The following is a 55,631-nucleotide window of genomic DNA, read 5'->3' as shown; positions in this document are numbered from 1 at the left end:
CATCTGCGGTCGAACGGGGGAAAACCACCGCATCGGGAAGGAGCTGATAGATACTGTTGTCCGTCGCCATAGTAAGCCTGTCGGCATAACTTGTGGCGGTATCACCTGTAAAACCCTGTTGCTCCAGTGCCTGCAAAAAATTGAGCACCAGCTGAACGACGCCCGGTGCCTGAGAAATCTGTGGGATCATTACTGTCGACCCTGATAGTTGTAGATAATCGTTTGCGTTGTCTCGTCATTTTGTATCACATTTTTTTCTTATGCGCCCGGGAGAATTACTGGCATAATCCGCCTGTCAAAAATAGCTGAAATCACTCATCATTTAAGGGATCGGCTAACTATTTACGCCAGCGCAGCTGGTGAATATTAAAGGTAAATTTATGGTCACTCTTCGTCAGCCCAGGGATGTCGCGCAGATTTTGCTGTCGGTACTGTTTTTAGCCGTCATGATTGTGGCATGCCTGTGGATTGTTCAGCCTTTTATTCTGGGATTCGCCTGGGCCGGTACGGTGGTCGTCGCCACCTGGCCGCTTCTGTTGCGTTTACAAAAAATCCTCTTTGGCCGCCGCGCGCTGGCGGTTCTGGTCATGACCCTGCTGCTTTTCCTGCTGTTTATTATTCCCATCGCGCTGCTTGTCAATAGCCTGGTCGACAGCAGCGGGCCTGTTATTCGCTCCATTACCAGCGGGGAGATGACGGTGCCTGATCTGGCCTGGTTGCACAGTATTCCGCTGGTGGGGGAGCGGCTCTACGGTGCCTGGCATAGCCTGCTGGAGATGGGCGGTAGCGCGATTATGGCAAAGGTGCGTCCCTATATTGGCGCCACGACTACCTGGTTTGTCGGCCAGGCGGCGCATATTGGCCGTTTTATGATGCACTGCGCCCTGATGCTGGTCTTTAGCGCCCTGCTCTACTGGCGCGGGGAGCATGTTGCCCTGGGGATACGTCATTTCGCTACCCGCCTTGCCGGAGAACGTGGGGATGCCGCTGTACTGCTGGCGGCGCAGGCGGTTCGCGCCGTGGCGCTGGGCGTGGTCGTCACCGCGCTGGTGCAGGCGATACTGGGCGGCATCGGGCTGGCTATCTCCGGCGTGCCCTATGCAACGATTTTTACCGTGGTGATGGTGCTTACCTGTCTGGTTCAGCTTGGGCCGCTGCTGGTACTCGTTCCCTGCATCATCTGGCTCTACTGGAGCGGGGATACCACCTGGGGAACGGTGCTGCTGGTATGGAGTTGCGTAGTGGGAACCATGGATAACGTCATTCGCCCGGTGCTTATTCGTATGGGTGCCGACCTGCCGCTCATCCTGATCCTTTCAGGCGTTATCGGCGGACTGATCGCCTTTGGCATGATTGGCCTCTTTATCGGCCCGGTACTGCTCGCGGTGACGTGGCGACTCTTTGCGGCCTGGGTTCATGAGATTCCGCCGCCCGCCACTGACCCGGACGTGCTTCTTCACGAACTGGAAGAGCTGGAAGAGAAAAACCAGCAGTAACGCTTGCTCCCGGGCGGCCCTGCGCTGCCCGGTCAACCCTTACCACACTTTAGCCATGCTAATCTTTTTACCTTCCAGACACGGCTTCTCGCCACTCTTTCGTGAGTAATCGCCTCATTTGCCTCGCAAAAACATCACTCTTTTTAAACTATTGAGACGAATCTGATCGACGCAAAAAGCCGACGCACATAGTATTAAGACACGGTTATAAATCAAGGCCTTGATTTATAAACATGGAAATCCCCTGAGTGAAATAACGAATTGCTGTGTGTAGTCTTTGCCCATCTCCCACGATGGGCTTTTTTTTCAGTAACTTACAATGCTCTGTAGGGCTATAGTGTGCAAACTGTGTGAAGTGCAAAAAATGCTGTTCTTTCCCTTCCCTTATAAATCAACCATTTAAACTGTGTGCATATTGTTTCTGTTTGTGTGACAGATACAAGAAAACCGCCCTTTAAGGCGGCTTCTCTCTTACTGGATTGTCCAGTTTAATTGGGTTGAATCATATTCGTTTCCGTGGGTGTCTTTCACCATTCACAGAGTAGTTAACCGTTCCTGCTTTGTTGTAGGACTGACCTGCTCCCCGTTGATTAATACACCGCGATGTTAGTAATGTCTTCATAAGCCACATGAGGACATCCCCATGAAGAAGCGTTTTTCCGACGAACAGATCATCAACATTCTTCGCGAAGCGGAAGCCGGAGTTTCTGCCCGTGAGCTCTGCCGCAAGCACGCCATTTCCGACGCCACCTTTTACTGTAGTGGTCAACTAAAACTGGCCACGGCTTTAGATTTTTTCCAGTATCGGTTTTCCGATTCGTTTGGCGGTAACCCACCGTTATAGTCATGCGGCCTGAGCGAGCTGTAATACCCGACGATATAGTCTGTGATCGCATGAGCAGCTTCGCTAAAGTTTATATAGCCTGTCACTGGCACCCACTCGTTTTTCAGACTTCTGAAGAAGCGTTCCATCGGGCTGTTATCCCAGCAGTTTCCGCGTCGGCTCATACTTTGCCTGATCCGGTAACGCCACAATAACTGCCGGAACTGCCTGCTTGTGTAGTGGCTACCCTGATCACTGTGGAACATCACTCCTGCTGGTTTACCTCGGGTTTCCCACGCCATTTCCAGCGCTTTGATGGTTAGCTTGCTGTCCGGTGAGAATGACATTGCCCAGCCTACCGGTTTCCTGGCGAACAGATCGAGAACAACGGCGAGGTAAGCCCATCGCCTGCCTGTCCAGATATACGTCACATCGCCGCACCACACCTGATTAGGCTCTGTCACTGCGAACTGTCGCTCAAGGCGATTCGGGATAGAGATGTGTTCATGACCACTACGTTTATATCGGTGGGTCGGCTGCTGACAACTCACCAGACCCAGTTCTTTCATGATCCTTCCGGCAAGCCAGCGTCCCATTCTGAAGCCTCTCAGGGTTGCCATAATGGCGATACTTCTCGCGCCAGCAGAGCCATGGCTAATGTTATGCAGCTCCAGAACCTGACTACGTAATACAGCCCGCTTGCCGTCTGGCTTTTCAGGGCTATTTTTCCAGTATTTGTAACTGCTGCGATGAACCCCGAACACGTGGCAAAGTGTGACCACAGGATACTGCGCCCTGAGTTTCTCGATTAACGAGAACTGTTCAGGGAGTCTGACATCAAGAGCGCGGTAGCCTTTTTTAATATTTCATTTTCCATTTCAATACGTTGTAGCTTTTTCTTCAGCTCACGTATTTCAATCTGTTCCGGGGTTATAGGGGAGGCTTTAGGTATTTTACCCTGTCGTTCATCCCGCAACTGCTTTACCCATCGAGTCATGGTAGAAAGACCCACATCCATAGCACTGGCCGCAGCTGTAACGGTGTAGTTCTGATCAAGGACCAGTTGAGCGGATTCGCGTTTAAACTCTGCGCTGAAATTTCTTTTTTTCATTGAGGCACCTGTAATGTTCTGAGATGAGCATATCACCTCTGTTCAGGTGGCCAAATTCAGTAAACCACTACATACACCTGGCGCAAGAAGTTTGGTGGCATGGAAGTTCCTGAGGTGAAGCGGCTTAAATCTCTTGAAGAGGAGAACGCCCGCCTCAAGAAGCTGCTTGCCGAAGCCATGCTGGATAAGGAGGCACTTCAGGTGGCTCTGGGGCGAAAGTACTGACGACAGACCAGAAGCGGGAAGCTGTTGAGTTTATGTGTGATGCGACCGGTCTGTCGCAACGTCGTGCCTGCAGGCTTACAGGTTTGTCTCTGTCGACCTGCCGCTATGAGGCTCAGCGCCCGGCGGCTGATGCGCATTTATCAGGGCGCATCACTGAGCTGGCACTGGAGCGCAGGCGTTTTGGCTACCGTCGCATCTGGCAGTTACTGCGCCGTGAAGGCCTTCATATTAATCACAAGCGCGTGTACCGCCTTTATCATCTGAACGGGCTGAGCGTAAAACGCAGACGACGTCGTAAAGGGCTGGCAACAGAACGTCTGCCGCTGCTCCGCCCGGCGGCGCCCAACCTGACCTGGTCGATGGATTTCGTCATGGACGCGCTGGCCACCGGTCGCAGGATCAAGTGCCTGACCTGTGTGGACGACTTCACGAAGGAGTGTCTGACAATTACCATCGCATTCGGGATTTCAGGCATTCAGGTCACGCGTATTCTGGACAGCATTGCACTGTTTCGGGGCTATCCGGCGACGATAAGAACTGACCAGGGACCGGAGTTCACCTGCCGCGCACTGGATCAATGGGCCTTTGAGCATGGCGTGGAGCTGCGGCTTATCCAGCCCGGCAAGCCGACACAGAACGGATTTATTGAGAGTTTTAACGGACGCTTTCGCGATGAATGTCTGAATGAACACTGGTTCAGCGATATCGTTTACGCCAGGAAAATCATTAATGACTGGCGGCAGGATTATAACGAGTGTCGTCCACATTCAGCACTGAATTATCAGACGCCATCAGAGTTTGCAGCACGGTGGCGAAATGGAGAATGTGAAGGTAAACAAACCGACATTACTAACTGAAGGTTGTATCTAATACTGGGGGCAGGTCAGTATGAGTAAATAAATAAAAAGAGACACTGAAAGAAAATAATAAAATAAAAACAAATAAAAAAAGGCCTATCAAAAGATAGACCTTAAAAGAAACGCTGATAGAAAAGAAAAGATTCTTTACCAAATGCTTTCAATTCAAACATATCAGCACTAGATAGCAAGGTAACAATTTCCGTAACTTGCAATAGCTGGTTTCTGGCATATTCGATAGGCTCTAACACTTCTTTCTTGAATGCTTTCATATCTTCATCTTTAACATATTGCTCAGAGAAGAAAGTTGCATTCATGATATCGTTTTCAGCCTCACGAATAGCAGTGTTAATCATCCTGCTTAAATGCTCTCGGTCTAAACGCATAAAACACCCTCAAAAGAGAAGCCTTAAAAAATGCTGATAGAAAAGAAAGATTAAGGTTTAAAGCTAATATGTATATCCCCTAACTCGTTACCTATTTCTACGCTAGGCGGTGTAGAAAACTTATCAATAACGTAGATAGCCCCCATCACATCATTGCAGAGATTATCATTGCCTGTTAGCTGGTCTACGCCCTTCACTGTTCCATCAGCGGAAAGATGCAAATGGAAGTCACAGGTTTTCCCAGCGTATTTACTTTTATCTACATGGTTCTTAATCTCTGGAGCAACCACAGACAGAATATAAGTAATTAAGCCCCTGTAATCGTTCTGCTCTTGTGCATGAGGTTTAGGCTTAGATGACTTATTAATATCATCCAGCAAATCATCCACATCAGCAGCGGCTGCTTTTGCCGCCTCTGTTCGTTTACGTGCTGCTGCTTTCTCCGCTGCTTTCTCTGCCTTAGCTGCTAGCTCTTGATTTCGCTTGAGTGTAGCCGCCGATGGGTGAGCCATTCTATAGGATTCAGCACTTTGAGCGGTTAAATCACTATCCAGAGAACATTGATAGTGTTCTTCATCAGTGGCGCTCTTAACAGTAACAGCTATATCTGTATCATCCACACCTGCAATCTGAATTGTAGAGGTTTTAGTGTAATCGTATTGACCTTGCTTAAGCCCTTCCAGTGTTTTATAAACAAATAAATCACCCATTCCTAGCTGTATTCCATTTACAGCACCCATATAAATTGCGCCTACTTCATTCTTCTTATCATACCCCTGAACATAATAGAGAACATCAGGAGTGATGAAACCATTAGGCGCTTTCTGTGAACATGAATAATAGGTAAGTGGAAGCTTATTAAGGTATTGAATGGTGCTTATCATTTCCAGACCAGCCGCCATTTGTTGAGGTGTATAAGCAGCTTGAGCACATCCAGCCACTAACAACCCTGCTAACAATAAACGTTTCATTTCGCAGCCTCTTTAGCTGGAATACCTAAAACCCCTTCATCCCATACGCTTTTATAATCCTCCTCTTTAGCGTCTGCCATAGTGTTATGCCAATCTGCTGTTTCATCTTTAATCTTATGGTGCATTGCTGCACGTTCAGAACTATCAGAGAAGTGGTCTTTAATTTCCATTTCATCGAAAATATAACTTGTGAAATGCTCAATATCAGTTAGAGCCATTAAAACATCTTTAAAAGTCTCTCGCTGGAAGTATTTAATGTTTTCACACTCCCCCAATATGTGACCAATCCAGATTAATGACTTAAAGCTAGTGTCGTAAATAGAAGTTAGTTCACGGTCAATATCATCAAAGCGTTTAGGGAAATCAAAATAATCTAAAGAATTTTCCTCCTGAATATTTCTAACTTCATTCTTTAACCCTGAAAGAGCATCAGCAATAGAGCACAGTTCTTTAGAATAGTTAGGAATCTCATTAGCTTTAGCTTGTTTCAGTTCTAAAATCTCTGCATGAAGATTACTAACTGCACCTCTGATAGAAACAGCTAGCAGAAGCACGATAACCAACACCACACAAACACCAATTAACAACCACATTTTTAAACCCTCTTAGCCATGCCCCGTATCGGGGAACTAAATATTAACTCTGCCAATCCTTAATAATTAAGACCTTAACGCATGCTTGCTAAGTGATTAATGAGCGCCTCTCTAAATTTCTCCGTATCTTCAATAGCTTCTATCTGAGTTTTTATTTGCTGCTTAGCAAGCATAAGCTCATGGCTCATATCACAAATAAGTTTTTGATTCCTGAGCAGAATAACTTTGTTATCAGTGATAAGCCCTGCCAATCTTGCGTTAGCTTCCCCTTGTATGTAATGCTCCCAAGAAAGCACTAAGAAGCTAACAATAATCGCCACCAGAATAGCTACTAACATTCTCTCACCCTTTCCAGCCACTTATTAAACTATGTTGAACCATCACACTATGAACAGTGGTTTTAAGCTTTCCCAGCATTGCTGTATAAGTCATACGCTGACCACAGAAATTCTCCACATAGAGCCATCAGGTTCTATCGCTATAAATCCCGCTGATAACGATACTTTTCCGCGCTTTGCTGCGTCTGTTCTGCGTCCAGCGTACATTGCGCTTCGTTTGTCTCTTTTGCCGTTGTTAACTCAATGCCTATCGTATGGGGATCGCGAGTGGCTGAAATGTTCAGCGTCGCTATCTTCCTCGGATCTGAGACACCATCTTTGAGTTCATCTACGGTACGAAAAACAAACACATCGCCAAAATCGAGAATGGCGTTATTAGCTGGCCCCAGAAAGATGGCCTTATAGCCTTTCCCTAAATTGCCCTGAACGTAATATTCATTTTCCCGGTTCTCAAACCCGTTCGGGGAGCGTTCAGTACATTTGTAAAAGGTCATCGCCTGCCGCTGCATTCGCTGAATAATCTGCATCGTTCCCATGCCAGCGATAAACGGATCGGGCGCTTTTGCCTGAACATTGGTAATGCCTGCGCCCGCAAGCGCGGCGAAAAGAACGGCTTGTCTTAACCGTTTTATGTGTAATAACAACATCAGCCTTATGCTTGATGGCGATCGTTTTTCCGGCATTACAGTGAAACCTTACTGCACACACCATCAGCGGTGGTGTTCCGATCGATGTGAAGATCAAAATGCGCCGTCCACTCGTCCCGGGGCTGATTGATGAGCCAGCCCCAGAACTGTTGTAGCGGGCTCCATCGCGTATGCGTCACGGTGATCGAATCTTGCTGCGCGCTATTATCTTTTTGGCTGCGGGTGTAATTTAAATGTTCCCCAACGAGCGAGCGATTTACTGACATATCAAGCCTGAAGGTCTTTCCCGTATCATCCGTGAGCAAGGCACCGTGATGGTGAATGCTGAAGGTGTCTGGATAAAAGGCGCTGAGCGGCGCTTCAGCCCGGGGGGCGCAATAATAGGTTCCGTTAAAATCAGCAATCGGACTGGTATCGTCGCACCCGACTAATGCTGCGGCGCAAAAAAGAGTTATGAACAGACGTTCCATCAGTTTACCTCTTTGCAGGTAAAATCCTTGCCTGCTTTATGCTGGACTTTCATATCCCGCCAGAGAAATGAAAGCGGATGCAGGGTTGATTACATTAACTGGTTAGCGGTTTACTTAATCAGTACGGAAAAATAGTTAAATACTGACTGTTTTACTTTTCGCCGACTGAAAAGATATTTCTAATATTCCTCATACCCCAGCGCGGCGCGAACAAAGATGTAAATAATAAACAGCACCAGATAGAGCACGATCCCGAGGAGTGCACCGAGGCCAATATCATAAGTGCCCGTATCACCGACCAGCAGGCGTAATACCAGGCCAATTAAACCACCGGTGAACGCCCCTGCCCAAATTACCAGCATGAAGTGCCCTATCCATGCGGTAAAATGTGTCGATTTCATGGTGACATGTTGCATGACTTGATATACCTCTTAAATAAAACACAGCGCTTTCAGGGGGGCACGGCCTGATTTTTATTCGCCAGCAGGTTTAGCGTTCATTTATTCTTCACCCGCACGTGACAATGTTCGCTGGCAGACCGGGGCCGCTGCCCGTCCATACGGAAAGCGAACCAAAAACCCGTGCCTCGCACCTGGTCATTTCAGCGTTTTGGCCTTTAGCGACTCCTCGACCTGGGCATGTAAATTCATGCAGCTCAGATAGCCCTCTTTTCGCGCTGTTACCACATCGTTAAGGTGCCTTATCTCCATCGCCAGCATTTTGTCCTCCACCGTAGCCAGCCGATAGAGCAGCCAGCCGATGATGCCAAGCAGTAGTACCAGGATAACTGATAAATCGATAACCACTCGCCCTCCTCAGAACGCATGACGTAATAGCTGTTTATTTGCCTGAAGGATCCGCAGTATGCCTGCCCCTTAGTGGAAATATCTGTTTAACAAATGAGTTTCTGTACGAGAGACAAGTCCATCGTCGCCGTGACGCTCTCACGCACAGCAATATAAGAATTTTCTGAACCAGGCTGCGGAGGGGCAAGATTATTCTGTTGGGCGGGATTTTTTTGAGTTATTCGTGCTAATCAAGCGCTTTTTTTACTTTTATTATCCGGATAATTATGCAGAAGGTAGGATTTAAGCAGGCTCTCTGTGACAGAGAGCCCGGCAGGGTAATGATTATTTATTCAGTTCGGCCAGGCTCAGCCAGGTCTGAACGACCGTATCCGGGTTGAGGGAGAGACTGTCGATACCCTCCTCCATCAGCCAGGCAGCGAAATCTTCGTGATCGGACGGACCCTGACCACAGATCCCCACATACTTGCCCTCTTTTTTCGCGGCGCGGATAGCCATCGACAGCAGAGCTTTGACCGCGTCGTTTCGCTCGTCAAACAGCTCGGAGACCACCCCGGAGTCACGATCCAGCCCCAGCGCAAGCTGCGTCATATCGTTGGAACCAATCGAGAATCCATCGAAATGCTCCAGGAACTGCTCGGCCAGCAGGGCATTAGAGGGGATTTCACACATCATAATCACCTTCAGCCCGTTTTCACCGCGCTTAAGACCCTGACGCGCCAGTTCATCCACCACCGCTTTCGCCTGATCCACAGTACGAACGAACGGGATCATGATCTCCACGTTGGTCAGCCCCATGTCGTTGCGCACCCGTTTTACCGCCTCGCACTCCAGCGCGAAACAGTCGCGGAAGCTTTCAGAGACATAACGCCCCGCCCCGCGGAAGCCGAGCATCGGGTTCTCTTCTTCCGGCTCGTAGCGCTCGCCACCGACCAGGTTGGCATATTCGTTCGATTTGAAATCTGACAGGCGCACAATAACGCGTTTCGGATAGAAGGCCGCGCCGAGCGTGGCGATACCTTCGGTCAGACGGCCAACGTAAAATTCGCGCGGTGAATCATATCCCTTCATCATTTCGCGGATCTGGTTTTGTAGCCCTGCCTCCTGCTGGTCAAACTCCAGCAGCGCGCGCGGGTGGACGCCGATCATGCGGTTAATGATAAATTCCAGACGCGCCAGCCCCACCCCTTCGTTCGGCAGACAGGCAAAATCAAACGCGCGGTCCGGGTTGCCGACGTTCATCATGATCTTCAGCGGCAGATCGGGCATGGTATCGACGCTGGAGCTTTTCACGCTGAAATCGAGAATATCGGCATAGACGTAGCCGGTATCCCCTTCCGCACAGGAAACGGTAACTTTTTCATCATCCTTAATGCGCTCGGTGGCGTCGCCGCAGCCCACCACTGCCGGGATCCCCAGCTCACGGGCGATGATCGCCGCGTGGCAGGTACGTCCGCCGCGGTTGGTCACAATCGCGGAGGCCTTTTTCATGATCGGCTCCCAGTCCGGGTCGGTCATGTCGGTCACCAGCACATCCCCTGGCTGAATGCGGTTCATCTCGCTGATGTCGTGGATCACCTTGACGGTGCCCGCGCCGATACGGTGGCCGATGGCGCGACCTTCCGCGACAATCTGCCCCTGGGAATGCAGCGTGTAGCGCTCCATCACCTGTCCGCGTGAACGCACCGTTTCCGGTCGCGCCTGCACGATGAAAAGCTTGCCGGTATGGCCATCCTTCGCCCACTCGATATCCATCGGGCGGCCATAGTGTTTCTCAATTTGCACCGCCTGCTTCGCCAGCTCCTGGACTTCAGCATCCTCCAGCGAGAAACGGTCGCGCTGCTCCTGCGGCACATCTTCGATTTTGACCTGCTTGCCATGCTCCTGAGTCGGGGCGTAGATCATGCGGATCTTCTTCGACCCCATGGTGCGGCGCACGATAGCCGGGCGCTCCGCCGCCAGGGTCGGCTTGTGGACATAAAACTCGTCCGGGTTGACAGCGCCCTGCACCACCATCTCGCCCAGGCCCCAGGCGGAGGTGATAAAGACCACCTGATCAAAACCCGATTCGGTATCAATGGAGAACATCACGCCGGAGGAGCCGACATCAGAGCGCACCATGCGCTGCACGCCCGCCGAGAGCGCGACGCCGCGATGGTCGTAGCCCTGGTGGACACGATAGGAGATAGCGCGATCGTTAAAGAGCGAGGCGAAAACATGCTTCACCGCCACCAGCACCGCATCATAGCCCTGTACGTTGAGGAAGGTCTCCTGCTGGCCCGCAAAGGAGGCGTCCGGCATATCTTCCGCCGTGGCGGAGGAGCGCACTGCGAAGGAGGCTTCCGCGTCGTCCGCGGAGAGCTGGTTATAGGCGTCATGAATGGCTTTTTCCAGCTCCGGCTGGAAAGGTGTATCGATAATCCACTGGCGGATCTGCGCCCCGGCTTTGGCAAGCTCGGTGACATCGTCAATATCCGTTTTATCCAGCAGGTCGTAAATGCGCTGATTTACGCCGCTTTGGTCGAGAAAAAGGTTAAATGCATCGGCGGTTGTCGCAAATCCGTTCGGTACGGAGACACCCATGCCCGACAGATTTGTAATCATTTCACCCAGGGAGGCATTTTTGCCTCCAACTCTGTCTACATCATTCATGCCGAGTTGGTTATACCAAAGCACCAGCGGTGACGAGCCATTGTTGGACATCGAAACAATCCTTTTGTGATATTTGATCGGAGTAAGTAACACCTGACTACCGGTTTATAGTGGCATATTTATTGCGGGCAAAAAAACGGTGAATCGTGTAAGCAACTTATTTTTTGTTGTTTTAAGATTGATCCGCCTCACGATGTAACCTCATGATTCTGTTAAATTCCCCTAAAAACCATCGGTCTATCCTCTGCTTTGAAAAAATGAACGCCGTTTTTCATTAATTATAAAAACTGCGTTTCATTTCTATTCCAGGAATCTTCTTTACTGTTGTACTTTGCTTTTTTAATTTATGCTTTCAGTCTATTAGCGACATAATTCTGGACGGATATAATGGATAACGCTGTCGATCGTCATGTTTTTTATATTTCCGATGGTACGGCGATCACCGCCGAGGTACTGGGCCACGCGGTGATGTCGCAATTCCCGGTGGCGATCAACAGCATCACGCTGCCCTTTGTGGAGAACGAGAGCCGCGCCAGGGCGGTAAAAGATCAGATCGACGCCATCTACCAGCAGACCGGCATCAGGCCGCTGGTCTTTTACTCCATCGTACTTCCCGAAATTCGTCGCATCATCATGCAAAGCGAGGGATTTTGTCAGGATATCGTCCAGGCGCTGGTCGCCCCGCTTCAGGAGGAGCTGAAGCTGGATCCGACCCCTGTCGCCCACCGTACCCACGGCCTGACTCCGGGTAACCTCACCAAATACGATGCGCGTATTGCCGCCATCGATTACACCCTTGCCCATGATGACGGCATCTCGTTGCGCAATCTGGATCAGGCGCAGGTGATCCTGCTGGGCGTCTCCCGCTGCGGCAAAACCCCCACCAGCCTCTATCTGGCGATGCAGTTCGGCATCCGCGCGGCCAACTACCCGTTTATCGCCGACGATATGGATAATCTGGTGCTGCCCGCCGCGCTCAAGCCGCTCCAACATAAGCTGTTCGGACTGACGATCAATCCGGAGCGGCTGGCCGCTATCCGCGAGGAGCGCAGGGAAAACAGCCGCTACGCCTCTATGCGCCAGTGCCGGATGGAGGTGGCGGAAGTGGAAGCGTTATACCGCAAGAACCAGATCCCCTGCCTGAACAGTACCAACTACTCCGTAGAAGAGATCGCCACCAAAATCCTCGACATTATGGGTCTTAGCCGCCGCATGTACTAATAAGCTAGTACAATGGTTTATTTTACGTTATGATAGCGCCATTCGCGGAGCGCCGCTCCGCAAACTTGAAATCAGCAGGGATTGGTTTAAGGTGATGCGCATCACTTCCCGGTAGTCTGCCGATGAAGCACAAATTTCTGAGATAAGCCATGAACAAAACCGACGAACTGCGCACGGCGCGCATTGAAAGTCTGGTGACGCCCGCAGAACTGGCGCAGCGCCATCCCGTCTCCACCGCGGTAGCGGAACATGTCACTGCGTCACGCCGACGCATAGAAAAAATCCTTAACGGCGAAGATCGCCGTCTGCTGGTCATTATCGGCCCCTGCTCCATTCACGATCTGGACGCGGCGATGGAGTACGCCAGCCGTCTGAAGGATCAACGCGACAAATATCAGGATCGCCTCGAGATAGTGATGCGAACCTACTTCGAAAAGCCGCGCACCGTGGTGGGGTGGAAAGGGTTAATTTCCGATCCCGATCTTAATGGCAGCTACCGCGTTAATCACGGTATTGAGCTGGCGCGTAAGCTGCTGCTGGCGGTGAACGAACTGGGGGTGCCGACGGCAACCGAGTTTCTGGATATGGTGACCGGGCAATTTATTGCCGACCTGATCAGCTGGGGCGCCATTGGCGCACGTACCACGGAAAGCCAGATCCACCGGGAGATGGCCTCCGCCCTCTCCTGCCCGGTGGGCTTTAAAAATGGTACCGACGGCAATACGCGCATCGCGGTGGATGCTATCCGCGCCGCCCGCGCCAGCCATATGTTCCTCTCGCCCGATAAAAACGGGCAGATGACCATTTACCAGACCAGCGGCAACCCTTACGGCCATATCATTATGCGCGGCGGTAAGAAGCCGAACTATCACGCCGAGGATATCGCTGCTGCCTGCGAAACGCTGAGCGAATTTGATCTGCCGGAGCAGCTGGTCATCGACTTCAGCCACGGCAACTGCCAGAAGCAGCACCGTCGCCAGCTCGACGTGTGCGATGAGGTCTGCCAGCAGATCCGCAGCGGCTCGTCTGCCGTCGCGGGGATCATGGCGGAAAGCTTCCTGAAAGAGGGAACGCAGAAGGTGGTGGCCGGGCAGTCAATGGTCTATGGACAATCGATCACCGACCCTTGCCTGAGCTGGGAAGACAGCGAACTGCTGCTGGAGAAATTGGCTGCGGCTGCTGATACGCGCTTTTAAAATCCTGCCGGGTAGCGCTTCGCTTACCCGGCCTGCGTTTTGTATTGCCCCCGAACTTTTACAGCTTGTACACTGCCCCCAAACTTAATCCCGTCAAAGTTTTTCACAAAACGCTTGCTGTGAATTTTTAATTTATTGATAATGATAATCATTGTTACATTGATTGCTGTTTTGAACATCATGTCACGTATGGATAACACTGCGACAACGCCTGCAAAAAAACACACAGCCCCTTCCCGTCTCCCCGGCGATCGCCGAATCGACAGCAAAAGCCTGCTGGGTGAGGAAGGGAGAGTGATCATCGAGCATGACGGGCAGCACTACCTGCTGCGTCAGACCCAAGCCGGGAAATTGATCCTCACAAAATAAGCTTACAGCCAGCCACCCAGATTGTCCTCGGGCAGCCAGCGCTTTCGATTGTTTATGGAAAGTTGGTATGCCATACCGCCCTTCCGCGTCTTTTCGTCCGTCACTTATGACGCTGACGCAGCTCTGACGTGACGGCGCACCGCAGATCTTTCCCGCTCCTTAGCTGGAGCAGCTCACCTCCAGCCGCTTGCCCCAGTCCGGCGGGCGGCTGACGTAGTCATCCTCCCGATCGGTAAAGGGCGTGCGAAGCGCCTGATGAAGCCTGTGCAGCTCCCCGTAATCGCCCTGCTCCGCCTGGGTAATCGCGCGCTGGGCAAGCCAGTTACGCAATATCATCGCCGGGTTGGTCGCATCCATCTGCGCGCGTCGGGCGGCATCATCAACCCCCTCACGCTGCAGACGCTCCCGATAGCGGGCAAACCAGTCGTCGAAGGCCTGCCGGTCGATAAACTCATCGCGCAGCGGCGACGCACCGCTCTCCTGCTCCGTCTGGTTCAGCATGCGGAAGGTGCGGGTATAGTCACTCCCTTCTCGCGCCATCAGCGCCAGTAATTCCTGGAGGATCGCATTATCGCCCTGCTCCTGCGTCGTGAACCCCAGCTTATGGCGCATCGCTCTGCCATAGGCGCGCAGCAGCACCTCCTGATAGCTATCCAGGGCGTGGTTAAGCGCTTCCGGCGTGATAAAGGGCGACAGAGATTGCGCCAGCCGCTGGAGGTTCCAGAGCCCGACGGCGGGTTGGTTGTCGAAGCTATAGCGCCCCTGATAATCGGAGTGGTTGCAGATAAAGCCCGGCTGGTAGTCATCCAGAAAACCATACGGACCGTAATCCAGCGTCAGGCCGAGGATCGACATGTTGTCGGTATTCATGACGCCATGCGCAAAGCCTGTGCACTGCCAGCTGGCTATCAGCGTCGCCGTGCGGGCCACCACGTCCTGAAACCAGAGCAGATATTTGTCGGCCTCGTCGCGCCACTGCGGCCAGTGCTGATGAATGACAAAATCCGCCAGCTGGCGCACTTTTTCCGGCTCGCGGCGATAGTAGAAGTGTTCGAAATGGCCGAAACGGACGTGGCTTTCCGCAATACGCATCAGCATTGCCCCCGTTTCCATGGTTTCACGCGCTACCGGCGTATCGCTGGTGACAATCGCCAGCGACCGGGTAGTGGGAATACCCAGCGCGTGCATCGCTTCGCCGGCAAGACTTTCACGAAGCGTAGAGCGCAGCACCGCGCGGCCATCGCCCATCCGCGAATAGGGCGTCATCCCCGCCCCTTTCAGATGCCAGTCTACGGTTTTCCCCCCGGCAAGCTGCTGTTCCCCCAGCAGGATCCCGCGCCCGTCGCCAAGCTGACCGGCCCAGACGCCAAACTGGTGGCCACTGTAGACCTGAGCGAGCGGTTTCATGCCGGGCAGCAGCGTCTCTCCACCCCAGACGCCCGGCCCCTGCTCGGGCTGAAACAGCGACGGGGGGACGCCTAACGTCTGCGCCAGATCATCGTTTTGCCAGATCAGCCGCGCATTCTGCAGCGGCGTCGGCTTCAGTTCGGTGTAAAAACCGGGAAGTTCATCATGCCAGTTGGCAGTAAAAGACAGGGTCATAGCGCCTCCTGCCTTTAGTGTAGAAGGTTTACCCGGCGTTAAACACGGGCGAAGAGCAGGGTTACTGTACCAGCGAGGTGACCTGGCTTTCGCTGACGGCAGGCCACAGGTTGCCCTGCATGGCGCTAAAGCCGAACGGCAGTACGCGCTGCAGGGCGTTCTGATCGTCAATACCGGCCACCATTACCGACTGGCAGTAAGGGGTAATCTGGGAAAGTATGGCGCGCATAAAGGGCTCGAAAGAGAGGCTGGTCATCGTTTGCTGGATAAAACCTTTGTCCAGCACTATCCGCCTGAAGAGCCCGTCAAAGATGGCACGGGTAGAGGCGGCCCCCGCCCCGAAATCCGCGAGCACGAGCGGAAAGTGGATCGCCATCCGCGCCAGCTGCGGATCGTCCTTACCGTTATTTATGCCGGGATAATTCTCATTAATGGTCAGTTCGAGAAAAGGAAAACGACTGAGAATCCAGGCCGCATGGCCGTCGCTTAAAAGGTAGCTGACAATATTGGGGGTAATATTTATCCAGGCAAGCAGATGGTGCTGGATAAAGAAAAGCTTACAGGTCTCCAGCAATGCCAGTTTTTCATGGAACAGCGCGAGCTCCTCTCCGGCGCTCAGGCGGGGAATAACCAGCCCGGTCGGTATACGGACATCGGAATCCACCTCAATAAAGTTAGCCAGAATCTCTAAGCCCTGTAACTGACCTTCACTATTGCGTGCAGGAAGGAATAACAGCTCTGACTGAAAAGGCGTATTCAGGGTGACAATCATTGCGTCCGCCCCGCTCTGTATTTTTGTAATGGCATTCCGCTATAAATACCAAGAAATTTTCGCTTAGTTAATTCTACTAAAAATAATTTCATTCGTTCCTTTTAATTAAGGCATTCCCTGATTAAAAATAAGTTTATCCTGGATATCAGAGGATAGCCAGTCTCTGAAAAAGGCGCCCCCGGGTGAAAACCGGGGATAAATCAAGGGGATGAATGATGATGATTATTAGAATCGAAGGCGAGACTATTCACCCCGCCTGCAAAGAGGGTGCGCCAGATTAAATGCGGCGCGCCTGCCAGAATTTTTTACGCCAGTAGACGTTATCGAGGGAAGAGCGCATCACGCCGCGACTGGTGGAGGCGTGGATAAACTGGTTATCCGTGTCGTAGATCCCCACGTGCAGCCCGCTCTCGCCTGAGCCGGTTTTAAAAAAGACCAGATCGCCCGGCAGCAACTCGTCTTTGTCGATCTCCGTACCGATCTCCGCCTGCTCGCGCGTTTCGCGCGGAAGCTGTAGTTTGAACCGGTCACGAAAGGTCATCAGCACAAACCCGGAGCAATCCACGCCGCCACGGCTCATGCCGCCGTAACGGTAAGGCGTGCCGCGCCAGTGCGCCAGTTGATCGTTAAGGCTGGCGATAACAGTGATGGAGTCGGAGAGCCGCGGATTAGGCGGCGGCGCACGATGGCTGCTGCATCCGGCAAGAACAAGTACGCCTACAAGAAGGATCCAGAAACGCATTTTCAGAGCAATCCTCTGCTTTTTGTATTCTTTCCGTAATTTAGCGTGTCTGCCGACGCGGTTGCAAGAAGCGCTTACTGCGGAGCGGCAGAAATCAGCATTCTGTGCCCCTCGAGCTCCAGCCGGTGAAAATGGATGCCGTAGGCGCGATCGAGATGGTGCGGCGTAAGTACGCTGTCTCGCGAACCGCTCGCCAGAAGCTCCCCCTTCGCCAGCAGCCATACCCGGTGGGCGTGGCGAAGCGTATGGTTAAGATCGTGGCTGCTCATCACTACCGCGATCCCCTGGCGGGCAAGCTGGCTGAGCAGGCGATCCAGCGCCGCCTGCTGGGCGACGTCGAGACCGCTCATCGGCTCATCCAGCAGCAGCAAGCACCCTTCCGGCGCGGCAGCCGGATGGATCTGCAGGATGGCCGCCGCAAGCCGCACCCGCTGCCATTCTCCGCCCGAAAGCGCCCGGGCGCTGCGGGTCAGCTTATCCCCGATACCCAGCGCATCCGCCACCGCTTCCAGCAGCGAAGCGCAGGCGCCTTTCGGCTGATGCAGCTGCAGATAGTGCCAGACCGGCATGGCGAAAGGGGGCATCTGCTGCTGGACCAGATAGCTGCGCCGGTGCGCCAGTTCCCCCGGCGACCACTCCCGCAGTGAACGCGCTTGCAGCCGGATCTCGCCTGCACCAAAGGTCATTCCCGCCATTCTACCCAGCAGCGTGCTTTTGCCCGCCCCGTTGGGGCCGACCAGGTGGATGATTTCGCCGCTGTTTATCTCGCCGGACAACGGCTTTAGCCGCTCCCCCTGCGCCACCTCCACAAGCTGCATAACCTGCATTATTTCGCCAGCGCCAGCTTAATTGCTTCCATCACAATCGGATCTTCCGGCGTCATATCAGGAGAGAAGCGCTGAACAACCTCTCCGTCACGGCCGATAAGGAATTTTTCGAAGTTCCACAGAATATCGTCAGGATAGAGCGGCGCGCGGCCTTTGCTGGCCATACGCTCGTAGAAGCCGCTCTGCTCCGGGGCTACGGCGGTGGGTGCGGCGGCGATCAGCTTCTCATAGAGCGGATGGCGCTGTTCGCCATTCACGTCGATCTTGCTGAACATCGGGAAAGTCACCCCGTAAGTGGTGCTGCAGAAGGTTTTGATCTCCTCTTCGCTGCCCGGCTCCTGTCCAAGGAACTGATTGCACGGGAAGCCCAGCACGCAAAAGCCATCCTTCTCCCACGCCTTATGAATATTCTCCAGCTGTTCGTACTGCGGCGTCAGCCCGCATTTCGAGGCGACGTTAACGATGAGCAGCACCTTGCCACGATAGCTCTCCAGCGTCGTTTTTTCGCCATCGATGGTCGTCACTTCAGTATTCAGAATATCGTTCAGCATAGCTTCCCCTTAGTTGGTCTTACGGTTTAGCGGATCTTCATGTCCGACTTTTAATAGTAGCCAGACCGCGCGGCAAATGGCTAAATCTTTTGTACCGCCATACTTTACCAGCAGATCGGTCGGGGAGCGGCATCATTTACCTCCAGACCGGCGCCCCTTATCACCTGCCCTGGCGGGATGTACGCGCGGTCAGAGCGGCTGCGCCGAGCAACATCAGGGCGCTCAGGCCAAACGCGCTTTGCCATCCCAGATGGTCAAACACCAGACCTCCCAGCGTTGAACCCAGCGCAATCGAGAACTGGATAACGGCAACCATAAGCCCGCCGCCCGCCTCCGCATCCTCCGGCAGCGTGCGCGCAATCCAGGTCCACCAGCCCACCGGCGCCGCGGTCGCCAGCATTCCCCACAGGCCTAACAGCACGCCAACGGCCCAGACGTGCTCTCCGGTCAGCAGTAACGCGCCGGCAATGACTGCCATCAGCAGCGGGATGGTCATTAAGGTGAGATAAAATCGGGCGTTGAGGAGTGGCGAAACCATCAGCGTACCGACAAGACCGGCGCCGCCGGTGGCGAGCAGAATCAACGAAAGGCCAGTGGCGTTAACGCGCGTCACCGTCTCCAGAAAAGGCCGCACATAGGTAAAGAGGGCAAACTGCCCCATAAAGAATAATCCGCAGGCCAGCAGACCGGCGGCGACAGCAGGACGCCGGAACAGGCGGAACACGGAGCCACGCGGCGGCGGCTGTTTTTTGCTTTCCATGGACGGCAGGCTGAGGTACTGCCAGATAAAGGCGGCTATCGCCAGCGGCACCAGAGATAAAAAGGCGCCACGCCAGCCGACCGTTGCGCCCAGATAGCTGCCGAGCGGGGCCGCCACCACGGTCGCCAGCGCGTTTCCGCCGTTAAAAATGGCCAGCGCCCGGGGAACCCGATGTGCTGGCACCAGGCGGATAGCGGTGGCTGCCGACATTGACCAGAATCCACCGATGGTGATACCGATCAGCGCCCGCCCGGTCAGGTAAATCAGATACCCTGACGCCAGGCCAACCATCGCCCCGGAGAGGGCCATCAGCAGGGTCAGGCCGAGCAGAAGCGTTTTGCGATTAACTCCTCCGGCAAGGCTGGAGAGGATCAGGCTGGTCAGCACCGCCAGCGCGCCGGATATGGCTATTCCCTGCCCGGCCATCCCCTCTGTGACGCGTAAATCTGCGGCAATGGGGGTCAGCAGGCTGACCGGCATAAATTCCGATGCGATCAGGACAAATACGCAGAGCGTCATGGCAAACACGCCGCTCCAGTGCGCGTCGGATTTATTTTGTAAGGTGTTGGTACTTAATGTGGTCATAGTTGCTTCTCTGAATAGCGTCCCGGCGACGCTGTTCATGGAATAAGGGTAAAACGGGGCGAGCGCGAAAAGTGATGTGACGCGGTGCGCGTCACATCAGAAGCAGGCAGTTACCTTAAGTGGGTTTTGAAGAACTGCTCAAATTTCGCGAAAGGGATCTTACCTGCGGCATTGTCATATAAATCCACATGGTTTGCCCCCGGGACGATCACCAGCTCTTTCTCTTTACTCCCGACCGCCTTATAGGCGTCTTCAGCAAAGTAACGCGAGTGTGCTTTTTCACCGGTAACAATCAGCGTCGGGATGGTTATCTCACTGGCGTAGCTCAGCAGCGGCGTGTTCATAAAGGACAATGGCATGGTCGCATTCCATGCGCCGGTAGAGTTTACGGAGCGGGCATGGTAGCCGCGCGGCATCCGGTAATAGTCAAAGAACTCTTTCAGAACCGGGTCAGGGTTCGCGGGTAAGGTTTCTGGCAGAACACGCTCAGAAGCGGTGACATTGCCCTTCTCGTCCACATAGATATCATGACCGCCAGGGGCATAGCGCCCGTTTTCCGCATCTTTCCAGCGCTGTTCGTTCAGGTACTGCAATACGGCGCGGCGATCCGCCGTGGTATAGCGATCTTTGCCATTGCCCACGCCGTGGCCCATCGCGCGGCTCATGTCATACATCACGCTGGTGGCGACCGCTTTCACGCGGGTATCCATGGCGGCGTCATTCAAGGCCATACCGCCCCAGCCGCAGATGCCGAGTATGCCTATACGGTTGCGATCGACCTCTTTCTGTAAGCCGAGAAAATCTACCGCCGCGCTGAAATCCTCGGTATTGATATCCGGGGAGGCGACGTTACGCGGATAACCGCCGCTTTCGCCGGTGTAAGAGGGATCGAAGGCCAGCGTCACGAAGCCCTGCTCCGCCAGCGTCTGGGCATAAAGACCGCTGGACTGCTCTTTTACCGCGCCGAAGGGTCCGCTGACAGCGATGGCTGCCAGCTTACGGTCGCCCCGATCTACAGGAAGATAGAGATCGCCCACCAGCGTAATGCCGTAGCGGTTGTGGAATGAAACCTTACGGTGTTCGACCTTATCGCTTCTGGGGAACGTTTTATCCCACTCTTTAACCATCGATACCGGGTCATTCGGATTCGTCGTCTCTGCATAACTCATTGTCGGCACTCCACTTAGCGATGCGCACAGTAGAAGGGAAGGTATGGCGGCTGTTAGTTTTCGGGTAAATCCATTCATAAAACCCCCTTAAAACAGGTAATTAACGCAGGTTTCATACGGAAAACGCTGCAGTATCTGTTGTAACGGGCTCATTATAGTTAGCAGTAATAGTTCTGATTAGAGGGGTAAAATTGCTAAGATTAATATCAATTTGTGATAAATAATCTGAAGGTGAACGGATGGCGAAGCGGGAAAACTACAACGATCTCTATCTTTTCATGCTGGTGGTGCGGGAAGGCAGCTTTACCGCCGCCGCACACCGGCTTGGGCTGGCGCAATCCGGCATTAGCCGTGCCGTTCGCGAACTGGAAGAGCGGCTGGGGGTCCAGCTTCTGGTGCGCACCACCCGTAAATTATCGCTTACGCAGGCGGGCGAGCAGCTCTATCAGACGCTGGTGTCGGGGTTCGATGCGTTAGACACGGGGCTGGCGACCCTTGCCTATTACCGGAATACCCCTTCCGGCACGGTACGTATCAATGCCAGCCAGCACGCCATTGATAAAGTGCTGCTGCCGAAGCTGGCGGTCTTTAAACAACGCTACCCCGATATCAGGCTGGAACTCATCAGCGAAAGCCGGTTTGTCGATATTATCACCGAGCGATTTGATGCGGGGGTACGCCTGGGCCCGGAAGTGGGCAGCGGTATGGTGGCAGTACGCATTTCCCCTGATATGGAGATGGCGGTGGTCGGCACGCCCGATCATTTTCGCCGCTACGGTTTTCCGCACACCCCTGCCGATCTGGTGGCGCACCCCTGCATCGCCTACCAGTTTGGTGACGGCAGCCTCTATGCCTGGGAACTGAATCAGGACGGGCAGAACATTACCCACCGGCCGCAGGGCCAGTGGGTATTTGCGGATAGCTATATGGAGGCCAAAGCCGCCAGGCTCGGCCTGGGGCTGGCGTATGTTCCGCAGGAGCTGATCGCGGATGACCTTGCGCAAGGCACCCTGATCCGGGTCCTGCAACGCTACAGCCTGCGTCTTGAGGGCTCGTTTCTCTACTATCCACACCGTAAAGTCTCCCCCGCGCTGCGGGCGGTGATCGATACGCTGAAGATGTAAGAGCGCGCTCAGCGGCTGGCTTTCAACAGCAGCCAGATAAAGACCGGCGCCCCCAGGGTGGCGGTGACCACGCCAATAGGCAGTTCGGCGGCGTTAAGCGCCAGCCGCGCGATAATATCCGCCATCAACAGCGTGGCGGCGCCAGCCAGCGCCGCGGCGGGCAGCAGCCGACGGTGATCGGTGATCCCGCACAGGCGCAGCATATGGGGGATCACCAGGCCGATAAAACCGATCGCCCCGGCCAGCGCCACGCTGGTGCCCACCATCCAGCCCACGGCGATGACCAGCACGTTACGCCAGACGCCGATCGCTAAGCCAAGCTGCCGGGCGGAGGTCTCCCCCAGCGCCAGCATATTGAGTGGAGCGGACTGGAAAACTGCCCACACTACCGCCGGTAACAGCAGCGCCATCAGCCAGCCCTGGTGCCAGTCGACGCCGCCGAAGCCCCCCATCATCCAGTACATCAGCTGGCGCAGGTCGAAAGAGGTGGAGAAATAGACGGCCCAGGTCATCAGCGCGCTACAGATAATCCCCAGTGCTACCCCTGCCAGCAGCAGACGGCTGGTGGAGAGGTGGTGGCGGGCAAAACGCAGCAGGATAACCGTGATCGCCAGCGCGCCGACTATCGCGCTGGCGCTGATGGCGGGAGAAGAGAGCGTCCCGCCGCTCAGCATCACCGCCGCGACAAGCCCCACGCCGGCACCATTCGATACCCCCAGCAGCCCAGGCTCCGCCAGCGGATTTTCAAACAGCGCCTGCATAATGGTGCCGCACAGGGCGAGCGCCGCCCCCACCAGCACCACCGCCAGCGTGCGCGGCAGGCGGATCTGCCAGACAAAGAGCTTCCCTTCGGCGCTGAGCCAGCGTTCCGGCCCAATCCACTGCTCCCCGACGCAGAGACTAACTATCAGGGTCAGGGCAAGCATCAGCAGCAGCAGAAGGAGCCAGCGCAGGTCATAGCGGTATTGTTGACGGGCGAAATCGGGCATGAGCGTTGTGGTCGTATGGGCGATGGGATTGATTTTACGGCGGTTAACCGGGCACGCAAAGAAAAAAGGCCGCGACTGCGGCCTTTTTGGTTAGTTCATCTTACTCAGTTTTAGGCGTTGCGTTCTCGACGCGGCTTTTTAACTTCTGGCCGGGTCTGAAGGTCACCACGCGGCGAGCTGTAATGGGAATATCTTCCCCCGTCTTAGGGTTACGGCCCGGACGTTGGTTTTTGTCTCGCAAATCAAAATTGCCAAAGCCGGAGAGTTTGACCTGCTCACCGTTTTCCAGAGCACGACGGATCTCTTCGAAAAACAGCTCTACCAGCTCTTTAGCATCCCGTTTGCTAAGCCCAAGCTTATCAAACAGATATTCTGACATTTCAGCTTTTGTAAGCGCCATAGGTTCAATCCCTCAATGATGCCTGGAATCGCTCTTTTAATGCCTCTACACATCTGGCAACGGTAGCGGCAATCTCCTCTTCTTCGAGTGTACGACCGGTATCCTGAAGGATCAGGCTGATAGCGAGGCTCTTAAAACCTTCGGCTACGCCCTTACCGCGGTACACGTCAAATAAGTTTACGCCAACTACCTGATTTGCGCCAACTTTCTTACATTCGGCCAAAATATCTGCTGCGGGCACATTTTCAGCCACGACAACGGCGATATCACGACGGTTCGCTGGGAAGCGGGAAATCTCCTGCGCCTGAGGCACCACGCGGTCTGCGACCTTGTTCCACTCCAGTTCAAACACCATGGTGCGGCCGTTCAGATCGAGCTTACGCTCCAGCTCAGGATGAACAACCCCAACGAAACCAATACGTTCGCCTTTCAGATAAATCCCGGCGCTTTGCCCCGGATGGAGGGCCGGAATCGCTTCGGCGCGAAACTCAATTTCGGACAATTTACCGGTCAGATCGAGTACTGATTCCAGGTCGCCCTTCACATCGTAGAAATCGACGCTGTTTTTCGCCAGATCCCAGTGCTCTTCATAACGGTTACCGCAGATGGCGCCCGCCAGCATGAGATCCTGACGAATACCCAGGTTTGCCTGCGTATCAGGGACAAAGCGCAGACCCGTTTCGAAGATGCGCGCCCGGTTCTGCTGACGGTTCTGGTTATAAACGATCGTACCCAGCAGCCCGGTCCACAGGGAGAGGCGCATGGCAGACATTTCGCTGGAGATCGGGCTTGGCAGAATCAGCGCTTCCTGGCCCGGATGAATCAGCTGCTGCAGCTTCGGATCGACAAAGCTGTAGGTGATCACTTCCTGATAGCCCTTGTCGTTAAGCAGGGTTTTCACACGCTTAAGGGAGAGATCCGCCTCACGGTGGGTGCCCATCACCAGACCGGCCTGAATCGGCTCGTCCGGAATGTTGTTGTAGCCGTAAACGCGGGCCACCTCTTCCACCAGATCTTCTTCGATCTCCATATCGAAACGCCAGCTCGGCGCTACCGCCTGCCACTCATCCTGGCCTTCGGTCACTTCGCAGCCCAGGCGACGCAGAATATCGCTCACCTGCGCATCCGCAATGTGATGACCAATCAGGCGATCCAGCTTGCTGCGACGCAGGGTGATAGTTGCACGCTTCGGCAGCGTCGCTTCATTGGTCACATCGATAACCGGACCGGCTTCGCCGCCGCAGATGTCGATCAGCAGGCGAGTCGCGCGCTCCATCGCTTTATACTGCAGCGCCGGGTCAACGCCGCGCTCATAGCGGTGAGAAGCGTCAGTGTGCAGGCCGTGACGGCGCGCGCGGCCGGTGATGGAAAGCGGGCTGAAGAATGCGCATTCCAGCAGGACGTTCTGCGTCTCGTCGTTAACGCCGGAGTGTTCGCCGCCAAAGATACCGCCCATCGCCAGCGCTTTGTTGTGGTCAGCAATCACCAGCGTGTCGGTGCTCAGTTTCGCTTCGCTGCCGTCCAGCAGCACCAGGGTTTCCCCCTCTTTCGCCATGCGCACGATAATGCCGCCTTCGATACGATCTTTATCGAACGCATGCATCGGCTGGCCCAGCTCCAGCAGAACATAGTTAGTCACGTCAACCACGGCGTCGATGGAACGAATGCCGCAGCGACGCAGCTTCTCTTTCATCCACAGCGGAGTTGGCGCTTTCACGTTGATGCCTTTCACCACGCGGCCCAGATAGCGCGGGCAGGCGTCAGCGGCTTCCACCTGAATCGGCAGCGTGTCGCTGATGGTCGCGTCTACCGGGGTGATTTCCGGCATATTCAGATCGGCCTGGTTCAGTACCGCCACGTCGCGGGCGACACCGATAATGCCTAAACAGTCAGCGCGGTTTGGCGTGACGCTGATTTCAATGGTGTTGTCATCGAGCTTCAGATATTCGCGAATATCGGTGCCGAGAGGGGCATCCGCGGGCAGTTCAATAATGCCGCTGTGATCGTCAGAAATCCCCAGCTCGGAGAAGGAGCAGAGCATGCCTTCAGACGGCTCGCCGCGCAGCTTCGCCGCTTTGATTTTAAAATCGCCCGGCAGAACGGCGCCGATGGTCGCCACCGCCACCTTCAGCCCCTGGCGGCAGTTCGGCGCGCCGCAGACGATATCCAGCAGGCGTTCGCCGCCGACGTTAACTTTTGTCACGCGCAGCTTGTCGGCGTTCGGGTGCTGACCGCACTCTACCACCTCACCCACGACCACGCCGTGAAACGCGCCGGCGACCGGCTCAACGCCGTCCACTTCCAGGCCCGCCATGGTGATCTGGTTAGAGAGCGCCTCGCTGTCCAGCGCGGTCTCGACCCATTCGCGTAACCACAGTTCACTAAATTTCATTGTTCTGTCCTGCCCTTATTTAAACTGTTTGAGGAAACGCAGATCGTTTTCGAAGAACGCGCGTAAATCGGTCACGCCGTAGCGCAGCATGGTCAGACGCTCCATACCCATACCGAACGCAAAACCGGAATAGATTTCCGGATCGATGCCGACGTTACGCAGCACGTTCGGGTGCACCATGCCGCAGCCCAGCACTTCCAGCCATTTGCCGTTCTTACCCATCACGTCCACTTCCGCAGAGGGTTCGGTGAACGGGAAATAGGAAGGACGGAAGCGGATCTGCAGATCTTCCTCAAAGAAGTTGCGCAGAAAATCGTGCAGCGTCCCTTTCAGGTTGGTAAAGCTGATGTTTTTGTCGACGATCAGCCCTTCCATCTGATGGAACATCGGCGTATGGGTCTGGTCGTAGTCGTTACGATAGACGCGGCCCGGCGCGATAATACGGATCGGCGGCTCCTGCTCCTTCATGGTACGGATCTGCACCCCGGAGGTCTGCGTGCGCAGCAGACGGGTGGCGTCAAACCAGAAAGTGTCGTGGTCAGCACGCGCCGGGTGATGGCCCGGAATGTTCAGGGCGTCGAAGTTATGGTAATCGTCCTCGATTTCCGGGCCGGTCGCCACGGTAAAGCCGAGCTCACCGAAGAAACTTTCAATACGGTCAATGGTACGGGTCACCGGGTGCAGACCGCCATTTTCAATACGGCGGCCCGGCAGGGAGACGTCGATCGTTTCCGCCGCCAGACGCGCATTCAGCGCAGCGCTCTCCAGCTCCGCTTTACGGGCGTTTAATGCCTGCTGCACCTGCTCTTTCGCTTCGTTAATAACCGCGCCCGCCGCCGGACGCTCTTCCGGCGGCAGGTCACGCAGGGTGGTCATTTGCAGGGTCAGGTGCCCTTTTTTGCCCAGATATTCGACGCGGACATTATCTAACGCGGCTACATCTGACGCCTGGTTTATGGCAGCCGTTGCGCTGGCAACCAATTCTGCGAGATGTGACATGGTTTTCCTCATTATGTGGCGATTTTGGCAAACACCGGATACAAAAAAAGCCTCCTGATGGAGGCTTTATGGCGCTGTTTTCCGTTTCGTCTTTCACGCGCTAGCCTCCTGATGTCAGGTGCTAAAGTAAAAGAAGAAGCGGAAAATAGCAGCATTCATGCTTGCGTTACCTTGTGGACAGGAGCCGTAAACACCTTATTGAAAAGGGTTATCGAAAAAAAGTCAATGTTCTGATGACGTTAATACGAAAAGAGGGAGCAAAGCCCCCTCTTTCAACTGACTTATTAAGCCAGAGCTGCTTTCGCTTTTTCAACCAGAGCGGTGAACGCTACTTTGTCGAATACGGCGATGTCAGCCAGGATCTTACGGTCGATTTCAACAGAGGCTTTTTTCAGGCCGTTGATGAATTTGCTGTAAGAGATACCGTTCTGACGTGCTGCTGCGTTGATACGCGCAATCCACAGTTGACGGAACTGACGCTTACGCTGACGACGGTCACGGTAAGCGTACTGACCTGCTTTGATAACAGCCTGGAAGGCAACGCGGTATACGCGAGAACGCGCACCGTAGTAGCCTTTAGCTTGTTTCAAAATTTTCTTGTGACGTGCACGTGCAATTACACCACGTTTTACGCGAGCCATGTTGCTCTCCTGTCTCTATTCTAATTAAAAAAGTTAAACGTTAACGACTTATGCGTACGGCAGGCACGCGATAACCAGGCCCAGATCGCCTTTGGAAACCATGGCTTTCGGACGCAGGTGACGTTTACGCTTGGTAGCTTTCTTAGTCAGAATGTGACGCAGGTTAGCGTGCTTGTGCTTAAAACCACCTTTACCGGTTTTTTTGAAGCGCTTAGCAGCACCGCGTACGGTCTTAATTTTTGGCATTTTAATAACTTCCACTTCGCATTGTTAAATAAACGAAACACAGGCGAACAAAATCTGTGAAGCCCGAAAGCTCCACAGAGGTTGCTACTTGAAGGCCTACTGTTTCTTCTTAGGAGCGAGCACCATAATCATCTGGCGGCCTTCGATCTTCGTTGGGAAGGATTCGACTACTGCCAGTTCTTGCAAATCGTCTTTCACGCGGTTAAGCACTTCCATACCGATTTGCTGGTGGGCCATCTCACGACCGCGGAAACGCAGTGTGATTTTGGCCTTATCGCCTTCTTCGAGAAAGCGAATCAGGCTGCGGAGTTTTACCTGATAGTCACCTTCATCAGTACCAGGGCGGAATTTGATTTCCTTCACCTGGATAACTTTCTGCTTTTTCTTCTGTTCCTTAGAAGACTTACTCTTTTCATAAAGGAACTTGCCGTAGTCCATAATACGACAAACTGGCGGTTCGGCGTTAGGGCTGATTTCAACTAAATCTACTCCAGCTTCTTCAGCCTTTTCGATCGCTTCTCTCAGACTCACAATCCCCAGCTGCTCGCCTTCCAGACCTGTTAAGCGAACTTCCTGGGCGCGAATCTCGCCATTGATACGATTCGGACGTGCCGTTTGAACTCGTTTTCCGCCTTTAATACCTTATTCCTCCAGTTGTTGAAGACTGCGGCTGCGAATCTCTTGTTGCAGCTTCTCAATCACTTCACTTACGTCCAGACTTCCCAGGTCTTTACCACGGCGGGTGCGAACGGCAACTTTGCCTGCTTCCACCTCTTTATCACCACAGACCAACATATACGGGACACGACGTAAAGTGTGCTCGCGGATTTTAAAGCCAATCTTCTCATTTCTCAAGTCTGCTTTTACGCGAATGCCAGCATTTTGTAGTTTCTGCGTCAATTCTTTAACGTAATCGGCCTGAGAATCGGTAATGTTCATCACCACGACCTGCACTGGCGCAAGCCAGGTTGGGAAGAAGCCCGCGAACTCTTCGGTCAGGATGCCGATGAAGCGCTCCAGTGAACCGAGAATTGCACGGTGAATCATCACCGGTACCTGACGTTCGTTGTCTTCGCCAACATAAGAGGCGCTTAAACGTGCAGGCAGAGAGAAGTCCAGCTGTACCGTTCCGCACTGCCATGCGCGATCGAGGCAGTCATACAGGGTAAATTCAATTTTCGGACCGTAGAATGCGCCCTCGCCCAGCTGGTACTCGAACGGAATCCCGTTCTCCTCCAGCGCTACGGCGAGATCCGCTTCTGCGCGATCCCATGTCTCATCGCTGCCGATACGTTTTTCCGGACGCGTTGAGAGTTTGACCACGATCTTCTCGAAGCCAAAGGTGCTGTACATATCGTAGACCATACGAATACAGGCGTTAACTTCATCACGTACCTGATCTTCCGTACAGAAGATATGCGCATCATCCTGAGTAAAGCCGCGAACGCGCATGAGACCGTGCAGCGCGCCTGACGGCTCGTTGCGATGGCAGCTACCAAATTCCGCCATACGCAGCGGCAGATCGCGGTAGGATTTCAGACCCTGGTTGAAGATCTGAACGTGGCCCGGGCAGTTCATCGGCTTGATGCAGTATTCACGGTTCTCCGAGGAGGTGGTGAACATCGCATCTTTGTAGTTGTCCCAGTGGCCGGTTTTTTCCCACAGCACGCGGTCCATCATAAACGGACCTTTCACTTCCTGATACTGATACTCTTTGAGCTTGGAGCGCACAAAGGTTTCCAGTTCGCGGAAGATAGTCCAGCCGTCGTTATGCCAGAAGACCATGCCCGGCGCCTCTTCCTGCATATGGTAGAGGTCGAGCTGTTTGCCGATTTTACGGTGGTCGCGCTTTGCGGCCTCTTCCAGACGCTGCAGATAAGCGTTCAGGGCTTTTTTATCGGCCCAGGCGGTACCGTAGATGCGTTGCAGCATTTTATTGTTGCTGTCGCCGCGCCAGTATGCGCCTGCGGTTTTCATCAGCTTAAAGTGATGACAAAAACGCATGTTCGGCACGTGCGGCCCGCGGCACATGTCGATGTATTCTTCGTGATGATAGAGACCAGGCTTATCATCATGAGCGATGTTCTCGTCGAGGATAGCAACCTTATAGGTTTCGCCGCGCTTCACGAAGGTCTCACGCGCTTCGTGCCAGCTGACGGTGTTTTTCACAACGTCGTAGTTCGTTTCGGCGAGCTCGTGCATACGTTTTTCGAGCGCTTCGATATCTTCCTGAGTCAGCGTATGGTCAAGATCGACATCATAATAGAAGCCGTTATCGATAACCGGGCCGATGGCCATTTTGGTGTGTGGCCAGAGCTGTTTGATGGCATGACCAAGCAGGTGCGCGCAGGAGTGACGAATGATCTCCAGACCTTCTTCATCCTTCGCGGTGATAATGGAGAGCTTCGCATCGTTCTCAATCAGATCGGAAGCATCAACCAGATTGCCATCCACGCGGCCAGCAATGGTTGCTTTCGCAAGCCCTGGACCGATATCGAGCGCCACATCCATTGGGCTGACGGCGCGATCGTAATGGCGTTGGCTGCCATCAGGAAGAGTAATAACAGGCATTTTATGTCCTTATTTGCAGTGGTGCCCCACACGTAAGAGCACATACAAAGAAAATAATCGAAGTTAACAGCGGATGACGACGCCATCTGACCAACAATCGTCAAATTGGCTCCCCATCGGGCGGCTTGCTAAATCAGAAAAATGCTGATTTACGCAAAGCCGCAACATGGTAACACTAACAAAAGGGTGAATGCACCCTCTGCGGCGATCGGATTCTTACCCTACGAAATTTGGGTGAATCTGATGCGCAGCGCTTTCTTGCGCTCGCATTTCTGTGAAGTTTAACTATCCTTGTAGCAGTCTGTAATAGGAGGGGGTTCTTATGAACGTATCCAGTAAAACCGTGGTCGTACTGAATATCCTGTTTGCTACCGCACTGGTCGTGCTGTTGTCTGACAAATTTCAGTGGTTTTGACCCTGCGACTAATATTGTAACATAACCCGCTTTGTTATTGATTAGACAGAGATTGGGCTATGCCGTCAAAACGCTTTGCAAAAAAACACTGGAAAATGGTGGTGGTGCTTATTGCCATCTGCGGCGCCATGCTGCTGTTACGCTGGGCGGCAATGATATGGGGTCAGGCGTGATATTAGCGCTGTGGTTTCAATGACCTTGCCGGGCAGTTCAAGAAAAGATGTCAAAAAAATAACAGGAAAGTTAACGCGTAATTATAAATAGCCTCTCCGCCAGTTAAGCTAATGCTTCAAAGAGAAAACCGGTACAACATACTCCGGTTTTACTTATATCAACTCGGACGGGATCAGGACCATTCACCCGCCACCAGCGTATGCACATTAAAGGCGTCGTCCATGGACTGGCCGGTAGAAGGCGCGCCCGGGGCGATGTTAGAGCCGGCTTCCACGTCAGAGGCGCGGGTAATTCCGGTCTGGAGGTTCTCTTGACTGGCAGGAGCGACATTATCGGCAGCAAATGCGCCAAACGAGAGTGCGGAAAGCACCATTGCTGTCGCAGCGGTTTTCATTTTATTCATAATCATTCATCTCTTACGAAATTAATGCAGGACTGCTTCAGACATTATTTGTCTGTCATAAGAGTGTAGATCTGGATCACACTTTTTCCTAGTCAATTTATTTATCAGATCGTGTCAAATAAACTGAAAAAGCGAATGAATTAATTATGGAGAAATAATGAAATTGAATGAGAAAATATTTATTGAACCGCTGTTCGATATCGTAAATCAGCAGAAATAAAAGGGCCGGAAACAAGCCGGCCCGGAGAATATTACATTTTATAGCCGAGCGAAACCGTGGTGCGACGATCGGTATGCTCTGGAGCAGAATCTGGCGGCGAGGAGTTCCAGGTGACGTTATAGGCCACCTTCAGTCCAAAGTGCTCGTTAATCGCCACGTTCAGCGCCGTTTCGGAGTTCAGGGTCGTGTCTTCTGCGCCGAAGACCGAGACGCCCTGGGAGAATTTGGCGTTGTCGGTGAGCTGCCAGGCGTAAGTGCCGGAGGCGTAGCCCAGCGGCTGCGTTTCATTATCGCCGTCGGTGTACTCGTCATAACGGACACCCGGACCAAATTCAACGCGCAGGCTATGGACCGGCCCGTTAAGGAACTGGCGACCATAACCCGCCGTTACCACGTCACGCTGGCGGTAGCCGTTATAGCGGTCAGTCAGCCAGCTTGCCTGGCCGAACAGGTAATCATAATCGGTGGTGTTGTAACGGCTGCGCCCACCCACCGCATACTTTTCAGAAGATCGCTCATCGTTGGAAGAGGTATTGCTTGCGTTGCCCCACAGTGACCAGGCAGTTTTGGTGCCATACCAGGTCAGCGTGGTATCTGCCGTCAGGGATGAACTTTTGGTATTGCCCGATTGCGCCAGGTAGCCTGCGTTGAGATTACCTTCAAACGGTTTTTTTGCGGTGGAGGGGTCATCCATAACGGTAAAAACGGAATCATCGGCGACTGCATTCAGAGAGGCAAACACGCCGCCTGCCAGCATGACTGCAGCAGGTAAAGTCTTCAAAAGCTTCATTTATAAAGGAGTCCGTACAACAAAAAAAGAGACCACACGGTCTCGGAAACTTTCCTGAGGATCAATGAAAGGGCATCCAGCGAAAGGTAACAAATTATAAAAAGGCTCAAATAACATAGCAATGATTTCTTATTTCGTTTTTTGAATAAGAACGCTCCCAAAAGATGTTTTATTTCATATTCAAAGGCAGCGGCGAATGTAAATATTCATTTTGAAAATCATACTGTTATTTACTTTCCCTTCCGGACGATTGATGCCAGGCTTAAACGATTGCCTCTCAAAAGGAGTTCACAATGGTACAAATCTATACCCTGACGCTCTCCCCTTCCCTCGACAGCGCCACTATCACCCCGCAAATCTATCCTGAAGGTAAGCTGCGCTGCAGCGCGCCGGTCTTTGAACCGGGCGGCGGCGGGATCAACGTGGCCCGCGCCATTACCCATCTGGGCGGCAAAGCTACCGCCATCTTCCCGGCAGGCGGCGCCACGGGTGAACATCTGGTGTCGCTGCTGGACGATGAGCGCGTGCCGGTACAAAGCGTCCCGGCAAAAGACTGGACGCGCCAGAACCTGCACGTGCATGTCGAAACCAGCGGCGAGCAGTATCGCTTTGTCATGCCGGGCGCCGCCCTGACGGAAGATGAGTTTCGCCAGCTGGAGGAGAAGGTGCTGACGATTGAAAGCGGTTCGCTGCTGGTGATTAGCGGCAGCCTGCCGCCGGGAGTAAATACCGATAAATTCACCCAGCTTATTCGCGCCGCGCAGGCGAAGGGGCTACGCCTCATTGTCGACAGCTCCGGAGACGCGCTGATGGCGGCCCTTGAACCGGGTAACCTTGAACTGGTGAAGCCTAACCAGAAAGAGCTGAGCGCGCTGGTGAAGCGCGAACTGACCCAGCCAGACGATGTGCGCACGGCCGCCGAGGAGCTGGTTACCAGCGGGAAAGCCCATCGCGTGGTGGTCTCTCTCGGGCCGCAGGGTGCGCTGGCGGTAGATAAAACCGGCTTTGTGCAGGTTGTGCCGCCGCCAATGAAAAGCCAGAGCACCGTCGGCGCAGGGGACAGCATGGTTGGCGCCATGACCCTGAAGCTGGCAGAAGGAGCCTCGCTGCTGGAGATGGCCCGCTACGGCGTGGCGGCAGGTAGTGCGGCGACCATCAACCAGGGCACCCGGCTCTGTTCGCTGAGCGACACGCAGAAAATTGTTGATTACCTCAACAAAAATTAATGCACGCTTCCCCTTTTCCCTGAGGGGAAGCGCCAGCAGGTCGCCAGACTGGTGCTTTGGTCTATGCTAAGAAAATTCCCGTAGTAACAACGAGGTGAAACATGAGTAGTGGAGATATTGCCCGTTATGTCGTAACCGTGACAATCCCGGGTGAGTCGTTGACCGATCTTAACGAGTTAACCAACCACTTTACCCTGAGCGGCTTTTTATTGACGCTCACGGACGAGGAGGGCAACGTCCACGATCTGGGGACCAATACTTACGCCCTGATCAGCGCCTTAAGTACTGACGAGGTGAAAGCGCTGGCCAGCGGTCTGGCGGAGAGCGCCACCGGGAAACCGGCAGAGATCTCGGTCACAACCTGGGATGAGTGGCAGAAAAAAGAACAATAAGTGCCTTATATGAAAGCAAACGGCGCAGGTGTGCGGTAGTTCGGGTTTTAAACGGCAGTTATGCGCTAACCTTATGATCTGGCAGACAACATGGGAGAGCGATCATGTGGCAGGCTATCAGTCATCTTTTAGGTGAACAGCTAGGTGAAGGTGAGATCGAACTGCGTAACGAACTGCCGGGCGGAGAGATTCACGCCGCGTGGCATCTGCGCTATGCGGGACGCGATCTCTTTGTAAAGTGCGATGAACGGGAGATGCTGCCGATTTTTACTGCCGAAGCTGACCAGCTGGGACTGCTGGCGCGCAGTAAAACGGTGCGCGTGCCGCACGTCTGGGCCGTGGGTAGCGACCGCGACTACAGCTTTCTGGTGATGGAATACCTCCCTGCCCGTCCGCTGGACGCGCACAGCGCCTTTACGCTTGGTCAGCAGATTGCCCGTCTGCACCAGTGGAGCGATCAGCCCCAGTTCGGCCTCGACTTTGATAACGATCTTTCCACCACACCGCAGCCCAACGCCTGGCAGCGCAGGTGGTCCACCTTCTTTGCGGAGCAGCGTATCGGCTGGCAGCTTGAGCTGGCGGCGGAGAGAGGGCTGGAGTTTGGCAATATCGACGCCATTGTCGAACATGTCCAGCAACGGCTGGCCTCGCATCAGCCGCAGCCTTCGCTGTTGCATGGCGATTTATGGTCCAATAACTGCGCGCTCGGCCCGGATGGTCCCTATATTTTCGACCCCGCCTGCTACTGGGGAGACAGGGAGTGCGATCTCGCCATGCTGCCACTCCACCCGGAACAACCGCCGCAAATCTATGATGGCTACCAGTCGGTCTCTCCGTTACCGCCTGGCTTCCTCGAGCGCCAGCCGCTCTATCAGCTCTACACCCTGTTAAATCGCGCGATTCTGTTTGGCGGGACGCATCTGGTGAATGCCCAGCGGGCGCTGGAACGTGTACTGGCGGCTTAACAATAAAGGGTGGCCTGGCCACCCTCTGCTTAGAGAAAACCCAACAGGGAAAAGAAAAAGTAGCCGCAGACAATCACAATGACAGGCAGCACGTAGAGCGGAAAAATCTGCAGGAAAATGGTGTGGTGCGGCACCACGATACGGGATTCAATCTGCGCGCGGGTTAAACCGTCCGGCCCCTTCGCTTGCTCCAGGATCAGCTGATCCTCTACCCCTTCGCGTAAAAACCGTGCCTGGCGGCTCATCCGTGCGCCGGAAGCCTGTAGCGCCAGCCCGACAAAAATCAGCGCAAAGATAATCCAGAAGGTCACATTGAGCTGATTATGAAAGTCGGGAGTGGGCGAGTTGTACCAGAAGAAATTAAGAAACGGCGTGTTAAAGCGCATCATTTCAATCATCACGTGGGCAAAATCAAGCATAACGGCATTGATGCCAGGCTGCTTCTCGCTGTGCTGATACATAAAATTGAGCACGGAGATTAAAGTTGAGACTACGGCGGGGATAAAAATCACCCAGCCGGCAACACGTTTCAGTACCGCGATGCGTCCAGCTTGTTGATACGTCATCATTTCCTCTTCGTAAAGACGCTTTATTTTTGCTAAGTCTACCTGCTGAAACAGGTTTTCGCCCGTTCTTTGCATGCGATATGGTAAATTGTCCTGCCTGTGCCGCCTCCCTGCGGCGTTTCGCCTGAGATAAGGAGATGTTGTCATGTCGAGCTCACGCCAGATACTGGCTGCTATTTTTGATATGGATGGATTACTGATCGACTCCGAGCCCCTCTGGGATCGGGCTGAACTGGAGGTGATGGCAAGCCTCGGCGTGGATATCACCCGCCGCCATGAACTGCCTGATACGCTGGGGTTACGCATCGATATGGTGGTGGAGCTCTGGTATGCCCAGCAGCCCTGGGTCGGCCCGGGTCGGGAAGAGGTTACGGCGCGTATCATTCAGCGCGCCCTCTCGCTGGTGGAAGAGGAACGCCCTCTTCTGCCCGGCGTACACGACGCCGTGGCGCTCTGCAAGGCGCAGGGACTGCAGGTGGGGCTGGCCTCCGCTTCGCCGCTCGCCATGCTGGAGCGCGTGTTGACCATGTTCGATCTGCGCGATAGCTTCGACGCGCTCGCCTCGGCGGAAAAACTCCCCTACAGCAAGCCCCATCCGCAGGTCTATCTGGACTGCGCCGCAAAACTGGGGGTCGATCCGCTCTGCTGCGTGTCGCTGGAGGATTCCGTGAACGGCATGATCGCCAGTAAAGCGGCGCGGATGCGCTCGATTGTGGTACCTGCCGCCGAGAACCGCCACGACCCGCGTTTTGTTCTGGCTGACGTGAAGCTTGATTCGCTGCAAGATCTGCTGGCGACGCATCTGAAAGGCGCCTGACCCCCCCAGGGCGGCATCGCGCCGCCCAAAAAGTTGACCGCCATAATAAATTTAAAACATCATTTCAATTCCGTTTGTATTTCCCCCATGCCGCTCCTATCCTTAGCGCAGAAAGACAATAACCCTACGTTGAGGTCTATATGATACTGGATGCCTTTAAACTCTCTGGCAAAGTGGCCATCGTTACCGGTTGCGATACCGGGCTCGGCCAGGGCATGGCGCTTGGGCTGGCGCAGGCGGGCTGCGATATCGTCAGCGTGAACCGAAAAGCCCCCGAGCAGACGGCGGCAGGCGTCAAATCACTGGGACGCCGCTTCCTGGCGATCCAGGCCGACCTTAGCCGCCAGGAGGAGCTGGAGGAGATTGTTGCCAGAACGGTGGCGGAGATGGGGCGCGTGGATATTCTGGTTAACAATGCCGGCACAATCCGCCGCCAGGATGCGCTCTCCTTTAGCGAAAAGGACTGGGACGAGGTAGTCAACCTGAACCTGAAAACGGTCTTTTTTCTCTCCCAGGCGGTGGCGCGCCAGTTTGTCGCCCAGGGCAGCGGCGGCAAAATTATCAACATTGCCTCTATGCTCTCGTTCCAGGGAGGCATCCGCGTCCCCTCCTATACTGCCTCCAAAAGCGGCGTGCTGGGGCTAACCCGCCTGCTGGCAAACGAGTGGGCTGGGCTTGGCATCAACGTTAACGCTATCGCGCCGGGGTACATGGCAACCAACAACACGCAGCAGCTGCGGGACGACGAGCAGCGCAGTAAGGAGATTCTGGATCGTATACCGGCGGGCCGCTGGGGAGTGCCGGACGATCTGCAGGGGCCGGTGGTCTTTCTCGCCTCCTCCGCCTCCGATTATGTGAATGGCTATACTCTCGCCGTGGATGGTGGCTGGCTGGCGCGCTGACGCTGCTTTGTGACAAAGGGTTACACCGTCACCTCTTCCGCCCACTGTATAAAAACCCTATACTGTATAGATTGACAGTTTCGTGGATTTTATCATGACGGCGGAAGGCCACCTTCTTTTCTCTATAGCCTGCGCGGTGTTTGCAAAGAACGCTGAGCTTACTCCTGTGCTGGCGCACGGCGACTGGTGGCATATCATCCCTTCTGCCGTGCTGACCTGTCTGCTTCCTGACATCGATCACCCCAAATCGTTTCTCGGACAGCGGCTACGGTGGATCTCTAAACCGATCGCCCGCGCATTCGGCCACAGGGGCTTTACCCACAGCCTGCTTGCCGTGTTTTTGCTGCTTACCATCTTCTACTGGAAAGTTCCGGAGAGCTGGATCGTCCCGGGCGATGCGATACAGGGGATGGTGCTTGGCTACCTGAGCCACATCCTCGCCGATATGCTGACGCCCGCTGGCGTGCCGCTGCTCTGGCCCTGCCGCTGGCGTTTTCGTCTGCCGATCCTGATGCCGCAAAAAGGGAACCAGCTGGAGCGGGTGCTCTGTATGGCGCTTTTTGCTTATGCCATCTGGATGCCCCAGTCGCTGCCCGAAAATGGTGCAGTGCGCTGGTCCTCGCAGGCGATCAATACGCTGCAGCTGCAGTTTAATCGCTTTATTAATCACCGGATTGAGCATTAAAACCACAAATCAGACCTGTTTGGCATAACCCATTCCATTTGGATATAAGCGCCTCTTCGCTCTTCTGCTAACCTTGCGCCAGACGTTCGGACCATACCGATCGCATAATAAATCAGGAGAACGGGGATGAACTTTCCATTAATCGCGAACATCGTGGTGTTCGTTGTCTTGCTCTTGCTGCTGGCCCGCTCGCGCCATAAGCAGTGGAGCCTGGCGAAAAAGGTACTGGTCGGCCTGGTCATGGGGGTGGTCTTTGGCCTGGCGTTACAGGCTATTTACGGCGCAGACCATCCGGTGCTGAAAGAGTCGATCCAGTGGTTTAACGTGGTGGGCAACGGCTACGTCCAGCTGCTGCAGATGATCGTCATGCCGCTGGTCTTTGCCTCCATTCTGAGCGCGGTGGCCCGCCTGCATAACGCCTCCCAGCTTGGAAAAATCAGCGTTCTGACCATCGGCACCCTGCTGTTCACCACGCTGATCGCGGCGCTGGTCGGGGTGCTGGTAACCAATCTCTTTGGACTCACCGCCGAAGGGCTGGTGCAGGGTACGGCGGAAACCGCTCGCCTGAACGCCATCCAGTCGAATTACGCCGGTAAAGTGGCTGACCTGTCGGTACCGCAGCTGCTGCTCTCCTTCGTGCCGAAAAATCCGTTTGCCGATCTGACCGGCGCGAACCCGACATCCATTATCAGCGTGGTGATCTTCGCCGCGTTCCTGGGCGTCGCGGCGCTGAAGCTGCTGAAAGATGACGCGCCGAAAGGCCAGCGCGTGCTGGTAGCTATCGACACCCTGCAAAGCTGGGTGATGAAGCTGGTGCGTCTGGTGATGCAGCTCACGCCCTACGGCGTGCTTGCGCTGATGACCAAGGTAGTGGCAGGCTCTAACCTGCAGGATATTATCAAGCTCGGCAGCTTCGTGGTCGCCTCCTATCTCGGCCTGGCGATTATGTTTGTGGTTCACGGCCTGCTGCTGACGCTCAACGGCGTCAGCCCGCTGAAGTATTTCCGTAAGGTCTGGCCGGTGCTGACTTTTGCCTTCACCAGCCGCTCCAGCGCCGCTTCTATTCCGCTTAACGTCGAGGCGCAGACCCGTCGTCTGGGCGTGCCGGAATCGATCGCCAGCTTCTCCGCCTCCTTTGGCGCAACCATCGGACAGAACGGCTGTGCCGGTCTCTACCCGGCAATGCTGGCAGTAATGGTCGCCCCGACGGTCGGCATTAACCCGCTCGATCCGCTCTGGATCGCGACGCTGGTGGGCATCGTTACCGTCAGCTCGGCGGGCGTGGCGGGCGTGGGCGGCGGCGCAACCTTCGCGGCGCTGATTGTCCTGCCGGCGATGGGCCTGCCGGTGACGCTGGTGGCCCTGCTGATCTCCGTGGAGCCGCTTATCGACATGGGGCGCACCGCCCTCAACGTCAGCGGCTCGATGACCGCAGGCACCCTGACCAGCCAGTGGCTGAAGCAGACCGATAAAGCAGTTCTGGAAAGCGACGAACAGGCTGAACTGGCACATCGCTAACCGTACTACAAATAAAAAACCGCCTTTATGGCGGTTTTTTTATGGCTGTTAGTCCTGAATATCTTCATCCTGGCGGATCTGCACCGCCCAGCGCTGCGCTGATTCCGGCAGGCTAAAGGCGGGTGAACGGCGAAAATTTTCCCCCATCAGCACAAAGGCTACATATTTTCCACGTAACAGCCAGACATCGCGAAAACCATCTACCTTCAGGGCATGCTCGGGCGGCGCAGGCTCGACGCGGGGCACATAGCTAATGACGGGACGGTTTTGTTGACGAAGTGGTTTCATAAGCAACTGGTTCACTAAACAAATATCGGGCTCAGTAAACGTTTATGATAGCCGATCCCTCCCCTCTCCGTCGCGCCCGACGTATGCCTCATGACACAACAGGCTAAAACCCGGCCTGCGATTGCCGCCTCCGCCAGCCAGTTTTGGATAATGTTCTACAATTAATAGGATTTTTTATCCTGTAATCAAATATCAGCCATGTGAATGGAGATGAGTGCAATGTCGCCAAATGATAATAACCCTCAGCCTCACAAAGCGCCGATCCATGACGACGCCGAAGCAAAACCCGGAATGGATTCGCTGGCGCCCGCTGACGGCTCCCACCGACCTGCGCCTGAACCGAGCGCGCCGGGCGAACAGCCTACCGCACCGGGCAGCATGAAGGCACCCGATACCAATAATGAAAAGCTGAAGTCACTCGAAGCACACCGCAAGGGGGGCGAAAATTTCCCGCTCACCACCAATCAGGGGGTGCGCATTGCCGACGATCAGAACTCCCTTCGCGCCGGCACCCGCGGCCCGACCCTGCTGGAAGATTTTATTCTGCGGGAGAAGATCACCCACTTTGACCATGAGCGTATTCCGGAGCGCATCGTTCACGCGCGCGGATCTGCCGCCCACGGCTACTTTCAGCCTTATAAAAGCCTGAGCGACGTCACCAAAGCCGCGTTTCTCTGCGACCCGGATAAGATCACCCCGGTCTTTGTCCGCTTCTCCACGGTACAAGGCGGCGCAGGCTCCGCCGATACGGTGCGAGATATCCGCGGCTTTGCCACCAAATTCTATACCGACGAGGGGATTTTTGACCTCGTGGGCAACAACACGCCGATCTTTTTTATTCAGGACGCGCATAAATTTCCGGACTTTGTCCATGCGGTGAAACCGGAGCCGCACTGGGCGATCCCCCAGGGCCAGAGCGCACATGACACCTTCTGGGACTATGTTTCCCTGCAGCCGGAAACCCTGCACAACGTGATGTGGGCGATGTCCGATCGCGGCATTCCGCGCAGCTACCGCACCATGGAAGGCTTTGGTATTCACACCTTCCGTCTGATTAATGCCGAAGGTAAAGCGACCTTTGTTCGTTTCCACTGGAAACCGGTGGCCGGTAAAGCCTCCCTGGTCTGGGATGAGGCGCAAAAACTGACCGGGCGCGATCCCGATTTCCACCGCCGCGAGCTGTGGGAAGCGATCGAGGCGGGCGATTTCCCTGAATATGAGCTGGGGCTACAGCTTATCCCGGAAGAGGATGAGTTTAAGTTTGACTTCGATCTGCTCGATCCGACCAAACTGATCCCGGAAGAGTTGGTGCCGGTGCAGCGCGTCGGCAAAATGGTGCTCAACCGCAACCCGGACAACTTCTTTGCCGAGAACGAACAGGCGGCCTTCCATCCGGGGCATATCGTTCCGGGGATCGATTTCACCAACGATCCGCTGCTGCAGGGGCGTCTCTTCTCCTATACCGATACGCAGATCAGCCGTCTCGGGGGGCCGAACTTCCACGAAATTCCGATCAACCGCCCGACCTGCCCCTACCATAACTTCCAGCGTGACGGGATGCACCGCCAGGATATTGATACCAATCCGGCTAACTACGAGCCCAACTCGATCAACGATAACTGGCCGCGGGAGACCCCGCCGGCGCCGAAACGCGGCGGCTTCGAGTCCTACCAGGAGCGGGTTGACGGAAATAAGATCCGCGAACGCAGCCCTTCTTTCGGGGAGTATTATTCCCATCCTCGCCTGTTCTGGCTGAGCCAGACGCCGGTGGAACAGCAGCATATTATCGGCGCCTTTAGCTTCGAATTAAGCAAAGTGGTACGTGCCTATATTCGCGAGCGTGTGGTGGATCACCTGGCCCATATCGATATCCACCTTGCGCAGGGTGTGGCGAATAATCTGGGCATCACCCTGACCGACGAGCAGTGCAATACCGCGCCGCCGAAAGAGGTCAATGGCCTGAAGAAAGATCCCTCCCTCAGCCTCTATGCGGTGCCAGGTGGAAGCATCAAGGGTCGCGTGGTGGCGGTACTGCTCAGCGATAAGGTGAAATCGGCGCACGTGCTGGCGATCCTGCAGGCGCTGAAGGCCAAAGGGGTGCATGCAAAACTGCTCTATTCACGCATGGGCACCGTCACGGCGGACGATGGCTCAACGCTGCCAATAGCCGCCACCTTCGAGGGCTCGCCTTCGCTGACCGTCGACGCGGTCATTGTGCCGTGCGGCGATATCGCAAGCCTCGCGCAGAACGGCGATGCGGCCTACTACCTGCTGGAAGCCTATAAGCACCTTAAGCCGATTGCCTTCTCCGGCGACGCGCGCCAGCTGAAGTCGATTCTGCGGGTAGCCGATCAGGGTGAAGTGGGTATCGTGGAGGGCGACAGCGCCGATGACGCCTTTATGGGTAATCTCTTTGATCTGATGGCAGCGCACCGGGTCTGGTCGCGCAGCAGCAAGATTGCCGCTATTCCTGCCTGAGTAAAAAAACCGGGGCCGATTGCCCCGGGTTTTATTCGCATTACAAATCCCGAAACGTGCCTGTTCGATAGCCCCGCGCGGCAATCGCATTCTTAAGCGAAGGCGACGTCAGCACCGCAAGCTCCGTCAGGCGTGGCCAGCAGTAAGCGCTCTGGCGCACCGTATTATCAATGAACGCCGGATGAGCCATCACCTCAAGCGACCGCTCCTTGCGGGCGGCGGAGGCATCCAGCACCTGTAGAAAAAGCGCTTCGCTTATCTCCTCGCCATAAAATTCGCTGCTGAATCCCTGCGTCGTCACCACCCCGTCAGCGGTAATCCCTTCCACCTGGCGATCCAGGCGCATCGCCACCCCTTTGCGGGAGGCATAGTCTGCCACCAGCGGGAAAATGGCGGGGATCATATGCACATGGTGATGGCTGTCGATATGGGTCGGCAAACAGCCGAAGAGATCGACGAAGCGGTTAAACTGACAGTCCAGCTCACGGGCAATCTCCTCCAGAGGCAGCGCATCCTGCTCCGCCAGCCCCCAGATCCATTTCCCCAGCTGGCCGTCACGCGTCAGCCCCGGCATAGCGGTTAGCGGCGCGCCAAGGGTCAGCACAAAGTGCATCCCCACGCCCAGTTCGGGAAGATCGCGGCTCAGGGCAGCGGCATGCTCTACCGCCTCGCCATTCACCAGCGCCGTGGCAGAGGTCACGACGCCATGACGGCAGGCTTCGACAATGCCGTAGTTTTGCCCTTTAGAGAGGCCAAAGTCATCGGCATTCACGATCAGCAGATTTTCCATCGCCGCTCCTTTTAGCGCTGTTCGCTTTTGAGTTTCTCAATGGTCGCCGCAAAATTAGGCAGCCACTTCTCGTGGGCCAGGATCATCTCCCGCGCCAGCTGTTCGGCGTCACGATCGGAGTGCACCAGCGGGCTGAGGTTAAGGGCCAGCAGGACGTCGTTCAGCTCGCCGCTCAGCGCCGCCTGGCTGGCGGCAATCTCAAACCCTTTAATGGTATGGATAAGCCCCATCACCTTGTCATCAAAATGGGTCAGGCGTGGATGCGGCGTCGCGCCGTCGCGGCCCAGAATACAGGTCATCTCCACCGCCCAGTCCGCCGGAATATTATCAATATGGCCATGGTGCGGCACGTTGACGTAATGCTCGGCCTGCTTGTCGTTGTAGATGGCGTTAATCACCTCACAGGCGGCGTCGGAATAGTAGGCCCCGCCACGCTGCTCCAGCTCTTTAGGCTTCACGTTAAGGTTGGGATCTTTATACAAATCGAAGAGCTGCTTTTCAACTTTCTGCACCACCTGCGCCCGCGCGCCGCCCTTGTAAAATTCCCCCATCTCGATGGCCAGCATCTCTTTCTGCTTGAAGTAGTAAAGCAGATAAGAACACGGCAGCAGATTCAGGGAACGGATGAGCCCTTCGCTGAACGGCAGATCGAAGATATTTTTTACCGACGCGGCGGTGAGACGACCGGAGGCGACGCCGTCCAGCAGCCCGGCGAAGCGCGACTCGCCGTTAACCAGCACATCCCTGATAAAGACCATATGGTTCAGGCCGAACAGGTCGATGGAGAGCTCGTCGCTGTCGGATAATTTCAGCACGTCGCGGATAAACATCTTCATGCCGATGGGGATATTGCAGACGCCAATAAAGCGTTTGAAGCCGGTGTGGCGGTAGACCGCCTCGGTGACCATCCCGGCCGGGTTAGTAAAGTTAATCACCCATGCGTTGGGACAAATCTCCTGCACATCCTTAATGATGTCAAAGATCACCGGAATGGTGCGCAGCCCTTTGAAAAGGCCGCCTGCACCGTTGGTCTCCTGTCCCAGATAGCCGTGGCTCAGCGGGATGCGCTCATCCAGCTCACGGGCCTTCAACTGGCCCACGCGCAGCTGGGTGGTCACAAAATCGGCATCCTGCAGCGCGAGGCGGCGATCCAGCGTCTTATGGACCGTTAACGGTACGCCCGCTTTTTGCACCATCCGCTGACAGAGCTCAAAAATAATATTGAGCTTCTCTTCACCCTCTTTCACATCCACCAGCCAGAGTTCGCTAACCGGCAGTTCATGATAACGTTTAATAAACCCTTCCAGTAATTCCGGGGTGTAGCTGCTGCCGCCGCCAATCGTGACGACTTTTAATTTCTTTTGCATAATATCTCCCTTAGCGTATCAGGTTTACCCGGCTGCGAGGTATAGCATTCCACTCCCGCTAATATGGGCAAGCGTTGAATCTGTTGTTGATGGCGGCTATTGCCGCCGGACGTTTAATTCATTACCGTCAAATTTTTCCGATAGCTGCTTGGCGTAAAGGATGTCAGCCTTTTAAAGGTCTTAATAAATAAGCTGGGGCTGCTGTAACCCGCCTCGTAAGCGATATCCGTAATTGAGTAGTTGGTAATTTCAAGCTGTTTTTTGGCGAAATTAATGCGAATGTCATTAATAATTTGCACGGGCGTTTTTTGATAATAACGCTGGGTCGCGCGGGTGAGATATTCCTGAGACTTTCCGGATAAAGCAATCATATTATCCAGCGCATTTTCGCCAAACTGATTCTTATCATGCATCAGTTCGACAACGGTGCGCAGCCACTGAGGGATATCTTCACCCTGACGCTGATCGTCGCGATAATGACGCAGGCGGTTCATCACATAGAAAGTGACCGTTTCGATAAACTCATCAAACTCGCTGTCCCGGAAGTTCAGCGAGGCGATAACCGTCTCGATCCAGGTGAGAAACTCGTTGCGAACGCGATAGACCTGCGATGCCACAAAGCAGAACGGCACCAGCGACAGGTAATGCTTCTCAAAAAAGGCCCTGCTTACGCCGACGTTAAGGATGCGGGTGGCGCCAAATTCATAAAAGCTCTGGTGATGCGATCCCATCGGGATAAAGACGAAATCACCGCGCTCCAGCAACACCCGCTTACAGTTGATCTGCTGGTAGTAGCGGCCGGTCAACACAATGGTGAACTCATAGTAATCGTGCTGGTGCAGGCCGCTTACGCTCTCGGTCTTGTTGTAGATCACCACATGAAAATTCTTGCCGTTAAACAGCTGTTGCTCCCGGGCAGTTTTAATTTCCATCATGGCGACCTCCATTGACCTGACCCATCCTACTGCATTTTTTCGTGAAGCTCGATAAGCTCCGCCACCAGTTCACGCGCCAGCATGGAGGTCATGAGGTGATCCTGAGCATGGACCAGCACCAGGCTGACCTTCATTTTGCCTTCGCCCATGTCGCTTTCGATAAGCTTCGTCTGGACCAGGTGCGCTTCGTTCAGCGCCGTACGGGACTGCTCCATCATCTTTTTGGCGGCGGCAAAATCGCCCTGCTTCGCCTGCTTCAGCGCCGCGTAAGCCAGGCTTCTTGCCTGCCCGGAATTGATGATAAGCCCCATCACCACCTCTTCCAGATCGTTCTCAACCATCTCATCCGCTACGATATTATCCAGATCAAACATCTAACTCTCCTTATGGGCGCGGGTATCCCCGCGCCGGACAATCTTAGAATTTCAGTGCGTTAGCGATATCTTCTTCGCTCTCTTCTTCGTCGATGGTGGCCTGCGCCTTATTGGCAATCGCCACGAACGGCATATAGAGCAGGGTCGCCACGCCCAGGTTAAATATCGCCACCAGGAAGGCCGCTACGCTGCCGTTGGTGTTGAAGAAGGCACCCAGCCCGGTCGGCATGGTCCATGGCGCAATGTTGGTGATGGGCGGGATAATCCCCAGGTAGTAGGCCACCAGGGTGATCGCGGCCAGCAGCGGCTGCACCAGCACAAACGGGATAAAGAGCACCGGGTTCATGATGATCGGCAGGCCAAACAGGATCGGCTCGTTAATCTGGAAGATGCCTGACGGCAGCGCCAGCTTGGCAACCTGACGATGGTCCGCGCGACGGGAGACGATAAAGATGGCGATAATCAGGCCCAGCGTCGCCCCAGTGCCGCCCAGGAAGATATAGGAGTCGAGCATCGGCTTCGCCCAGACGTGGAAGGTTTTACCTGCCGCCAGCGCCGCGTCAACGGAGCCATACTGCTGATAAAGCGACACGTTTTCCAGCGCCCAGGGGGTCATAATACCGCTGTCCAGGGCCGCCAGCGCCAGCGAACCGTGTACGCCGAAGAACCAGAGCAGAGAGGTGAAAATCACATAGGCCCAGCCCACGACGCCGCCCATCGCCGCCAGCGGCGTGGAGATGGTGTCCATGATGATCTGGTGGAAGTTGGTGCCCCAGTGGGAGAGCGCCCAGGAGATGATCCCCATAATCGAGAGGATAATAAAGCCGGGAATCAGCGCCGAAAACGAGCGGGAAACGGAGGCCGGCACGCTGTCAGGCAGGCGAATCACCCAGTTGCGGCGAATAATAAAGGTAAAGAGCTCCGCCACGACCAGACCGATCACAATGCCGGAAATAATATTGGCACCGCCCAGCCAGTTGGCCCCGACCGCATAGGCATCGCCCACGCTGTACGGCGTAACGGTCATAAAGGCTGCGACAGATAATAAACCCGCCGCCAGAGGATCTACTTTTCGTTCTTCCGCCAGCGCCATCCCAATAAAGAAAGGCGCCATCAGCGACATGATACCTAATGTACCGTTGTATACATTGCCGCCGATGGCCTTAAATCCATTGAGTGTCTCAATGGTCGAAGCGTCTAAACGAATGCCAAGGGAATAAAAAAAGGAACCTTCGCCGAAGCTGAGAAAAACGTTATTAATTAAGACAAACATTGCACCAGCCAGCGTCAACGGCATTAATTTAATAAAACCGTTTTTGATGGCATTTACATGCGGCTGCTTTCCGATTCTGACAGCAAATGGAAGTAGAGCCTTTTCAAGTGTACCGATGAGTTTGCTCATAGGAAATTACCCTTAAATGCCGCAACGAAATATTGCGGCGAAAGTGTGTGAAATTACTCTTTGACGGGAAAAATAAAATAATTAATTTGCTGCAGCTTTTTTAATGGCTGCGACTGCAGCTTTCAGTACGCCCAGTCCATCGATTTTGCCGTAAAGAACGGAGTCGATGACTTCGACTGGCTTATCAGGTAATAAACGCTGAATTTCGGGTAACATATAGGCAATCTGCGGGCCTAACAGCACGACATCCGCAGCAGGACCTTTCTCTCCGGCCAGGGTCTCAGGAAACGCGTCGATCACCACCGGCACTTCATACTTTTCAGCCTGCGCTCGCATTTTGGAAACCAGTAATGAGGTTGACATGCCCGCAGAGCAAAACAGATAGATATGTTTCTTTTCCATAACAACTTCCCTCTTGAAGTACCCTCTCGCTACCGTCAGGCTCGCACTGCCCGATCGCTTATGGGTGCTTATATCGTTTGTCGTTGAATGCAGTATACGGTACGGCGAGGGGAGACGATAATTCGCAGGAAGCCACAATTGTCTCTCCTTGACCTGTGGTATTGACTCTCTTCACATTTTAACCAAATATTTCGCGCGAATAAATAAGATTATGGGGATGAAAAAACCGGCCTCTGGGGCCGGTTTAATGGATTATCAGACGAGAGATTACTGCGCTTTCGGCGCCTGCGGGTCGGTATCATACTCGGCACAGGTCTGGTAGCCGGAGTTGATGACGTGGCCAGTATCATCCAGCGCGACGAAATAGGTATCAGCTTTACCATTGCGTTGACCCAGGATGTAGGTCTGGCAAGTGCCGCGAGCGTGGATCATGGTCACTTCAGAAGAAGGTTTACCGGCGATTTGCGCAACCTGTGCGCGGGACATCCCTTTCTTAACATCTTTTACGACCGGCTGTGTGAACTGGTCTGCAGTACGATCGTAGGCTGTACAACCTGCCAGCATCGTCAGTACCGCCGCTGCGCTCAAAATTCCTGCTACGTTCTTGTTCATATTCCGTCCTCTTGTTTATCAGCGTGTTAAGTAAGCATGGAATAAAAAAAACGATTCTTCAACCTCAGATAAAAGACGAAATCTTTTTCGGAAAAATCTAATAAAACAATGATAACTCGCTAAATCGCCCGAATTTACGACACTCAAAACTGTGAACCTTGTCGTTTTTGTCACGAAGGGTTAGCTTTAACAGATCATCTTTTCAGCTTGGCTTAGCTAATGGAGGGCATTATGGCTCTGCAACAAGAAATTATTCAGGCACTGGGCGTTCAGCCGCAAATTGACGCAGACAGCGAGATCCGCCGCAGCGTGGAGTTTTTGAAATCTTACCTGAAGGCCAACCCCTTCCTGAAAACGCTGGTGCTGGGCATCAGCGGTGGTCAGGACTCCACGCTGGCGGGTAAACTCTGCCAGCTGGCGATAACTGAGCTGCGCCAGGAAAGCGGAGACGATGCGCTGCAGTTTATTGCGGTTCGCCTCCCCTATGGCGTACAGGCTGATGAAAAAGATTGTCAGGACGCCCTCGCCTTTATCCAGCCGGATCGCGTGCTCACGGTCAATATCAAGGCTTCGGTGCTGGCCAGCGAGCAGGCGCTGCGCGAGGCGGGCATTGAGCTGAGCGATTTTGTGCGCGGCAACGAAAAAGCGCGCGAGCGGATGAAGGCTCAGTACAGTATCGCGGGCATGACCAAAGGGGTCGTGGTCGGCACCGACCATGCGGCGGAAGCGGTCACCGGCTTCTATACCAAGTACGGCGATGGCGGTACCGACATTAACCCGCTCTTTCGTCTGAACAAGCGCCAGGGCAAACAGCTGCTGGCGGCGCTGGGCTGCCCGGAGCATTTATACAAAAAAGCGCCTACCGCCGATCTGGAGGACGATCGCCCTTCTCTGCCGGATGAAGCGGCGTTGGGGGTCACCTATGAGAATATCGACGACTATCTGGAAGGAAAAACGGTGGCACCGGAAACCGCCCGTATCATCGAGGGCTGGTATCTGAAAACTGAGCATAAACGCCGTCCGCCAGTGACAATTTTCGACGATTTCTGGAAGCGCGGCTAACGCGATCCTTCGACGGGCGGTACGCCGCCCGATTTTTCTCCCGCATCCGCCTCTTTTTTAACCACACCGCTCCTGCTACACTGTATGCCTGAACAGTATAGGGAGTCTTTTGTGAGCAGGCGTCAATCCGCCCCGCGTCTTGAGTTTGAAGCGGCGGCCATTTATGAATACCCCGAACATCTGCGCCCCTGGCTTGAGGCGCTGCCGAAACAGCCCGGCGTCTACTTTTTTCATGGCGAAAGCGACGCCATGCCGCTCTATATCGGCAAAAGCGTCAATATTCGCAGCCGGGTGCTATCCCATTTACGCACCCCGGATGAGGCGGCGATGCTGCGCCAGTCGCGGCGTATCACCTGGACGCAAACCGCCGGGGAGCTGGGCGCCTTGCTGCTGGAGGCGCGGCTGATAAAGGAGCAGCAGCCGCTGTTCAACAAACGCCTGCGCCGCAACCGGCAGCTCTGCTCGTTACAGCTGACCGACGGCAAGCCGCAGGTAGTTTACGCCCGCGAGGTGGATTTCTCCCACGCGCCCGATCTGTACGGCCTCTTCGCCAACCGCCGCGCGGCGCTGCAGACGCTGCAAACCCTCGCTGACGAACAAAAGCTCTGTTACGGCCTGCTGGGGCTGGAGCCGCTCAGCCGTGGACGCGCCTGTTTCCGCTCGGCGCTCAGGCGCTGCGCGGGGGCCTGCTGCGGTAAAGAGAGCGTGGAAGCGCACCAGCAGCGCCTCACCGACGGGCTGGCGGCGCTTCGCGTCGTCTGCTGGCCGTGGGCGGGCGCCATCGCGCTTAAAGAGAGCAGCGAGACGATGACCCACTACCACATCATCCATAACTGGCTATGGCTGGGGGCGGTGGATTCCCTGAGCGACGCGGGCGCGCTGTTACGTGCTCCCGCCGGGTTTGACCAGGATGGCTACAAAATTCTCTGTAAGCCCCTGCTTGCCGGTCGCTATGAGATCATCGATCTCAGTGCCCAGGCAGCCAGCTAATTTCAGTGAACAGCAGCGCGCCTGTGGGTTTCAGCAGGCGCAACGTATGCCGCCCCTCCTGCCAGCAGGCCCCCTGATCGGCGGTGAGGAGCTTCTCCCCCAGCTGCCATGCCCCGCTCAGCACATAGACCAGCCCGCCGCGCGTACCCATAGTGGTAAAGGTGCGCTCGGCGACCCTAACCTGCGCCCGGCAACGATCCTGGCGGGTCATGATATTCAGATCCATCGACATCATCCCCGACGAAAGCCGCGCTTTAACCGGCTGGTCACCGGCGAAGGCGAAAGGCTGATGGCGCTTCAGGGTGTGGCAGAACTGCGTACCGGCATCGAGGGTCACCTCTCCTCCTTCAAGAAGGGTGATTACCCGCTCCACGCCGGGGAAAGGGGAAAATTCGCCATTGCTGGCGAGGGAAGCGATACTGGCGCGCCAGTAAAAATCGCGCGTCGCGGGCGGAAAACAGCAAATTTCTCGCGTCTCGCCCGCGCCGTTGCGCCAGAGGTTAACCGGCATTTTGCGGATATCGAAATATTCCATTACCCCTCCTGAAAGGCGCAGCATGCGCCCGCACCACCTGAAACCGGCAGCGCGCTATTGTTATTCTCATGTGCTGATCTTTATCGGCAGGCGGCAGCCCGGACATTAGGAGGGGAAAGAAAAAAAGTTAACCCTCTGACGCATCAGGCAATTGTGCCGTTCCATCAGGAGCATACCGTGACAATCGCCGTTGGCAAGAGGGTGAGAAAAGAAAAACCGCCGGGCCTGTCCACAGCGATTACGCTTTTGTGAACAGGCTCCGGCGGTCTTAAAGGAGGTTGCGATTATTCAGCAGATGTTGCCATTTTACCTGGCTGGCCCTGACGTTCTGTCAGACGCTTCTCAAAATTGGCGTTGAACTGCTTTTTCTGCTCAGGGGTCAGAATATTGTAGATCTTATTCTGGGTTTCCATGTGGGCGAGCATCTGAGCTTTATGCTGCGCGGCCATCTTGTCGATCTGCGCTTCGGCCTTCGCCTTATCGAAGCTGTCGCTGGCGATAATATCATGCATCGCGCGGCGCTCTTCGACCGGCGGACGTTTCATCTTCTCACGCTGGCTTTTCATGATGTCGCGAATCTGCGTTTTCTGCGCATCGGTCAGGTTGAGATCTTTAAACATCATCATTTCATGACGTGGACCCGGCTTACCCTGGTGGTGGTGCATCATCATATTGCTGTCGGCAGAGCCTGCGGTAGTAGTCGCGGTGTCTGCTGCAAACGCGGTGCCCGCAGCACCCAGAGCCAGAGTAGAAGCAACAAACAGGGCAGTTAATTTACGCATGATAATCGTTCCTTTCTTTCAGTTATTCTTCGGCGCTATGCCGTGTTGACGATATTAACTCTACGAGGTTTATCGTCAATTAGTCAGAACAACCGTAAAGCTGTGAAAGGGTGAAAAACACTTTTTGTGCAATTATGGAGAAATAATGAAAAAAGGATGGAGAAATAAAACTAAAATATTCAACGCAATGATTTTGAAGAAATTTAGCAGAAGTATACCCGATGAATGCTTAATATGAAAGCAATACACCAGGAATATTCCGCAAAATTACGACGCGTCGTAAACCGGCGCAAAAAAATAGGCCGGGGGTGAGTTAAATTACTCCCGAAAGCACATCCCCTCCAGATGGAGGGGCGCGTTCAGGTTAACTTCTCCAGCATCAGCCCCGCCCGCAGGCCAAACGCGACGGTGGGGTTGGGAAAGAGCACATACTCGGTTGGTTTTTGCACGACGTAACGCGTTTCGCCATCTTCCGCCAGCAGCACCCCCTGTCGAAACGGCGTAAAGTTCAGGGTATGCCCCGCCATATGCAATATAAAAGCCTCGCTGTGGCGGGTGATCTGCTGCACCACCCGATAGCGCTCCACGGGCAGCGAGCGGGAGGGCGCGGTTTCGCCCCCCAACAGCGCCCGCAGCGCCTGAAAGGTGGTTTCGAAGCGCGTCAGATCGTTCTGGCCGAACGGTAACGCTTTCCCTAACTCCAGCGTGCAGGATAACGCCCCGGTCTGCTCGCCGGTAAAATGGGTAAAGGTGCCGCCGGGCGCCTGATGAAAAACCAGCGCCTCCAGCCCCGCATCGCCAAGCCAGGTCAGGAAGGTTTCGTCCCAGGGCTGGCTGCGCTGGGGCAACACCCCGAAGCGCAGATGGTAGGAAGCGCGGATGGCGGTATGCAGATCCAGGTGCCAGCGATCCCCCTCCCCTGCGTCGGTAAAAAAGCGCGCCGCCGCCTCTTCCAGCTGACGCGCGCGGGCGGTTTCACCGCTCGCGGGAAACTGTCGCCAGCGCCCGCCAAACATGCGGTTGATGTCGCTGGTCAGATAACGTCTGTTTTGCGCCAGCGCGTCAGGGTTGCCGAGTACCACCAGCAGACGGCAGCGGAGCGTTATCTCGCCGCCATGCAGCTGCGTCATCAGCCGGTCGACAATCTCCACCGGCGCGGTCTCATTACCGTGAAGTCCGCAGGAGAGGAGCAGCGAGCGCGTGCAGAGCTCGCGCGGCGTCAGCTCCACTATCCCCTTCGCCAGCCAGCGCCAGCGAAAGGAGGCCCCTTCGCCCTCCCGTTGCGCAGGCGTCTCATCTGCCAGGGTGTGAGCCAGAAACTGTTCCATATTTGCTCCTTAGCGCTGAAAAGGGTAAACCGGTCCGAGCTGCAGAATGGCCGACAGCGCATCCAGCGCCTCGCGTCCCTCGCGCAGCAGCTGCGGATCGACCAGGTCCGCCTGGGTGAGGCGATCGCGATAGTAGCGATCCACCCAGTCGTTCAGCCGGTTAAAAAGAGTGTCATTCATCATCACCGCCGGGTTGACCGCGCGCATCTCTTCCGGGGTCAGCACCACGCGCAGCCGCAGGCAGGCAGGGCCGCCGCCGTTGGCCATACTTTCGCGCAGATCGAACACCCGCAGCTCGCTTATCGGGTTATCCTCCTGCACCAGCTGATTCAGATAACGCCACACTCTCTCATTTTCCCGACACTCCTGAGGCAGTACCAGCATCATGCTGCCGTCGTCGCGGCTCAACAGCTGGCTGTTAAACAGGTAGCTCTCCACCGCCTCTTTTACCGTCACCGCGCTCTCCGGGACCTCAAGGGGCATAAAGCCCGCCACCCGCTCGTGCAGACAGGCCAGCAGGCTCGCCTGTTCAACAAAGGCGTGCTCATGGCAAAAGAGCACCTGACGGTTAGAGACGGCGATAACGTCATTGTGAAACACCCCCTGGTCGATCACCGCCGGATTTTGCCGCGCAAAAAGCAGCTGGCCGGGATTGACCTGATTAAGGCGAGCGACCGCCTGGCTTGCCGCCAGCGTCTGGCGGGCCGGATAGTGGGAAGGAGCATGACGGGCGAACTCATCGCGCCCGTAGATAAAGAGCTGGGTACCCGGCTCGCCATAATCGCCGCCGAGCCGGTTATGGTTTGCCGCCCCCTCGTCGCCGAACATTCCCACCTGCGGCAGCGCCTCGTGCACGCAAAAATGTGTCTCGCCGGGAAAGATAGCGCGCAGCAGACGTTCGGTGGTGACAGCCTCCGTCGCCCGGTGGAATTTGTTGTTGAGGTTGGCAACCGTCAGGTGCACTTTGCCGTCGAGCGTATCTGCCGAGGGAGCGACGGTAGCCGCGTTTGCCACCCACATGGAGGAGGCGGAGCTGGCGGCGGAGAGCAGCTGCGGCGCCTGGCTGCCCGCCTTTTCCACCACCTGCTCGTCGCTGCCGCTAAAGCCCAGCTGACGCAGCACCGCGACGTTCGGACGCTCCTGCGGGGGGATCACCGCCTGGGGAAAACCGGCATCCGCCAGCGCCTTCATCTTCAAAAGCCCCTGCTTCGCCGCCAGCCGCGGGTTAGAGACCTGAAAGCGATGCTTTGTGGAGGCCTCGTTGCCAAACGACAGTCCAGCGTAGTGGTGAGTCAGCCCCACCAGACCGTCAAAATTCACTTCACGCGCTTTCATGGGTTACCCCCGGTGAAAAGTCGAGCCCCGGACTGAGCGTCTCCGGCAGGCTCAGGGAGGGTGTCTCCAGGCTCGCCATCGGCCAGGCGCAGTAGTCCGCCGCGTACCAGGCGCTGGCGCGATGGTTGCCCGAGGCGCCCACCCCGCCAAACGGGGCGGTGCTTGCCGCGCCGGTCAGCGGCTTGTTCCAGTTAACGATCCCCGCCCGGGCCTCCGTCAGTAGCTGGTCGAATCTGGCCCGATCCGGGGAGATTAGCCCGCACGACAGGCCATAGCGCGTCTGATTGGCCATCGCGATCGCCTCGTCAAAGTCGTCATAACGCCAGACGCCGAGCAGCGGCCCGAAGGTCTCTTCATCAGGCACATTCACCGCGTCGCTCATCTCGATAATGCCCGGCGTCAGGAGCGACGTGCCGGGCTGCACCCACCTCGGCTCCAGCAGCGTTCTCGCCCCGCGCGCCACATGGTCGCGCCAGGCGCGCATAACATTTTCGGCAGCCTGTTCGCTGATAAGCCCCCCCATAAAGGGCTGCTCTGCAACATCCCAGGCGGCGGGTTGCAGGCGGGCGCTCACCTCCACCAGCCGGGCGAGAAACGCATCCCCCGGCGCGCCGCGCTTCACCAGCAGGCGGCGGGCGCAGGTGCAGCGCTGCCCGGCGGTAATAAAAGCCGACTGGATGGTGAGATGGACCGCCGCGTCAATGTCCGCCGGATCGTCGACAATCAGCGGATTGTTACCGCCCATCTCCAGCGCCAGGATCTTCTCCGGCTGCCCCGCCAGCTGACGATGAAGCTGATAGCCCGTCCCGGCGCTGCCGGTAAAGAGCAGCCCGTCGATATCGCTCAGCGCGCTCAGCGCCTGACCGGTTTCGCGCCCGCCCTGAACCAGGTTGAGCACACCCGGCGGCAGGCCCGCTTCCTCCCAGAGCCTGATCATCGCCTCACCGCTTTGCGGGGTCAGCTCGCTCGGTTTGAAAATCACCGTATTGCCCGCCAGCAGGGCGGGCACAATGTGGCCGTTAGGCAGGTGGCCGGGAAAGTTATAGGGGCCAAAGACCGCCAGCACGCCGTGGGGACGGTGGCGCAGCGTGGCGGCGCCGTCCGCCATTTCGGTATGTTGTTCTCCCGTGCGCACGTGGTAAGCCTTCACCGAAATGGCGATTTTATTGATCATTGCGGCGATCTCCGTCGCCGCCTCCCAGCGCGGCTTGCCCGTTTCCCGGGCGATGGTGGCGGTCAGATCCGCTTTATGCGCCTCCAGCAGGGCAGCAAACCGTTCGGCGATGGCCTGGCGGGCGCTGAAGGGCTGTTTCGCCCAGGCCGGGAAGGCGGCCCGCGCCGCGCGGG

The 55,631-nt window shown here is 55.2% G+C and carries 61 protein-coding genes, 1 other RNA gene, 2 pseudogenes and 1 other annotated feature (1 of these 65 running past the window's edge); of the genes and pseudogenes, 20 read left to right on the top strand and 44 right to left on the bottom strand.

Annotation, left to right across the window (positions count from 1 at the left end):
• Nucleotides 1-190, bottom strand: the beginning of a protein-coding gene (ydiJ, locus tag BN3796_RS20595; protein WP_061708910.1) for a D-2-hydroxyglutarate dehydrogenase YdiJ. 2,867 nt of this gene lie to the left of the window's left edge; only the first 190 of its 3,057 coding nucleotides appear in the window; it begins with the start codon at nt 188-190; its stop codon lies off the left edge, out of view.
• A 190-nt stretch (nt 191-380) separates the two neighbouring features.
• Here ydiJ and ydiK point away from each other — a divergent pair, with 190 nt between their 5' ends.
• From ydiK to BN3796_RS13640, 3 genes and pseudogenes are all read left to right on the top strand, one after another.
• Nucleotides 381-1,496 carry an AI-2E family transporter YdiK gene (gene ydiK / locus BN3796_RS13650; RefSeq protein ID WP_061709236.1) on the top strand — a complete coding sequence of 372 codons (1,116 nt, stop codon included), beginning with the start codon at nt 381-383 and terminating at the stop codon, nt 1,494-1,496.
• A 201-nt stretch (nt 1,497-1,697) separates the two neighbouring features.
• Nucleotides 1,698-1,805, top strand: an RNA gene (rprA, locus tag BN3796_RS13645) — antisense sRNA RprA.
• Between the two features lie 334 nt (nt 1,806-2,139).
• A pseudogene (locus BN3796_RS13640) lies at nt 2,140-2,253 on the top strand (transposase); the annotation flags it as partial.
• A gap of 8 nt (nt 2,254-2,261) precedes the next feature.
• Here BN3796_RS13640 and BN3796_RS13635 read toward each other — a convergent pair.
• Nucleotides 2,262-3,430 (bottom strand): IS3 family transposase gene (locus BN3796_RS13635; protein ID WP_148381775.1). Its coding sequence is split into 2 segments (ribosomal slippage): nt 2,262-3,181 and nt 3,181-3,430, totalling 1,170 coding nucleotides; the frame shifts between segments, so codons are not numbered across the junction.
• A gap of 66 nt (nt 3,431-3,496) precedes the next feature.
• Here BN3796_RS13635 and BN3796_RS13620 point away from each other — a divergent pair.
• A pseudogene (locus tag BN3796_RS13620) lies at nt 3,497-4,512 on the top strand (IS3 family transposase); the annotation flags it as partial.
• A 113-nt stretch (nt 4,513-4,625) separates the two neighbouring features.
• Here BN3796_RS13620 and BN3796_RS13615 read toward each other — a convergent pair.
• From BN3796_RS13615 to ppsA, 9 genes are all read right to left on the bottom strand, one after another.
• Nucleotides 4,626-4,898 carry a hypothetical protein gene (locus BN3796_RS13615; protein ID WP_061708907.1) on the bottom strand — a complete coding sequence of 91 codons (273 nt, stop codon included), beginning with the start codon at nt 4,896-4,898 and terminating at the stop codon, nt 4,626-4,628.
• Nucleotides 4,899-4,948: 50 nt separating this feature from the next.
• Nucleotides 4,949-5,869 carry a cell envelope integrity protein TolA gene (gene tolA / locus BN3796_RS13610; protein ID WP_081430667.1) on the bottom strand — a complete coding sequence of 307 codons (921 nt, stop codon included), beginning with the start codon at nt 5,867-5,869 and terminating at the stop codon, nt 4,949-4,951.
• Nucleotides 5,866-6,462: a hypothetical protein gene (locus BN3796_RS13605; RefSeq protein ID WP_061708905.1), complete on the bottom strand. Its 597-nt coding sequence runs from the start codon at nt 6,460-6,462 to the stop codon at nt 5,866-5,868. Before BN3796_RS13605 ends, tolA begins: the two co-directional genes overlap by 4 nt.
• A 74-nt stretch (nt 6,463-6,536) precedes the next feature.
• The gene (locus BN3796_RS13600; protein WP_061708904.1) at nt 6,537-6,800 is read right to left on the bottom strand and encodes a hypothetical protein; all 264 of its coding nucleotides are present in this window, start codon (nt 6,798-6,800) and stop codon (nt 6,537-6,539) included.
• Nucleotides 6,801-6,940: 140 nt separating this feature from the next.
• Nucleotides 6,941-7,483, bottom strand: a complete 543-nt coding sequence (locus BN3796_RS13595) for a hypothetical protein (RefSeq protein ID WP_061708903.1) — start codon at nt 7,481-7,483, stop codon at nt 6,941-6,943.
• Complete coding sequence (locus BN3796_RS13590; protein ID WP_061708902.1) at nt 7,483-7,917, bottom strand: hypothetical protein; 435 nt, start codon at nt 7,915-7,917, stop codon at nt 7,483-7,485. Before BN3796_RS13590 ends, BN3796_RS13595 begins: the two co-directional genes overlap by 1 nt.
• Nucleotides 7,918-8,096: 179 nt before the next feature.
• Nucleotides 8,097-8,333 (bottom strand): hypothetical protein, encoded by a 237-nt coding sequence (locus BN3796_RS13585; protein ID WP_148381806.1) that lies wholly within the window; start codon nt 8,331-8,333, stop codon nt 8,097-8,099.
• Nucleotides 8,334-8,513: 180 nt separating this feature from the next.
• On the bottom strand, nt 8,514-8,723 hold the full coding sequence (locus BN3796_RS13580; RefSeq protein ID WP_061708900.1) for a hypothetical protein: 210 nt from the start codon (nt 8,721-8,723) through the stop codon (nt 8,514-8,516).
• Nucleotides 8,724-9,047: 324 nt separating this feature from the next.
• Nucleotides 9,048-11,426 (bottom strand): phosphoenolpyruvate synthase, encoded by a 2,379-nt coding sequence (gene ppsA, locus BN3796_RS13575; RefSeq protein WP_061708899.1) that lies wholly within the window; start codon nt 11,424-11,426, stop codon nt 9,048-9,050.
• Between the two features lie 336 nt (nt 11,427-11,762).
• Here ppsA and ppsR point away from each other — a divergent pair, with 336 nt between their 5' ends.
• Both ppsR and aroH read left to right on the top strand, forming a co-directional pair.
• A complete protein-coding gene (gene ppsR, locus BN3796_RS13570; protein ID WP_061708898.1) occupies nt 11,763-12,596 on the top strand; it encodes a posphoenolpyruvate synthetase regulatory kinase/phosphorylase PpsR in 834 nt (277 codons plus the stop codon).
• Nucleotides 12,597-12,745: 149 nt separating this feature from the next.
• Entirely contained in the window at nt 12,746-13,792 is a 1,047-nt protein-coding gene (aroH, locus tag BN3796_RS13565) for a 3-deoxy-7-phosphoheptulonate synthase AroH (protein ID WP_061708897.1), read from the top strand.
• Between the two features lie 23 nt (nt 13,793-13,815).
• Here aroH and BN3796_RS20865 read toward each other — a convergent pair whose 3' ends face one another.
• Nucleotides 13,816-14,019 carry a hypothetical protein gene (locus tag BN3796_RS20865; RefSeq protein WP_162267588.1) on the bottom strand — a complete coding sequence of 68 codons (204 nt, stop codon included), beginning with the start codon at nt 14,017-14,019 and terminating at the stop codon, nt 13,816-13,818.
• Between BN3796_RS20865 and hemP the strand changes: the two genes are divergently transcribed.
• Entirely contained in the window at nt 13,973-14,161 is a 189-nt protein-coding gene (hemP, locus tag BN3796_RS13560; protein WP_061708896.1) for a hemin uptake protein HemP, read from the top strand. The genes BN3796_RS20865 and hemP overlap by 47 nt on opposite strands.
• Nucleotides 14,162-14,320: 159 nt before the next feature.
• Here the strand turns inward: hemP and selO are convergent, their stop codons facing one another.
• The 7 genes from selO to BN3796_RS13525 all read right to left on the bottom strand — a co-directional run bounded on the left by selO (nt 14,321) and on the right by BN3796_RS13525 (nt 21,247).
• Entirely contained in the window at nt 14,321-15,763 is a 1,443-nt protein-coding gene (gene selO / locus BN3796_RS13555) for a protein adenylyltransferase SelO (RefSeq protein ID WP_061708895.1), read from the bottom strand.
• A 61-nt stretch (nt 15,764-15,824) separates the two neighbouring features.
• Entirely contained in the window at nt 15,825-16,535 is a 711-nt protein-coding gene (locus tag BN3796_RS13550) for an EAL domain-containing protein (protein WP_061708894.1), read from the bottom strand.
• Between the two features lie 277 nt (nt 16,536-16,812).
• Nucleotides 16,813-17,277 (bottom strand): NlpC/P60 family protein, encoded by a 465-nt coding sequence (locus BN3796_RS13545; RefSeq protein WP_061708893.1) that lies wholly within the window; start codon nt 17,275-17,277, stop codon nt 16,813-16,815.
• 74 nt (nt 17,278-17,351) lie between these two features.
• Complete coding sequence (gene btuD, locus BN3796_RS13540; protein ID WP_073885225.1) at nt 17,352-18,107, bottom strand: vitamin B12 ABC transporter ATP-binding protein BtuD; 756 nt, start codon at nt 18,105-18,107, stop codon at nt 17,352-17,354.
• Nucleotides 18,104-18,655: a glutathione peroxidase gene (locus tag BN3796_RS13535; protein WP_061708891.1), complete on the bottom strand. Its 552-nt coding sequence runs from the start codon at nt 18,653-18,655 to the stop codon at nt 18,104-18,106. The genes btuD and BN3796_RS13535 overlap by 4 nt, the downstream gene beginning before the upstream one ends.
• A gap of 160 nt (nt 18,656-18,815) precedes the next feature.
• On the bottom strand, nt 18,816-20,000 hold the full coding sequence (locus BN3796_RS13530; protein ID WP_061708890.1) for an MFS transporter: 1,185 nt from the start codon (nt 19,998-20,000) through the stop codon (nt 18,816-18,818).
• 110 nt (nt 20,001-20,110) lie between these two features.
• Nucleotides 20,111-21,247 carry an alpha/beta hydrolase gene (locus BN3796_RS13525; RefSeq protein WP_073885224.1) on the bottom strand — a complete coding sequence of 379 codons (1,137 nt, stop codon included), beginning with the start codon at nt 21,245-21,247 and terminating at the stop codon, nt 20,111-20,113.
• A 161-nt stretch (nt 21,248-21,408) separates the two neighbouring features.
• Between BN3796_RS13525 and BN3796_RS13520 the strand changes: the two genes are divergently transcribed.
• The gene (locus tag BN3796_RS13520) at nt 21,409-22,293 is read left to right on the top strand and encodes a LysR family transcriptional regulator (protein WP_061708888.1); all 885 of its coding nucleotides are present in this window, start codon (nt 21,409-21,411) and stop codon (nt 22,291-22,293) included.
• 8 nt (nt 22,294-22,301) lie between these two features.
• On the opposite strand, the gene btuC is transcribed toward BN3796_RS13520, so the two are convergent.
• The 9 genes from btuC to thrS form a co-directional block, all read right to left on the bottom strand.
• Nucleotides 22,302-23,282, bottom strand: coding sequence for a vitamin B12 ABC transporter permease BtuC (gene btuC, locus BN3796_RS13515; RefSeq protein ID WP_061708887.1), 981 nt, complete (start codon nt 23,280-23,282; stop codon nt 22,302-22,304).
• 100 nt (nt 23,283-23,382) lie between these two features.
• Nucleotides 23,383-23,682, bottom strand: coding sequence for an integration host factor subunit alpha (gene ihfA, locus BN3796_RS13510; RefSeq protein ID WP_013097001.1), 300 nt, complete (start codon nt 23,680-23,682; stop codon nt 23,383-23,385).
• Between the two features lie 4 nt (nt 23,683-23,686).
• The gene (gene pheT / locus BN3796_RS13505; protein ID WP_061708886.1) at nt 23,687-26,074 is read right to left on the bottom strand and encodes a phenylalanine--tRNA ligase subunit beta; all 2,388 of its coding nucleotides are present in this window, start codon (nt 26,072-26,074) and stop codon (nt 23,687-23,689) included.
• A 15-nt stretch (nt 26,075-26,089) separates the two neighbouring features.
• Nucleotides 26,090-27,073 carry a phenylalanine--tRNA ligase subunit alpha gene (gene pheS, locus BN3796_RS13500; protein ID WP_061708885.1) on the bottom strand — a complete coding sequence of 328 codons (984 nt, stop codon included), beginning with the start codon at nt 27,071-27,073 and terminating at the stop codon, nt 26,090-26,092.
• A gap of 40 nt (nt 27,074-27,113) precedes the next feature.
• Nucleotides 27,114-27,237 (bottom strand) — a sequence feature (Phe leader region).
• Nucleotides 27,188-27,232: a pheST operon leader peptide PheM gene (pheM, locus tag BN3796_RS20730; RefSeq protein ID WP_001386830.1), complete on the bottom strand. Its 45-nt coding sequence runs from the start codon at nt 27,230-27,232 to the stop codon at nt 27,188-27,190. (Overlaps the previous feature by 45 nt.)
• Before the next feature lie 120 nt (nt 27,238-27,357).
• Nucleotides 27,358-27,714 carry a 50S ribosomal protein L20 gene (gene rplT, locus BN3796_RS13495; RefSeq protein ID WP_000124850.1) on the bottom strand — a complete coding sequence of 119 codons (357 nt, stop codon included), beginning with the start codon at nt 27,712-27,714 and terminating at the stop codon, nt 27,358-27,360.
• 48 nt (nt 27,715-27,762) lie between these two features.
• Entirely contained in the window at nt 27,763-27,960 is a 198-nt protein-coding gene (gene rpmI / locus BN3796_RS13490; RefSeq protein WP_001124225.1) for a 50S ribosomal protein L35, read from the bottom strand.
• A gap of 96 nt (nt 27,961-28,056) precedes the next feature.
• Nucleotides 28,057-28,599: a translation initiation factor IF-3 gene (gene infC, locus BN3796_RS13485; RefSeq protein WP_012905609.1), complete on the bottom strand. Its 543-nt coding sequence runs from the start codon at nt 28,597-28,599 to the stop codon at nt 28,057-28,059.
• A gap of 3 nt (nt 28,600-28,602) precedes the next feature.
• Nucleotides 28,603-30,531 (bottom strand): threonine--tRNA ligase, encoded by a 1,929-nt coding sequence (gene thrS, locus BN3796_RS13480; RefSeq protein ID WP_061708884.1) that lies wholly within the window; start codon nt 30,529-30,531, stop codon nt 28,603-28,605.
• A 322-nt stretch (nt 30,532-30,853) separates the two neighbouring features.
• Here thrS and yncL point away from each other — a divergent pair, with 322 nt between their 5' ends.
• Together yncL and yniD are read left to right on the top strand one after the other, a co-directional pair.
• Entirely contained in the window at nt 30,854-30,946 is a 93-nt protein-coding gene (gene yncL / locus BN3796_RS20235; RefSeq protein ID WP_073885222.1) for a stress response membrane protein YncL, read from the top strand.
• A gap of 59 nt (nt 30,947-31,005) precedes the next feature.
• Nucleotides 31,006-31,119, top strand: a complete 114-nt coding sequence (gene yniD, locus BN3796_RS20725; RefSeq protein WP_148381805.1) for a small membrane protein YniD — start codon at nt 31,006-31,008, stop codon at nt 31,117-31,119.
• Between the two features lie 173 nt (nt 31,120-31,292).
• Here the strand turns inward: yniD and BN3796_RS13475 are convergent, their stop codons facing one another.
• A complete protein-coding gene (locus tag BN3796_RS13475) occupies nt 31,293-31,523 on the bottom strand; it encodes a YdgH/BhsA/McbA family protein (RefSeq protein WP_061709235.1) in 231 nt (76 codons plus the stop codon).
• 251 nt (nt 31,524-31,774) lie between these two features.
• Nucleotides 31,775-32,533, bottom strand: a complete 759-nt coding sequence (locus BN3796_RS13470; RefSeq protein ID WP_061708883.1) for a DUF481 domain-containing protein — start codon at nt 32,531-32,533, stop codon at nt 31,775-31,777.
• Between the two features lie 293 nt (nt 32,534-32,826).
• On the opposite strand from BN3796_RS13470, the gene pfkB reads away from it, so the two are divergent.
• The 3 genes from pfkB to BN3796_RS13455 all read left to right on the top strand — a co-directional run bounded on the left by pfkB (nt 32,827) and on the right by BN3796_RS13455 (nt 35,116).
• The gene (gene pfkB, locus BN3796_RS13465) at nt 32,827-33,759 is read left to right on the top strand and encodes a 6-phosphofructokinase II (protein ID WP_061708882.1); all 933 of its coding nucleotides are present in this window, start codon (nt 32,827-32,829) and stop codon (nt 33,757-33,759) included.
• 101 nt (nt 33,760-33,860) lie between these two features.
• Nucleotides 33,861-34,151 carry a type V toxin-antitoxin system endoribonuclease antitoxin GhoS gene (gene ghoS, locus BN3796_RS13460; protein WP_061708881.1) on the top strand — a complete coding sequence of 97 codons (291 nt, stop codon included), beginning with the start codon at nt 33,861-33,863 and terminating at the stop codon, nt 34,149-34,151.
• Nucleotides 34,152-34,255: 104 nt separating this feature from the next.
• Nucleotides 34,256-35,116, top strand: a complete 861-nt coding sequence (locus BN3796_RS13455) for a fructosamine kinase family protein (protein WP_061708880.1) — start codon at nt 34,256-34,258, stop codon at nt 35,114-35,116.
• Between the two features lie 29 nt (nt 35,117-35,145).
• On the opposite strand, the gene BN3796_RS13450 is transcribed toward BN3796_RS13455, so the two are convergent.
• Nucleotides 35,146-35,682: a YniB family protein gene (locus BN3796_RS13450; RefSeq protein WP_061709234.1), complete on the bottom strand. Its 537-nt coding sequence runs from the start codon at nt 35,680-35,682 to the stop codon at nt 35,146-35,148.
• 145 nt (nt 35,683-35,827) lie between these two features.
• On the opposite strand from BN3796_RS13450, the gene hxpB reads away from it, so the two are divergent.
• The 4 genes from hxpB (at nt 35,828) to BN3796_RS13430 (ending at nt 39,604) form a co-directional block, all read left to right on the top strand.
• A complete protein-coding gene (gene hxpB, locus BN3796_RS13445; RefSeq protein WP_061708879.1) occupies nt 35,828-36,499 on the top strand; it encodes a hexitol phosphatase HxpB in 672 nt (223 codons plus the stop codon).
• Between the two features lie 140 nt (nt 36,500-36,639).
• Nucleotides 36,640-37,401: a 2-dehydro-3-deoxy-D-gluconate 5-dehydrogenase KduD gene (gene kduD, locus BN3796_RS13440; protein ID WP_061708878.1), complete on the top strand. Its 762-nt coding sequence runs from the start codon at nt 36,640-36,642 to the stop codon at nt 37,399-37,401.
• Between the two features lie 94 nt (nt 37,402-37,495).
• Entirely contained in the window at nt 37,496-38,086 is a 591-nt protein-coding gene (locus tag BN3796_RS13435) for a metal-dependent hydrolase (protein ID WP_061708877.1), read from the top strand.
• Nucleotides 38,087-38,212: 126 nt separating this feature from the next.
• Nucleotides 38,213-39,604 carry an L-cystine transporter gene (locus tag BN3796_RS13430; protein ID WP_061708876.1) on the top strand — a complete coding sequence of 464 codons (1,392 nt, stop codon included), beginning with the start codon at nt 38,213-38,215 and terminating at the stop codon, nt 39,602-39,604.
• A gap of 48 nt (nt 39,605-39,652) precedes the next feature.
• On the opposite strand, the gene cedA is transcribed toward BN3796_RS13430, so the two are convergent.
• Nucleotides 39,653-39,907: a cell division activator CedA gene (gene cedA / locus BN3796_RS13425; protein WP_073885221.1), complete on the bottom strand. Its 255-nt coding sequence runs from the start codon at nt 39,905-39,907 to the stop codon at nt 39,653-39,655.
• Between the two features lie 204 nt (nt 39,908-40,111).
• Between cedA and katE the strand changes: the two genes are divergently transcribed.
• The gene (katE, locus tag BN3796_RS13420; RefSeq protein WP_061708874.1) at nt 40,112-42,370 is read left to right on the top strand and encodes a catalase HPII; all 2,259 of its coding nucleotides are present in this window, start codon (nt 40,112-40,114) and stop codon (nt 42,368-42,370) included.
• A 40-nt stretch (nt 42,371-42,410) separates the two neighbouring features.
• Here the strand turns inward: katE and chbG are convergent, their stop codons facing one another.
• The 7 genes from chbG to osmE form a co-directional block, all read right to left on the bottom strand.
• Entirely contained in the window at nt 42,411-43,160 is a 750-nt protein-coding gene (chbG, locus tag BN3796_RS13415) for a chitin disaccharide deacetylase (protein WP_061708873.1), read from the bottom strand.
• A gap of 11 nt (nt 43,161-43,171) precedes the next feature.
• Nucleotides 43,172-44,527, bottom strand: a complete 1,356-nt coding sequence (locus BN3796_RS13410) for a 6-phospho-beta-glucosidase (protein ID WP_061708872.1) — start codon at nt 44,525-44,527, stop codon at nt 43,172-43,174.
• 113 nt (nt 44,528-44,640) lie between these two features.
• Entirely contained in the window at nt 44,641-45,462 is an 822-nt protein-coding gene (gene chbR, locus BN3796_RS13405) for a transcriptional regulator ChbR (RefSeq protein ID WP_407681205.1), read from the bottom strand.
• A gap of 26 nt (nt 45,463-45,488) precedes the next feature.
• Nucleotides 45,489-45,836 carry a PTS N,N'-diacetylchitobiose transporter subunit IIA gene (chbA, locus tag BN3796_RS13400; protein WP_061708871.1) on the bottom strand — a complete coding sequence of 116 codons (348 nt, stop codon included), beginning with the start codon at nt 45,834-45,836 and terminating at the stop codon, nt 45,489-45,491.
• 43 nt (nt 45,837-45,879) lie between these two features.
• Nucleotides 45,880-47,238 carry a PTS N,N'-diacetylchitobiose transporter subunit IIC gene (chbC, locus tag BN3796_RS13395; RefSeq protein WP_061708870.1) on the bottom strand — a complete coding sequence of 453 codons (1,359 nt, stop codon included), beginning with the start codon at nt 47,236-47,238 and terminating at the stop codon, nt 45,880-45,882.
• A gap of 81 nt (nt 47,239-47,319) precedes the next feature.
• Entirely contained in the window at nt 47,320-47,679 is a 360-nt protein-coding gene (locus BN3796_RS13390; protein WP_262360330.1) for a PTS sugar transporter subunit IIB, read from the bottom strand.
• A 228-nt stretch (nt 47,680-47,907) separates the two neighbouring features.
• Complete coding sequence (gene osmE / locus BN3796_RS13385) at nt 47,908-48,252, bottom strand: osmotically-inducible lipoprotein OsmE (protein WP_061708868.1); 345 nt, start codon at nt 48,250-48,252, stop codon at nt 47,908-47,910.
• Between the two features lie 231 nt (nt 48,253-48,483).
• Here osmE and nadE point away from each other — a divergent pair, with 231 nt between their 5' ends.
• The gene (gene nadE / locus BN3796_RS13380; RefSeq protein WP_061708867.1) at nt 48,484-49,314 is read left to right on the top strand and encodes an ammonia-dependent NAD(+) synthetase; all 831 of its coding nucleotides are present in this window, start codon (nt 48,484-48,486) and stop codon (nt 49,312-49,314) included.
• A gap of 111 nt (nt 49,315-49,425) precedes the next feature.
• Nucleotides 49,426-50,304 carry an excinuclease Cho gene (gene cho, locus BN3796_RS13375; RefSeq protein WP_073885220.1) on the top strand — a complete coding sequence of 293 codons (879 nt, stop codon included), beginning with the start codon at nt 49,426-49,428 and terminating at the stop codon, nt 50,302-50,304.
• Here cho and ves read toward each other — a convergent pair.
• The 5 genes from ves to astD form a co-directional block, all read right to left on the bottom strand.
• Complete coding sequence (gene ves / locus BN3796_RS13370; protein WP_061708865.1) at nt 50,282-50,839, bottom strand: environmental stress-induced protein Ves; 558 nt, start codon at nt 50,837-50,839, stop codon at nt 50,282-50,284. The two genes, cho and ves, sit on opposite strands and share 23 nt — an antisense overlap.
• A 284-nt stretch (nt 50,840-51,123) precedes the next feature.
• Nucleotides 51,124-51,621 (bottom strand): ATP-independent periplasmic protein-refolding chaperone Spy, encoded by a 498-nt coding sequence (gene spy / locus BN3796_RS13365; protein WP_061708864.1) that lies wholly within the window; start codon nt 51,619-51,621, stop codon nt 51,124-51,126.
• A gap of 359 nt (nt 51,622-51,980) precedes the next feature.
• Nucleotides 51,981-52,949 (bottom strand): succinylglutamate desuccinylase, encoded by a 969-nt coding sequence (astE, locus tag BN3796_RS13360; RefSeq protein WP_061708863.1) that lies wholly within the window; start codon nt 52,947-52,949, stop codon nt 51,981-51,983.
• Between the two features lie 9 nt (nt 52,950-52,958).
• A complete protein-coding gene (gene astB / locus BN3796_RS13355) occupies nt 52,959-54,284 on the bottom strand; it encodes an N-succinylarginine dihydrolase (RefSeq protein WP_061708862.1) in 1,326 nt (441 codons plus the stop codon).
• The coding region (astD, locus tag BN3796_RS13350; protein ID WP_061708861.1) for a succinylglutamate-semialdehyde dehydrogenase at nt 54,271-55,631 on the bottom strand (1,361 nt) is incomplete at its 5' end. The genes astB and astD, both read right to left, overlap by 14 nt.

It is taken from the genome of Pseudenterobacter timonensis (genome assembly GCF_900021175.1).
GTDB lineage: Bacteria > Pseudomonadota > Gammaproteobacteria > Enterobacterales > Enterobacteriaceae > Enterobacter > Enterobacter timonensis.
Note: the sequence above shows the minus strand (reverse complement) of the source record. Positions and strands in the feature narration are given on the sequence as shown.

Bases quoted from the DNA above. Each gene is read 5' to 3' on its own strand.
- ihfA (WP_013097001.1), bottom strand. From the start codon at position 23,682: ATGGCGCTTACAAAAGCTGAAATGTCAGAATATCTGTTTGATAAGCTT.
- chbC (WP_061708870.1), bottom strand. From the start codon at position 47,238: ATGAGCAAACTCATCGGTACACTTGAAAAGGCTCTACTTCCATTTGCT.
- BN3796_RS13590 (WP_061708902.1), bottom strand. From the start codon at position 7,917: ATGGAACGTCTGTTCATAACTCTTTTTTGCGCCGCAGCATTAGTCGGG.
- BN3796_RS13435 (WP_061708877.1), top strand. From the start codon at position 37,496: ATGACGGCGGAAGGCCACCTTCTTTTCTCTATAGCCTGCGCGGTGTTT.
- BN3796_RS13475 (WP_061709235.1), bottom strand. From the start codon at position 31,523: ATGAATAAAATGAAAACCGCTGCGACAGCAATGGTGCTTTCCGCACTC.
- astE (WP_061708863.1), bottom strand. From the start codon at position 52,949: ATGGAACAGTTTCTGGCTCACACCCTGGCAGATGAGACGCCTGCGCAA.
- BN3796_RS13535 (WP_061708891.1), bottom strand. From the start codon at position 18,655: ATGCTGAACGATATTCTGAATACTGAAGTGACGACCATCGATGGCGAA.
- katE (WP_061708874.1), top strand. From the start codon at position 40,112: ATGTCGCCAAATGATAATAACCCTCAGCCTCACAAAGCGCCGATCCAT.
- yniD (WP_148381805.1), top strand. From the start codon at position 31,006: ATGCCGTCAAAACGCTTTGCAAAAAAACACTGGAAAATGGTGGTGGTG.
- BN3796_RS13470 (WP_061708883.1), bottom strand. From the start codon at position 32,533: ATGAAGCTTTTGAAGACTTTACCTGCTGCAGTCATGCTGGCAGGCGGC.
- BN3796_RS13520 (WP_061708888.1), top strand. From the start codon at position 21,409: ATGGCGAAGCGGGAAAACTACAACGATCTCTATCTTTTCATGCTGGTG.
- chbR (WP_407681205.1), bottom strand. From the start codon at position 45,462: ATGATGGAAATTAAAACTGCCCGGGAGCAACAGCTGTTTAACGGCAAG.
- pheS (WP_061708885.1), bottom strand. From the start codon at position 27,073: ATGTCACATCTCGCAGAATTGGTTGCCAGCGCAACGGCTGCCATAAAC.
- chbG (WP_061708873.1), bottom strand. From the start codon at position 43,160: ATGGAAAATCTGCTGATCGTGAATGCCGATGACTTTGGCCTCTCTAAA.
- chbA (WP_061708871.1), bottom strand. From the start codon at position 45,836: ATGTTTGATCTGGATAATATCGTAGCGGATGAGATGGTTGAGAACGAT.
- hxpB (WP_061708879.1), top strand. From the start codon at position 35,828: ATGTCGAGCTCACGCCAGATACTGGCTGCTATTTTTGATATGGATGGA.
- spy (WP_061708864.1), bottom strand. From the start codon at position 51,621: ATGCGTAAATTAACTGCCCTGTTTGTTGCTTCTACTCTGGCTCTGGGT.
- nadE (WP_061708867.1), top strand. From the start codon at position 48,484: ATGGCTCTGCAACAAGAAATTATTCAGGCACTGGGCGTTCAGCCGCAA.
- ghoS (WP_061708881.1), top strand. From the start codon at position 33,861: ATGAGTAGTGGAGATATTGCCCGTTATGTCGTAACCGTGACAATCCCG.
- selO (WP_061708895.1), bottom strand. From the start codon at position 15,763: ATGACCCTGTCTTTTACTGCCAACTGGCATGATGAACTTCCCGGTTTT.
- rpmI (WP_001124225.1), bottom strand. From the start codon at position 27,960: ATGCCAAAAATTAAGACCGTACGCGGTGCTGCTAAGCGCTTCAAAAAA.
- tolA (WP_081430667.1), bottom strand. From the start codon at position 5,869: ATGAAACGTTTATTGTTAGCAGGGTTGTTAGTGGCTGGATGTGCTCAA.
- BN3796_RS13430 (WP_061708876.1), top strand. From the start codon at position 38,213: ATGAACTTTCCATTAATCGCGAACATCGTGGTGTTCGTTGTCTTGCTC.
- BN3796_RS13550 (WP_061708894.1), bottom strand. From the start codon at position 16,535: ATGATTGTCACCCTGAATACGCCTTTTCAGTCAGAGCTGTTATTCCTT.
- BN3796_RS13615 (WP_061708907.1), bottom strand. From the start codon at position 4,898: ATGCGTTTAGACCGAGAGCATTTAAGCAGGATGATTAACACTGCTATT.
- btuC (WP_061708887.1), bottom strand. From the start codon at position 23,282: ATGCCCGATTTCGCCCGTCAACAATACCGCTATGACCTGCGCTGGCTC.
- ves (WP_061708865.1), bottom strand. From the start codon at position 50,839: ATGGAATATTTCGATATCCGCAAAATGCCGGTTAACCTCTGGCGCAAC.
- BN3796_RS13600 (WP_061708904.1), bottom strand. From the start codon at position 6,800: ATGTTAGTAGCTATTCTGGTGGCGATTATTGTTAGCTTCTTAGTGCTT.
- BN3796_RS13525 (WP_073885224.1), bottom strand. From the start codon at position 21,247: ATGAATGGATTTACCCGAAAACTAACAGCCGCCATACCTTCCCTTCTA.
- BN3796_RS13455 (WP_061708880.1), top strand. From the start codon at position 34,256: ATGTGGCAGGCTATCAGTCATCTTTTAGGTGAACAGCTAGGTGAAGGT.
- BN3796_RS13410 (WP_061708872.1), bottom strand. From the start codon at position 44,527: ATGCAAAAGAAATTAAAAGTCGTCACGATTGGCGGCGGCAGCAGCTAC.
- pheT (WP_061708886.1), bottom strand. From the start codon at position 26,074: ATGAAATTTAGTGAACTGTGGTTACGCGAATGGGTCGAGACCGCGCTG.
- BN3796_RS13585 (WP_148381806.1), bottom strand. From the start codon at position 8,333: ATGCAACATGTCACCATGAAATCGACACATTTTACCGCATGGATAGGG.
- hemP (WP_061708896.1), top strand. From the start codon at position 13,973: ATGTCACGTATGGATAACACTGCGACAACGCCTGCAAAAAAACACACA.
- yncL (WP_073885222.1), top strand. From the start codon at position 30,854: ATGAACGTATCCAGTAAAACCGTGGTCGTACTGAATATCCTGTTTGCT.
- osmE (WP_061708868.1), bottom strand. From the start codon at position 48,252: ATGAACAAGAACGTAGCAGGAATTTTGAGCGCAGCGGCGGTACTGACG.
- ppsA (WP_061708899.1), bottom strand. From the start codon at position 11,426: ATGTCCAACAATGGCTCGTCACCGCTGGTGCTTTGGTATAACCAACTC.
- BN3796_RS13605 (WP_061708905.1), bottom strand. From the start codon at position 6,462: ATGTGGTTGTTAATTGGTGTTTGTGTGGTGTTGGTTATCGTGCTTCTG.
- BN3796_RS13450 (WP_061709234.1), bottom strand. From the start codon at position 35,682: ATGACGTATCAACAAGCTGGACGCATCGCGGTACTGAAACGTGTTGCC.
- BN3796_RS13545 (WP_061708893.1), bottom strand. From the start codon at position 17,277: ATGCGTTTCTGGATCCTTCTTGTAGGCGTACTTGTTCTTGCCGGATGC.
- astB (WP_061708862.1), bottom strand. From the start codon at position 54,284: ATGAAAGCGCGTGAAGTGAATTTTGACGGTCTGGTGGGGCTGACTCAC.
- BN3796_RS13595 (WP_061708903.1), bottom strand. From the start codon at position 7,483: ATGCCGGAAAAACGATCGCCATCAAGCATAAGGCTGATGTTGTTATTA.
- rplT (WP_000124850.1), bottom strand. From the start codon at position 27,714: ATGGCTCGCGTAAAACGTGGTGTAATTGCACGTGCACGTCACAAGAAA.
- ydiK (WP_061709236.1), top strand. From the start codon at position 381: ATGGTCACTCTTCGTCAGCCCAGGGATGTCGCGCAGATTTTGCTGTCG.
- pfkB (WP_061708882.1), top strand. From the start codon at position 32,827: ATGGTACAAATCTATACCCTGACGCTCTCCCCTTCCCTCGACAGCGCC.
- thrS (WP_061708884.1), bottom strand. From the start codon at position 30,531: ATGCCTGTTATTACTCTTCCTGATGGCAGCCAACGCCATTACGATCGC.
- kduD (WP_061708878.1), top strand. From the start codon at position 36,640: ATGATACTGGATGCCTTTAAACTCTCTGGCAAAGTGGCCATCGTTACC.
- aroH (WP_061708897.1), top strand. From the start codon at position 12,746: ATGAACAAAACCGACGAACTGCGCACGGCGCGCATTGAAAGTCTGGTG.
- ppsR (WP_061708898.1), top strand. From the start codon at position 11,763: ATGGATAACGCTGTCGATCGTCATGTTTTTTATATTTCCGATGGTACG.
- BN3796_RS13530 (WP_061708890.1), bottom strand. From the start codon at position 20,000: ATGACCACATTAAGTACCAACACCTTACAAAATAAATCCGACGCGCAC.